The following is a 55,786-nucleotide window of genomic DNA, read 5'->3' on the forward strand; positions in this document are numbered from 1 at the left end:
TCATTAAAAAAAGGACCTTACGTTCACTATAAATTAGAGAAAAAAGTAGCTGACAATGTGGAAGCTAACAAAAAGACTGTTATTAAAACTTGGTCAAGAGCAAGTATGATAACACCTGATTTTGTTGGGCAAACAATAGCAGTTCATAACGGTCGTCAGTTTGTTCCAGTTTACGTTACAGAAAACATGGTTGGACATAAGTTAGGAGAATTTTCACCAACAAGATCTTTTAGAGGTCACGCTGGTGCTAAAAATAAAGGTAAAAAGTAAGCTATGGGAAGTCGTAAAAAACAAATGGCAGACGCTATTAAGGAAGGTAAAAAGCAAATAGCTTTCGCTAAACTTAATAACTGTCCTACGTCACCAAGAAAAATGCGTTTAGTAGCCGATTTAGTAAGAGGTGAACGCGTAGAAAAGGCACTTAATATTTTAAAGTTTAGTCAAAAAGAAGCTTCAAATCGTTTAGAGAAATTATTACTTTCTGCGATAGCTAATTGGCAAGCTAAGAATGAAGATGCAAGTATCGAAGATGCTGAATTATTTGTTCAAGAAATAAGAGTAGATGGTGGATCTATGTTAAAAAGATTACGTCCAGCACCACAAGGACGTGCTCACAGAATAAGAAAACGCTCAAACCACGTAACTATCGTGGTTGGAGCTAATAATAAAACACAAAGCTAAGATAGATATGGGACAAAAGACAAATCCAATCGGAAATCGCTTAGGAATTATCAGAGGATGGGAATCTAACTGGTACGGAGGAAACGATTATGGTGATAAACTTGCCGAAGACGATAAGATTAGAAAATACGTTCACGCGCGTTTATCTAAAGCTAGTGTATCTCGTGTAATTATTGAGAGAACTTTAAAACTTGTAACCGTTACTATCACTACTGCTAGACCTGGTATTATTATCGGAAAAGGTGGACAAGAGGTAGACAAGTTGAAAGAAGAACTTAAGAAAATTACAGGTAAAGAAGTTCAGATTAACATCTTTGAAATTAAGAGACCTGAACTTGATGCGTTTTTAGTAGCAACTAGTATTGCTCGTCAAATTGAAAATAGAATTTCTTATAGACGTGCAATTAAAATGGCTATTGCTGCAACAATGCGTATGAATGCTGAAGGAATTAAAGTACAGATTAGTGGTCGTTTGAATGGAGCTGAAATGGCACGTTCAGAACACTACAAAGAAGGACGTATTCCTTTATCAACTTTTAGAGCCGATATTGATTATGCTTTAGTTGAATCTCATACTACTTACGGTAGATTAGGGGTTAAAGTATGGATCATGAAAGGTGAAGTATATGGTAAAAGAGAGCTTTCTCCTCTTGTTGGCTTAGCTAAGAAGCAAGGAAAAGGTGGACGTCAAGGAGGTTCAAAACCACAACAACGTCGTAGAAAGTAATTTTTTAAAGAACAGAAAAAATGTTACAGCCTAAAAGAACAAAATTTAGAAAAATGCAAAAGGGACGTATGAAAGGGAACTCTGGTAGAGGTCACTTACTTTCAAACGGAACTTTTGGAATAAAATCATTGGATTCTAATTTTTTAACATCACGTCAAATAGAAGCAGCTCGTATTGCAGCTACACGTTACATGAAAAGAGAAGGTCAACTTTGGATTAAAATATTTCCAGATAAGCCGATTACAAAAAAGCCTCTTGAAGTACGTATGGGTAAAGGTAAAGGAGCAGTAGAATATTGGGCAGCAGTTGTTAAACCAGGAAGAATCCTTTTTGAAGTTGGAGGAGTGCCTTTAGAAGTAGCTAAAGAAGCATTAAGACTTGCAGCTCAAAAATTACCAGTAAAAACTAAGTTTGTAATCGCTAGAGATTACGAAGCATAATTTATTTGATATTATGAAACAATCAGAAATTAAAGAATTATCTGTAGCTGAGTTACAAGAGAAACTTAGTGAAACAAAGAAGAGCTATTCAGATTTAAAAATGGCTCATGCAGTTTCTCCTTTAGAGAATCCTATTCAATTACGTCAAGTAAGACGTACGGTTGCAAAAATTGCAACAGAATTAACTAAAAGAGATTTAAAATAATTCTGCTTACAAGATGGAAAAAAGAAACTTAAGAAAAGAGCGTATCGGGATCGTTACTAGTAACAAGATGCAAAAATCAATTGTTGTTGCAGAAGTTAAAAAAGTAAAACACCCTATGTACGGAAAATTCGTGTTGAAAACTAAAAAATATGTTGCACACGATGAGACAAACGATTGTAATATTGGAGATACAGTAAAGATCATGGAAACAAGACCTTTAAGTAAATCTAAATGTTGGAGATTAGTTGAAATAATTGAAAGAGCGAAGTAATTATGGTACAACAAGAATCAAGACTAAGAGTAGCAGATAACACTGGAGCAAAGGAAGTATTAACTATCCGTGTTTTAGGTGGTACTAAAAGAAGATATGCTTCTGTAGGTGACAAAATTGTTGTCACTGTTAAAGATGCAACTCCTAATGGAAACATTAAAAAAGGAGCAGTATCAACAGCAGTAGTTGTGCGTACTAAAAAAGAAGTTAGACGTCCAGACGGATCTTATATCAGATTTGATGATAACGCTTGTGTCCTTTTAAATCCTACGGGAGAAATGAGAGGTACACGTGTTTTTGGACCTGTAGCTAGAGAACTTCGTGATAAACAATTCATGAAAATTGTATCATTGGCACCAGAGGTGCTTTAATTGATAAAAAAATGACAAAGCTAAAAATAAAAACAGGAGATATCGTCAAGGTTATAGCTGGTGATCATAAAGGTTCTGAAGGTAAAGTACAAAAAGTATTTATCGAGAAGAACAAAGCTATAGTTGAAGGAGTAAACATGGTTAAGAAACATACTAAACCAAGTGCACAAAATCCTCAAGGTGGTATTGTAGAAAAAGAGGCATCTATCAACATTTCTAACCTATCTTTATTAACTTCTAAAGGAGAAGAGACTAGAGTAGGATTTAGAATGGAAGGTGATAAGAAAGTCAGATTTTCTAAAAAATCAAATGAAGTAATATAGTTATGGAATATTCACCGAGACTAAAAGAAGAGTATAAAAGCAAAGTAATTGCTGCTCTTACAGAAGAATTTGGATACAGTAATGTAATGCAAGTGCCAAAACTACAAAAGATAGTATTATCTAGAGGTGTTGGGGCTGCAGTTGCTGACAAGAAATTGGTTGACTATGCAGTTGATGAATTTACAACTATCACAGGTCAAAAAGCTGTATCTACTTTATCTAAAAAAGATGTTGCAACTTTCAAATTACGTAAAGGAATGCCAATTGGTGCTAAAGTTACGTTAAGAGGAGAAAGAATGTATGAGTTTTTAGATCGTTTAATAACTTCTGCACTTCCACGTGTTAGAGATTTTAACGGAATAAAAGCTACAGGTTTTGACGGAAGAGGTAACTACAATTTAGGAGTTACTGAACAAATTATCTTTCCAGAAATAAATATTGACAAAGTTAATAAAATTGACGGAATGGATATTACATTTGTAACTTCTGCTGAAACAGATAAAGAAGCAAAATCATTATTAACAGAATTAGGGTTACCTTTTCAAAAAAACTAAGTTATGGCTAAAGAATCAATGAAAGCCCGCGAGGTTAAAAGATCGAAGACAGTAGCTAAATATGCTGAAAAACGTAAAGCTCTTAAAGAAGCTGGAGATTATCAAGCATTACAAAAGTTACCTAAAAACGCATCGCCTATACGTCAACATAATAGATGTAAATTAACAGGTAGACCAAAGGGATATATGCGTACCTTTGGACTTTCTCGTGTTATGTTTAGAGAAATGGCAAATCAAGGTTTAATACCAGGTGTTAAAAAAGCAAGTTGGTAAAATTTTAATTGGTCTTAGGTTCGGGATATTCTGAAAACCAAGTCCGCAAATAAATACATATGTATACAGATCCAATAGCAGATTACTTAACTAGAATTAGAAACGCAGTGCGTGCTAATCACAGAGTTGTAGAAATTCCTGCTTCAAATTTAAAAAAGGACATTACTAAAATATTATTCGATCAAGGATATGTTTTAAGTTATAAGTTCGATGATTCTACTGTTCAAGGTACAATCAAAATTGCCTTAAAATACAATAAGGAAACAAAAGAACCTGTAATTAGAAAATTGCAAAGAATCAGTAAGCCTGGTTTACGTAAATATTCTAGTTCTACAGAATTACCACGTATACTTAATGGTTTAGGTATTGCAATCGTTTCTACTTCTCACGGAGTAATGACTGGAAAGCAAGCGCAAAGAGAAAACGTTGGTGGTGAAGTTTTATGTTACGTTTACTAATTTAAAATCCAGAAGAAAATGTCAAGAATAGGAAATAATCCAGTTGCCATTCCAGAAGGAGTAACTGTAACAGTTGATAACAATACAATAACAGTAAAAGGAAAATTAGGTGAGTTAACTCAATATTTTGATACTGTTGAAGTAAAAGTTGAAGATGGAAATGTATTAGTAACACGTTCTACAGATACTAAAGATCAAAAAGCTAAGCATGGTTTATACCGTTCATTAGTTTTTAATATGATTGAAGGTGTTTCAAAAGGTTGGACTAAACAATTAGAATTAGTTGGTGTAGGTTATAGAGCTTCTAATCAAGGTAATGTCCTTGAACTAGCTTTAGGTTTTTCACACAACATTATTTTAAGTTTAGCACCAGAAGTACAAGTAGAAACTGTGTCTGATAAGGGTAAGAATCCAATAATCAAATTAACTTCTCATGATAAACAATTAGTAGGACAAGTTGCTGCTAAAATCAGAGGATTTAGAAGACCTGAACCGTACAAAGGAAAAGGTATTAAGTTTGTTGGAGAAGTATTAAGAAGAAAAGCAGGTAAATCAGCATAATAATTAGTTATGGCGTTAACAAAAAACGAAAGACGAATAAGAATTAAAAACAGAATCCGTAAGGTTGTTTCTGGTACAGAAGCAAGACCTAGATTAGCTGTTTTTAGAAGTAATAAAGAAATTTATGCTCAATTAGTAGATGACGTTACTGGTAAAACATTAGCTGCTTCATCTTCTAGAGATAAAGATATTGCTGCAAAAGGAAATAAAGTAGAACTAGCTGCATTAGTAGGTAAGTCTATCGCAGAAAAAGCCTTGAAGGCTGGTGTTGAAACGATCGCTTTTGATAGAGGTGGTTATTTATATCATGGTAGAGTAAAATCGTTAGCTGAAGGAGCTAGAGAAGGAGGACTTAAATTCTAAGAAATTATGTATCAAAAATACAAAAGCGCAGAGTTAGTAAAACCAAGTGGATTAGATCTTAAAGATCGTTTAGTTGGTGTGCAAAGAGTTACTAAGGTAACTAAAGGAGGTAGAGCATTTGGTTTTTCTGCAATCGTAGTGGTTGGAGATGAAGCTGGTGTTGTAGGTCAAGGTTTAGGAAAATCAAAAGATGTTGCTAGTGCAATTGCAAAAGCAATAGAAGATGCTAAGAAAAACCTAGTTCGTATCCCTATCATGAAAGGAACATTACCTCATGAACAAAAAGGTAAATTTGGTGGAGCAAGAGTAAATATTATTCCTGCAGCTCCTGGAACAGGAGTTATTGCTGGTGGAGCTGTGAGAACAGTTTTAGAGGCAGTAGGTGTACATGATGTTTTATCTAAATCTCAAGGTTCATCAAATCCACATAATGTTGTTAAGGCTACTTTTGATGCTTTATTACAATTAAGAGACCCTAAAACGATTGCTCGTGAAAGAGGTGTTTCTTTAGAAAAAGTTTTTAACGGATAATCACAACAGCAATGTCGAAGATAAAAGTAACAAAAGTTAAAAGTGCAATCAACAGAACTCAAAGACAAAAAAGAACTTTATTAGCTCTTGGTCTTAAGAAGATTGGACAAACTATAGAACATGAGGCTACACCTAATATTTTAGGTATGGTAGCAAAAGTAAACCACTTAGTTTCTGTAGAAGAAACTAAATAATAATACTGAAAATGGATTTAAGTAATTTAAAACCTGCAGAAGGTTCAGTTAAAAATCAAGGTAAAAGAATAGGTAGAGGACAAGGTTCTGGAAAAGGTGGTACTGCGACACGTGGTCACAAAGGAGCTAAGTCAAGATCTGGTTATTCTAAGAAGGTAGGTTTCGAAGGAGGGCAAATGCCACTTCAACGTAGAGTGCCTAAGTTTGGTTTTACTAACATTAATCGTATAGAGCATCAAGGTGTTAACTTAGATGTTATTCAACAATTAGTTGACGATAAGAAAATTAAAGATACTTTAGATTTTGATACTTTAGTAGGTCTTGGTTTAGCTGGTAAAAACGAGCTAGTTAAGATTTTAGGAAGAGGAGAGTTAAAAGCTAAATTAAGTATCACAGCTCATAAATTTACTGCTACTGCAAAAGCTGCTATTGAAGCTGCAGGAGGAGAAGCTGTAACTTTATAAGAACAATCGAACGCATGAAATTTATAGAGACATTAAAAAATGTTTGGAAAATTGAAGAACTAAGAAATAGAATTCTAGTAACACTAGGTCTACTTTTAGTTTATCGTTTCGGAGCACAAGTAGTATTACCAGGTATTGACGCAACCCAATTAGAAAGCCTACAAACTGGAACATCAGAAGGTATTTTTGGGATATTAAATGCCTTCACAGGAGGTGCATTTGCTAATGCTTCTGTATTTGCACTTGGAATTATGCCATATATTTCTGCTTCTATTGTAGTTCAATTAATGGGAATTGCTATTCCTTATTTGCAAAAACTACAAAAAGAAGGCGCTAGTGGTCAGAAAAAGATTACTCAAATAACACGTTGGTTGACTATAGCAATATGTTTAGTTCAGGCACCAGGTTATTTAGCTAGTTTACAACCTATGTTTGGTATTCCAAACTCGGCCTTTTTATTAGGGCAAGGTGGTATGTTTTATTTCTCATCAATAGTTATACTAGTAACTGGTTGTATTTTTGCAATGTGGTTAGGTGAGAAAATAACAGATAAAGGAATTGGTAATGGTATATCACTATTAATTATGGTGGGTATTATCGCTACGCTTCCTAAATCTTTCTTACAAAATGCTGCTTCTAGATTAGAAACAGGTAATAATGTAATGATGATTTTATTTGAAATCGTTATTTGGTTTGTTATTATTCTTCTTTCAATCTTGTTAGTAATGGCAGTTCGTAAGATTGCAGTACAATATGCTAGGCGTTCAGCAACTGGAGGTTACGAGAAAAATGTATTTGGATCAAGACAATATATTCCTTTAAAGCTTAATGCTTCTGGTGTAATGCCAATCATTTTTGCTCAAGCGATTATGTTTGTTCCTGGTTTAATTGGTGGTTCATCTTTATTAAAAGATACTGCTTCTGGATTATGGTTACAATCTAATTTCTCTGACATCTTCGGATTTTGGTATAATTTAGTATTTGCATTATTGATTATTATATTTACATATTTTTATACTGCGATTACCGTTCCTACAAATAAAATGGCTGATGATCTTAAACGAAGCGGAGGATTTATTCCAGGTATTCGTCCAGGATCAGAAACTTCTGAATATCTAGACAAAATTATGTCTCAAATAACTTTACCAGGTTCTATTTTTCTTGCATTAATAGCTGTGTTCCCAGCATTTATTGTTAAGTTACTTAACGTTCAATCTGGTTGGGCTTTATTTTTCGGAGGTACATCTTTATTAATTATGGTTGGAGTTGCAATTGACACTATGCAACAAGTAAATAGTTACTTGTTAAATAGACACTATGATGGCTTGATGAAAACTGGTAAAAACAGAAAAGCAGTAGCTTAATATTTTAACTATGGCAAAACAAGCAGCAATAGAACAAGACGGAACTATAATTGAAGCATTATCAAATGCTATGTTCCGTGTTGAATTAGAAAATGGTCATATTGTGACCGCACATATTTCGGGTAAGATGCGTATGCATTATATTAAGTTGTTACCAGGAGATAAAGTTAAACTAGAAATGAGTCCTTATGATTTAACTAAGGCTCGTATAACCTATAGATACTAATACGATGAAAGTAAGAGCATCAATTAAAAAGAGAAGTGCAGATTGTAAGATTGTGCGCAGAAAAGGTAGACTTTACGTCATTAACAAAAAGAATCCTAGATTCAAACAAAGACAAGGGTAATTATGGCAAGAATCGCAGGTGTAGACATACCAAAACAAAAAAGAGGAGTGATCTCATTAACTTATATCTACGGAGTAGGTAGAAGTAGAGCTCAAGAAATTTTAGCTGAGGCTAAAGTTGACGAAAACATCAAAGTACAAGACTGGACAGATGATCAAATTGGAGCAATCCGTGAAACTGTAGGTACTTATACTATTGAAGGTGAATTACGTTCTGAAACACAATTAAACATTAAGCGTTTAATGGATATTGGTTGTTACAGAGGAATTCGTCATAGAGTTGGTTTACCTTTAAGAGGTCAACGTACTAAGAATAACTCTAGAACAAGAAAAGGAAGAAGAAAAACAGTTGCTAACAAGAAAAAAGCAACTAAATAATAAGTAGTATGGCAAAGACAAACGCTAAAAGCACAAAAAAACGTAAAGTTATTATTGACGCTGTTGGAGAAGCTCACATTACTGCTTCTTTCAACAATATCATTATTTCACTTACAAATAAAAAGGGAGATGTCATTTCATGGTCATCTGCTGGTAAGATGGGATTTAGAGGTTCTAAGAAAAACACACCTTATGCAGCACAATTAGCAGCAGAAGACGCTTCTGAAGTAGCTAAAGAAGCTGGATTAAAAAAGGTAAAGGTTTATGTTAAAGGACCTGGAAATGGTAGAGAATCTGCTATACGATCTATCCATAATGCAGGAATTGAAGTAACAGAAATAATTGATGTTACTCCATTACCACATAATGGTTGTCGTCCTCCTAAAAGAAGAAGAGTATAAGTTTACTACATAGTACTTTACTTAAGCAATAAAAAAATTAATATCGTCTGTTTATCAGATGGTATTAATTTTTTGTATAAATTTGCAAACTGAAAATTTAAAACAAGTATCAACAAAGAGATTAACGATTATCGAAGGATAAGATTTAGACCTTAATTCATAATCACTCTTAAATCAATTTAAAAATGGCAAGATATACTGGTCCTAAAACTAAAATAGCTCGTAAATTTGGTGAAGCTATATTCGGAGACGATAAGTCTTTTGAGAAAAGAAATTACCCACCAGGTCAACATGGAAACAACAGAAGACGTGGTAAAAAATCTGAGTACGCAATCCAATTAATGGAAAAGCAAAAAGCTAAATATACTTACGGTATTTTAGAGCGTCAATTCAGAAACATGTTTAAAAGAGCAACTGCAGCTCAAGGAATCACAGGTGAAGTATTACTTCAAATTTGTGAATCTAGATTAGATAATGTAGTGTTTAGAATGGGATTATCTCCTTCTAGAAGCGGAGCAAGACAACTTGTATCTCACAGACATATTACTGTTAATGGAGAGTTAGTAAACATACCTTCATACCAACTTAATGCTGGAGATGTTGTTGCTGTAAGAGAGAAGTCTAAATCTTTAGAGTCTATTGATAGATCTTTATCAAACTCTAGTAATGTATATGAGTGGATTACTTGGAATAGCGAGAAAAAGGAAGGTACTTACGTTTCTGTTCCTGCTAGAATCCAAATCCCAGAAAATATTAATGAGCAATTCATCGTAGAATTATACTCTAAATAATAAATTATTAACATTGGTGTTTAGCCAAAGGGTTTATTTGTGCTTCTTCAAACTTATAAACCGCGCAACTAAATAACAATTAAAACGAAGAAAAATTATGGCAGTATTTAATTTCCAAAAGCCTGATAAGGTAATAATGATTGATTCAACTGACTTCGAAGGTAAATTCGAATTCAGACCTTTAGAACCAGGTTATGGACTAACAGTAGGAAATGCTTTAAGAAGAGTTTTATTATCTTCTCTAGAAGGGTTTGCTATCACATCTGTTAGAATAGAAAGTGTAGACCACGAGTTTTCAACAATAGCAGGTGTTGTTGAAGACGTAACAGAAATTATTTTAAATCTTAAACAAGTTCGTTTTAAGCGTCAAATAGAGGATGTGGATAACGAATCTATTTCGATTTCAATTTCTGGTCAAGACAAAATTGTAGCAGGAGATTTCCAGAAATTTATTTCAGGTTTCCAAGTATTAAATACAGATCAAGTGATTTGTAACTTAGATTCTAAGGTAAATATCAACATGGAAATTACTGTTGAAAAAGGTAGAGGATATGTTCCTGCAGAAGAAAACAAAAAAGCTTCAGCACCAATAGGTACTATTTTTACTGATTCAATTTACACACCAATTAAAAATGTTAAGTACAGCATTGAGAATTATCGTGTAGAACAAAAAACGGATTACGAAAAATTAGTTTTCGAAATTCAGACTGATGGTTCTATTACGCCTCAAGATGCATTAACAGAAGCTGCAAAAACTCTGATTCACCACTTTATGTTATTCTCTGATGAGCGTATTACATTAGAAGCTGATGAGATTGCTCAAACTGAAACTTATGATGAAGAATCACTTCACATGAGACAGTTACTTAAAACTAAATTAGTAGATATGGACCTTTCTGTTCGTGCTCTAAATTGTTTAAAAGCAGCAGAGGTAGATACTTTAGGAGACTTAGTATCTTTTAATAAAAATGATTTAATGAAGTTCCGTAATTTTGGAAAGAAATCTTTAACAGAGCTTGAAGAGCTAGTAAATGTTAAAGGATTAAATTTCGGAATGGATCTTTCAAAATACAAACTAGATAAAGACTAATACATCATATTTTGCTCCTCATAAAGAGTTTGAGCAAGATGATGATTAAAAACAAATGTCATGAGACACGGAAAAAAAGTAAACCATTTAGGTAGAAAAACTGCTCACAGAAAATCAATGTTGGCAAATATGGGTTGTTCTTTAATAGAACATAAACGTATTAACACAACTGTTGCTAAAGCTAAAGCTTTAAAAGGATTTATTGAGCCATTAATCACTAAGGCTAAAGATGATACGACGCACAACAGACGTCTAGTATTTTCTAAATTGCGTCAAAAAGAAGCTGTAACTGAACTTTTTAGAGATGTTGCTGCTAAAATTGGTGATCGTCCAGGTGGATATACTAGAATTATCAAGTTAGGAAACCGTTTAGGTGATAACGCTGATATGGCAATGATTGAATTAGTAGATTACAACGAAATCTACAATGCAGATAAAAAAGCTAAGAAAACTACTCGTAGAAGTCGTAGAGGTGGTAGTAGTAATACTGTTACTCCTCCAGTTGCTTCAAATGAAGAAGAATAGTTTCTTAATTTGCTGTTAAATTATTATTAAAAGAGAGATAAGCTTTATAAGTTTATCTCTTTTTTTTTACATTTAAGCAAACATTTTTATATGAAACCTATCTTTTTACTTATTGCTTTTATAGTTATGACTTCGGTGTCAGCACAAGTTATTAAAAACGAAGTTTCTACAGGTCAAGCTAAGCATCCTAATCTTCCTTTAGTAGATCTTAATTCTAGATTACAAGACAAATTTAATGCTGTAAATTATCAAGGTTATTATTTGGCTAATGCAAGTCTACCTGATGTTTCTGGTTCTCCATTTCCCTTTGAAGATGCTATTATTATAATTAACACTACAGATGGTAAATCATATAAAGTGCCAAACGGAAATTATAATGCAAGTACAGATGAAGTTGTATCTAATTTTGCCAAAGACTCTTCTTTTGTATTTCAATCCAAAACCATTAAAAGTGTAAAGTTTGATAAATATACAGCTACACGATATAAAGATAAAAACGATAAAGACCATTTCTATTTTGAATTAACGCCTCATGCTTCTATCAGGTTGTTGAAAAAGTATTCAGCTAAAGTTATTGATGGTCAAATTAATGTTTTAACAAAACAAAAAACGTCTTCTGATATGTTTAGTTTATCAGACAGCTATGGCATAACTATTGATGATAAAACTGTAACAGAATTTAAACTGAACAAAAAGTCTGTTTTAAAACTATTGTCTAATCATAAAAAGTTAATTCAAGACTTTGTTAAAAATGAAAATTTATCATACAAAGAAGAATATGACGTTATTAGAATTCTAAATTATTATAGTGTTATTTCAAAATCAAATTAAATATAATTCACACACACACACACACACACACATTCAAAAAATCACACATGAAAAACTACTTATTTATTTTTACTTTATTAGTATCAACCTTATCCTTTGCACAAGGAAGTAACGGTTTTAGCTCAAACTTATCATCTGCAACTATGGATAATAGTCAGCAAAATATGTTTAATGCGGTTAATTACCAAGGTGCTTACTTAGCAAATGGTAAATCAAGCGCTGTTATAGGATCTCCTTTTGCATTTGAGGATGCTACAATTGAAATCACTTCAAAGGAAGGTAAAGTTTATAAAGTACCAAACGGAAATTATAATGCTAAATCAAACCAAATCGTTTCAAATTTTGCCAAAGACTCTTCTTTCGTTTTTGACGCAAAAGCAATAGAGTCTGTTAAATTTGATAAGTATGTTGCTAAGATCTATAGAGATGAAGATAGCAGAGCTAAATTCTTTTTTGAATTAACGCCACATGCTACGGTTAAGCTTTTAAAAAGATACGAAGCGATAATTAAAGATGGTCAGATTAATGTAATGACTAAGCAAAAAACATCTCCAGATAAATATGTTGTTAATGATAGTTATGCAGTTTCAAAAGATGGAGTAACTACGGAAGAATTTAAATTGAAAAAGAAATCAATTTTAAAATTACTTGGTGACAAGAAAAAGTTAGTCGAAAAATTTGTTGACGATAATGATTTATCTTACAAAGAGGAAGCAGATGTTGTCAAGATATTTAATTATTATAGCATTAATTAAGATGCAAGACATTAAAAAAGGGTAATCTATTTTAGATTATCCTTTTTTTTATGCAATTTTGTGAAACTTTTAGAATTATGAAATATCAAAGATTAAAAAAAGCTCTGATCTTATTAGAGGATGGCACCATTTTTCATGGAAAAGCTGTTGGTAAAGAAGGAACAGCATTTGGAGAAATTTGCTTCAACACAGGAATGACTGGATATCAAGAAATTTTTACAGATCCTTCATATTTTGGTCAACTTATGGTAACAACCAATGCTCATATTGGTAATTATGGTGTTAATGATAACGAAAACGAATCGGACTCGATTAAAATTTCGGGATTAATCTGTAAAAATTTTAGTTATGATTTTTCAAGAGTTGACTCAAACGGATCTTTAGAGGACTTTCTTAACAAGCATAATCTACTTGCAATTTCAGATGTGGATACCAGAGCCTTAGTTAGTTATATTAGAGACAATGGTGTCATGAATGCTATTATATCCACAGATGTAGATAATATAGATGGTTTAAAGCAACAGTTAGCAGATGTACCATCTATGAGTGGACTAGAGTTAGCATCAAAAGTATCTACCAAAGAGCCATATTTTATTGGTGATGAAAATGCTCCAATCAAAATAGCTGCATTAGACATAGGTATAAAAAAGAATATTTTACGTAACCTAGTTAAAAGAGAGGCTTATGTTAAAGTATTTCCTTACAATGCAACATTTGAAGATTTAAATTCATGGAATCCTGATGGATATTTCTTGTCTAATGGACCAGGTGACCCAGAACCATTGGTAGAAGCTCAAGCATTAGCTAAAGAAGTTATAAAAAGAGATTTGCCATTATTTGGTATTTGTTTAGGACATCAAGTAATCGCTTTAGCTAACGGAATTTCGACTTACAAAATGCATAATGGACATCGAGGAATAAATCATCCCGTTAAAAACTTAATTACAGGTAAGGGTGAAATTACATCTCAAAACCATGGATTTGCAGTAAATAGGGAAGAGGCTGAAGCGCATCCAGACATTGAAATCACGCATGTGCATCTAAACGATAATACAGTTGCAGGTTTAAAGATGAAATCTAAAAACGTGTTCTCTGTACAATATCATCCAGAAGCAAGTCCAGGACCACATGACTCATCCTATTTATTTGACCAATTTATAAGTAATATAAAAAATAAATAATATTAAAAAGACAACGATTTTAAAGTTTCGTTGTCTTTTTTATTTTACTAAAACGTTATAGATAAAATTTTATGTATTTCTATTATAAATCCTATATATAGCTGAAAATTAAACGTTAAATTTGAAATTAATAAACTAAAATCACACACATATGAGTATTATAATTAATGTTCACGCAAGACAAATTTTTGATTCCAGAGGAAATCCAACGGTAGAAGTAGATGTTGAAACAGAAAACGGTTATGTTGGTAGAGCAGCAGTACCTTCTGGAGCTTCAACAGGAGAACATGAAGCTGTAGAGTTACGTGATGGAGGACCTAAATACATGGGTAAAGGAGTTAGTAAAGCTGTAGATAATGTAAATAATATTCTAGCTGAAGAGCTTTTAGGAGTTAATGTTTTTGAACAAAATTATGTAGATACATTAATGTGTAAAATAGACGGTACACCTAATAAATCTAAGTTAGGTGCCAATGCTATTTTGGGAGTATCTTTAGCTGTTGCTAAAGCTGCTGCTGCAGAATTAGGGATGCCATTATATAGATACATTGGAGGCGTTAGTGCAAATACATTACCAGTGCCAATGATGAATATCATTAACGGAGGATCACATAGTGATGCACCTATCGCATTTCAAGAGTTTATGGTTATGCCAGTCAAAGCCAAAAACTTTTCTCATGCATTACAAATGGGAACAGAAATTTTTCATAACCTGAAAAAAGTATTACATGACAGAGGTTTAAGTACAGCTGTAGGTGATGAAGGTGGTTTTGCACCAACTTTAGATGGTACTGAGGATGCTTTGGATACTATCGCAATAGCTGTTAAAAATGCAGGATATACACTTGGAGACGATGTAATGATTGCTTTAGATTGTGCTGCTGCAGAATTTTATGTTAATGGAAACTACGATTATTCTAAATTTGAAGGCGAAACTGGTAAAGTACGTTCAAGTAAAGAACAAGCAGATTACTTAGCAGAATTGTCTAGAAACTACCCTATTATTTCTATTGAAGATGGTATGGATGAAAACGACTGGGAAGGTTGGAAATATTTAACTGAACAAGTTGGTGATAAAGTACAATTAGTAGGTGATGATTTATTTGTTACCAATGTAGAAAGATTATCAAGAGGAATAAAAGAAGATATTGCTAATTCTATCTTAATAAAAGTAAATCAAATTGGTACTTTAACCGAAACTATTGCTGCTGTAAATATGGCTCATAACGCAGGATATACTTCAGTAATGTCTCATAGATCAGGAGAGACTGAGGATAATACAATTGCAGATTTAGCAGTAGCACTTAATTGTGGACAGATAAAAACAGGATCTGCATCTCGTAGTGATCGTATGGCTAAATACAACCAATTACTTCGTATTGAAGAAGAATTAGGTGAAGTAGCTTACTATCCAAAAGATAAAGCATTCAAGATTAAAAGATAAGTAATTTACTATTCTAAATACAAAGCCTTTCAGCGTAAGTTGAAAGGCTTTTTTAGTTTTATTCATATTGATAAATTAAACCTATACTAAAATTGTTAAAACCATTATAAATACCCTTTCTAAATCGTTATAGTTTTTGTAAATTTACAATTCTAAATAAACATACATTAAATCAATATACATGTCAAATAAAGCAACGCTTGAAATTAATGGAGAAAAACACGAATTTCCCTTAATTGTAGGTACTGAAAATGAAATAGGAATAGATATCAAAAATCTTAGAGCTGTTACAGGTGGTGTGACAACTATTGATCCAGGTTATAAAAATACAGGATCATGTGAGAGTGCTATTACTTTTTTAGATGGAGAAAAAGGAATTTTAAGATACAGAGGTTATTCTATTGAAGAATTAGCTGAAAAAGCAGATTTCCTTGAGGTAGCGTTTTTATTAATTTTTGGTGAATTACCAACTAAAGAGCAACTTAGTAAATTTGAAAAAGATATTAAGGAGCAGTCAGTTGTTGATGACGATGTAAAGAAAATTTTAGATGCATTTCCTAAGTCAGCACATCCAATGGGTGTCCTTTCTTCTTTAACAAGTGCTTTAACAGCATTTAACCCATCATCGGTAAACGTAGACTCAGAAGAGGATATGTACAATACTGTATGTAAGATTATGGGTAAATTTCCGGTGTTAGTAGCATGGACAATGCGTAAGCAAAAAGGTTTACCATTAGATTATGGAGATGATAACTTAGGCTATGTAGAAAACATCCTTAAAATGATGTTTAAAAAACCTAATCAGGACTATACACAAAATCCAATCCTAGTTAATGCTTTAGATAAGTTATTAATTTTACATGCAGATCATGAGCAAAACTGTTCTACATCTACAGTTAGAATAGTAGGATCATCTCACGCAGGTTTATTTGCATCTTTATCTTCAGGTATTTCAGCACTTTGGGGACCATTACATGGTGGAGCAAATCAAGCAGTTTTAGAGATGCTTGAAGCAATTAAGGAAGATGGTGGAGACACTAAAAAATATATGGCTAAAGCTAAGGATAAAGAAGATCCTTTCCGTTTAATGGGCTTTGGACACAGAGTATATAAAAACTTTGATCCAAGAGCAAAAATCATTAAAAAAGCTGCTGATGAAGTATTAGGAGATTTAGGAATCGATGATCCTGTATTAGATATTGCTAAAGGATTAGCAGAAGAAGCTTTAAGCGATTCATATTTTGTAGATCGTAAATTATATCCAAACGTAGATTTCTATTCTGGTATTATTTATAGAGGTATGGGAATCCCAACAGAAATGTTTACCGTTATGTTCGCTTTAGGACGTTTGCCAGGTTGGATTGCACAATGGAAAGAAATGCGTAACCGTAAGGAACCAATTGGACGTCCAAGACAAATATATATTGGAGAAAACTTAAGGTCTTTCAAATCAATTTCTGAAAGATAGATTTCAATTATTAATATTAAAAAAAGCTTCATAAATCATTATGAAGCTTTTTTATATCTTTACTTTATGTTAAAACTAAACGTAAAAAACGAAACCTCTAGATTAAGAGCAGTCGTTTTAGGAACAGCAGTTAGTAATGGTCCAACACCAAAACTAGAAGAAGCATACGACCCAAAATCGTATTTGCATATCAAAGCAGGTACTTACCCAATTGAAGCAGATATGGTCAATGAAATGGAGGCTGTAGCTAAGATATTTGAAAAATACGATGTAAAAGTTTATAGACCAGAATTAATAAAGAATTGCAATCAGATTTTTGCAAGAGATATTGCTTTTGTAATTGATGATGTGTTTGTAAAAGCAAACATACTACCCGAAAGAGAAAATGAATTAGATGCTATTCAATACTTAATTGATACAATAGACCCTAAAAAAGTGATCCGTCCACCTGAGGAAGTACACATCGAAGGAGGAGACGTAATGCTTTGCAATGACTATATCTTTATTGGAACTTATAGAGGTGACGATTATTCAGACTATATCGTAGCTAGAACAAATCAAGCAGGAGTAGATTATATAACACAACAGTTTCCGCATAAAAAAGTTAAAAGTTTTGATTTAAATAAATCGCAAACTAATGCTTATGATAATGCACTGCATTTAGATTGTTGTTTTCAACCAATAGGTACTGATAAAGCAATTTTACATAAAGAAGGTTTTAGAGACCAAACTGAGTATGAATGGTTGTTAAATTACTTTGGAAAGGACAATTGTTTTATTATATCTAAAGAAGAAATGTTTAACATGAATAGTAATATTTTTAGTATTTCTGAAGACGTTATTATTTCAGAAAAAAACTTTACTAGACTTAATACTTGGTTGCGCGACAAAGGGTTTACAGTAGAAGAAGTGCCTTATGCCGAAATAGCAAAACAAGAAGGTTTGTTGCGATGCAGCACAATGCCTTTAATTAGGGATTAAAAGACAATACTTATAAATAAAAAGCCTCTTTAAATAAAGAGGCTTTTTTTTGTCAATTTTTTAAGGATTTGTAGACCATAATGCAGCGCTTTTAAGCATTGCTCTTCTAGGTAGTTTTAGTCCAGCTACAATTAACTCTGCAAAATCATCTGGTTGTAAAACACTGTCTTCAGAGTTTTTATCTGCGATACCTAAATTAATAGACATATCAGATGCAATTGTACTTGGAGTTAAAGTACAAACTCTAATATTATTTTTTCTTACCTCTTTCATTAAAGACTCTGACATACCAATCACAGCAAATTTTGATGCAGAATAAGCAGATGTATTAGCATTACCATTTAATCCAGCAGTTGATGATATATTAATAATATCTCCTTCGTTTTGGTTTATTAAATATGGTAAAACCTCTTTAGTTACGTAATACATTCCCATAACGTTGGTTTGAATAATTTTACTCCATTGGTCAACTTCCATATCATTTAAAGACCCAAAAGCAGCTATTCCTGCATTATTTACTAAAATGTCTACTTTTCCTAATTGGTCTATAATAGTTTTTATTCCGTCTTTAACAGCCTCGTAATTACCTACATCAAAAACAGCATAAATTGCATTGACACCTAATGCTTTTAATTGGGTTACGGTTTCCTGTAAGTCTGCTTCATTTCTTCCAGTAATTGCAACATCAATCCCTTCTTTAGCAAAAGCAATAGCAGTAGCTTTACCTAAACCTTTACTTCCTCCTGTAATTATTGCTTTTCTATTTTTTAAATGTTCCATAATTGTTTTAGTATCTATATGTTTTTATATTGTTTATCTAGCCTCATAAAATTATAGAGACTATTATAAGAGTTAACGAAATTATAGGATTTTTTTCAGAAAGTCAAACTAAAACGAAACTCTAAAACTAACATTTGGTGTTATCCCTAATGATGTGTTTTCAATAGTAGTGACTTTATTATTATCAATAGTATAATAGGTGTTTAGTATATTTTCTCTGTTAAGAATATTCCATACAGACGCTCCAACAACAGCTTTATTTTCGCCTAGTTTAAATTGATATGTAGCAGATAGATCTGCTCTAATATAGGAGCTTAACCTACTACTGTTTGGTGCATTATAATTAATAGTGTTATTAATTATAGGCGTATTGTCATTGACTTGCGTGTAAGGTTTACCAGAATGCCAATTGATACCAAAAGCTAATTTTAGTTGTTGCCAACTATACGTGCTACCATAATTAATTTGATGTTTTATATCAAAATTACTAGGGAAAGCGTTACTGTTATTTAAGTCTTTAAACGTATAATTATTATTGCTATAACTATAGCCTATCCATGTACTAAAACGGTTAATTTGTTTGTTGGCTAATACATCAATACCCTTAACATCATAACCTCCATTAACATTAATAAATTGATATTGGTTTTGCAATCCTTGACTTCGGGTAGTCACGCCATTAACCGTTTTATAATAGCCTTCAATACTTAATAATAATTTGTTTTTATTATAAGTTAGCCCTAAACCTAACTGCTTACTTTTTTGAATTGGAATGGTATTATTGTTAGCCAAAACCCATCGACGCTTTTCTACACCTAAAAAGTCGTTTTGTAAATCTATTAACTGTGAAGTGGTTTGACTTTTATATTCACCTGAAAGTTCGGCTCTAAAATGTTTTAAAAAGCGTTGACTAATATGTAACCTTGGTTCTAAAACACCTATTTTAAAATTTTTGAAGTAATTATGACGAAACCCTAGTTTAATTAAAGATTTTTTGTTTTTGGATTGTAATATCGTTTCGGCATAGACGCTATGTGCTGTTAAGCTTCGCTTTAGGTTTACATCTAAAAAAGGGTCATTTGTTTCTTCTAAATTACTTACCGAAACTTCGTTAAATTGATAACCTCCATTAATTGAAAAAGAGGTATTAAAATCATAGTAAGCATCAATATTAAAACCAGTATCAACTACTTTATTTTCTTGTATTAAACGTTGGTTGTTTGCCATATCATAGTCCGAAGATCTTAAATCGTAATTTGAGTAATACCCTTTAATTGTGGTGTTGAATTTGTTATTCCAAATATGTTGATATTGTATAGCAGATGCTCTGTTTTGTTGTTTTAGTTGATTACTGTTATTTACTGAGGCATCACTATTTGAGGACTCCTCAAAATCTAATTGATTAAATACACTTAATAATGTAAAACGTAATTTATCTTTTTCTGTAATATTGTGTAAGAGTTTTAATGAGATATCACTAAACCTAAAGGTTTGATTGTCTTTAAACGAATGTTCTGTGTTAGACACTTCAGAGTCCTGAAACACACGTTTAAAATATTGATTATACGTTGGTGTATTTAGTAGGTCAGTAATAGCACGTCTAGTTGCTAATTGTAGTTGTGTTTTTGGTGTTAATGGTATAATAGCAAAACCATCTGCAGTAATCATATTTATGCCTATTCCAGCGCTAAAATCGGCATCTATATTATCCGATAATTTCATGTCAATCATACTACTAATTCCGTCACCAAATCGTGCGCTTGTTCCATTTTTTATAACAGAGACGTGTTTTGTTAAATACGGATTAAAAGCCGATATTAATCCAAAAAAGTGTCCTGATTGATACATTTTTATTCCGTCATATAAAATAAGGTTTTGATCATGTGTTCCTCCTCTAACATTAATATTAGATACGGTTTCATCTACACTTAAAACACCAGGTATGGCTTGTATGGTTTGTAGTATATCAGGTTCAATTAAACCAGGTAAAATTTCAAAGGATTTTGGTGATATGGTTATATGACCAGATTTGTTTTTGTCTATACCAGTGGTTAAGTAATTAGAGATAGTAATTTCGTCTAATTTTTGAAAAGAAAAACCATTTATATTGCCTGTAACGGTAATAAAATGGTCGTCTAATTTGTTGAATTTTATGTCAGTTTCGAGTTCTATTTTTGATAACATATCATCTAAAGAATCCTTGCTATCAAACGTCACAAAAACACCCTTAATAACTTTGTCTGCATAAGAAAAACTAACTTTATACTGATACTCTATGGTAGATAGGACATCTAATAAAGGGAGTTTTTTATTTTGGGCATAAAAAGAAAAGCTAAAGGCTAATGCAATAATTAATAATAGGGTCTTTTTTAACGATTTATTCACGCGTTAAAATAATGGTTTTGTTAACTTTTTTATAGCGTAATTGTAGTGGTTGTGTTATGGACTGTAATGCTATATTAATGTCATTGTGTGTAAACTTACCCGAAAACAATTCGTCTTGTTTAATCGTTTTAGCATCAATTTTTACATTATACTGTCTTTCAAACTCGTCTAAAACTTCGCTTAAAGGTACGCTAATAAAACTACTTAGACTGTTTAACCAATCTGGTTTTTTTGCATTTAAAGTTAACCGCTCAATAGGTTTGTTATTAATTATTAAAAAGGAATCTCCTGCTTTTAATTTGGTTTCAGTACTGTTAAAAGTCACATTAACTAAGCCTTCATAGCAGGTAACTTCAAAATAATTTTGACGTTGCTTAACATTAAATTCTGTTCCCAAAACGGTTACTATTCCTGATGTTGTAACAACATTAAAGGTGCTTCCTTTTTTAACTTTAAAAAAGGCTTCACCTTCCAATTTAAGGCTGCGTGTATTGTCTGTCCATTGTTTTGGATTATAAGTGATTTTGGATAAGGCATTTAAATTAACTTCAGAGTTGTCCGGTAGTTGTATTAATGACTTTTCTGCATAATATGTATTAATAGTGGTGTCTAACGTTGTGGTATAATAATAGGCGCCAAAACATATTGCTAAAATAGCTGCAATTTTAAGTAAAGGAGATAGCCAATTAGTTTGTCTTTTTGGCGGTTGTTCAATACTGGTAAGTATTGTTTGTAAAGTCTGGTCAGTGTTAAACTCTGGCGCTTTAAAACCTTGACTGTAATTAGATAATTTTACTATAGCCTCATAGTCCTCAAGCGCTTTAAACGTTTCAAGTTCTTGAGGAGTTAGGTCGTTGTCCAACCATTTTAATATTAGTGCTTCTTTATTCATAACTTTAATCTAACTATATAACAAGACCATCCGGAAAATTCCTACCCTTAGGGTAAAAAAATAAAATTTATAACCCATCTATTTCTTGTCTTAATTTTTTTAAGGCACCATAAATGCGTTTTTCTACAGCTTTGGTACTAATGTCCAAAAGTGCAGCAATTTCTTTAAAACGTTTACCTTCCACACGATTCATTAAAAAGGCAACCCGTTGTGCTTCAGTTAAATTAGCTATAGCTTTTTCTAACTTTTGACGGTATTCATCTTCTTCCATTAAAAATTCCGGAGATAAATTGGTTTGATGTGTTGTTTTTGTCTGTTGGTGTTTTAGGACTACTTTTTGGTGTGCAACCTCATTTAGCATTAAGTTGTTTGCAATTGTAAAAACATAACTTTTAGCTTTATCGGGACTTACTTTTTTACAATTTTCCCACAGCTTTATAAAAGCTTCTTGGGTTTTGTCTTCTGGATTTAAACGGTCTCCAAACTTGTAATATAAAAAGCTATGTAAGCTTTTTGCGTGCTTTTTAAAAAATGCCTCGAATCGGGATTTATCACAAATATTTTTATATAACTGTTTTGACATAATTTTATTAAAGTACTACAAAATAGAACTATTTTTTTTGATAATCAGGTAGGTATTTTAAATAAACAACTGTTTTATACTTGAAACAATGTAAAACATATACTGACTACTAGTGTATTAAATATGTGATTTTAATGAAATTTAAACAACCTCTTTTTAAACTATTATTAGTGTTTGGCTTATTTTTTAATTGTCAAAATGAAACTATTAATAGTGTTGATCAACAAAGTGAAACACTAGAATATAATTCTACGTTATTCAATTTAATTAGCACAATTGCATTGGATGAAGATATTAATTGTTTGGATTTTGAATTTCCATTGACTGTTTCCATTTATGATGCAGATTTCCAGTTAGCAGATATCGTAACTATAGATAATGATGAAGCATTGTATTTATTTTTGCAAACGTTAGAAACCTCTATTGTAGCTAGTTTAAACTTTCCTATCACCATGGTTTTACCTGATGAGCAACAAATTGTAGTAAATTCTAATCAAGCCTTACAATCTAGTATAACCTTAGAAGGTAATAGCTGTGACAGTGTAAGTTCTTGTACCCAAACAGCTATAGCTAATTATTTAATGGATTGTGATCAGTTACCAACAATAAATGGGTTTTCACCTTACTTGACCCATTTTAATTTTCAGGAAGATAATAACATAACTGTTTTATACGAAGGCGATATGTTATTTAATGGTACTTGGGATATTACGACTATAGATGGGAATGTGTATGTGTTTATTACAATTAGCGGATTAGACAATTATAATGGACAATGGGAAGTTGTACAATGTGAATCAGAACAATTAGTTTTAGAACAGGAAGATTCAGAACTCATATTGACCCAAAATTGCAGTCCAAACCCATTTAGCTGTTTTGAAGATATAAATCTCACTATTTGTGATGCGGATGGAGATTTAATAGAGACTTTTAATTTAGATGAATTTTATCAAGATTGCGATCAAAGTAATGTTGGTATTAGTTATCATATATCTTATGATGATGCTGTTAATAACACCAATTCATTGACATCGACCTTTACAAATGTTACAAATCCGCAGACCATTTACGTTAGGGTAGCGCAATATAGTAATCCTGATATATATCAAATATTTACAATAGTTATAACAGTTGAAGACTGCACATAATTAAATAATCACATAATTATAATATAGTCATTAGATAGTCTAACTATTAAAAATTTAGTTTTAGTTAAGTTAATTATTATCATGTTTAAAAGGTTGCTAATTTTAGTAGCCTTTTTTTATGGAATTATTTATATATGAAACTTCGTAAATACGCTTCAAATTGCTATTTTTGTGCTTCTTAAAAACAGAAAAAATTATGTTTAATAATTTAAGCGAAAAGTTAGATAAAGCGTTACACGTACTAAAAGGACATGGTAGCATTACAGAAGTAAACGTTGCCGAAACCCTAAAAGAAGTACGTAGAGCACTTTTAGATGCCGATGTTAACTTTAAAATTGCTAAAGAATTTACTAATAGAGTAAAAGAAAAAGCACTAGGTCAAAACGTATTAACAACGTTACAACCAGGACAATTAATGGTTAAAATCGTTAAAGACGAATTAACTGAATTAATGGGAGGAGATGTAGAAGGCATAAACATGTCTGGTACACCAACTATTATATTAATGTCTGGTTTACAAGGGTCTGGTAAAACTACTTTTTCTGGTAAATTAGCCAACTTTTTAAAAACCAAAAAAACTAAAAAACCTTTATTAGTTGCGTGTGACGTCTATCGTCCAGCAGCTGTTGATCAGTTACACGTTGTAGGAGATCAAATAAAAGTTGATGTTTATAGTGATAAAGGAAACACAGATCCAGTAGCTATTGCTCAAGCAGGTATTGCGCATGCAAAGCAAAATGGACATAACGTCGTTATTATTGATACAGCAGGTCGTTTAGCTGTGGATGAGGCGATGATGAAAGAAATTTCTAATATTCACAAAGCAATACAACCACAAGAAACATTATTTGTAGTAGACGCTATGACAGGTCAAGATGCTGTAAATACAGCAAAAGCCTTTAATGATGTTTTAAACTTTGATGGTGTTATCTTAACAAAATTAGATGGAGATACACGTGGTGGAGCAGCAATATCTATTAAATCTGTAGTAAATAAACCAATTAAGTTTATTGGTACAGGAGAGAAGATGGAAGCGATTGATGTATTCTATCCTTCACGTATGGCAGATCGTATTCTTGGAATGGGAGATGTTGTCTCTTTAGTAGAACGTGCTCAGGAACAATTTGATGAGGTAGAAGCTAGAAAATTACAAAAGAAAATCGCTAAAAATCAATTTGGTTTTGACGACTTCTTAAAGCAAATTCAGCAAATCAAGAAAATGGGTAATATGAAAGACCTTATTGGAATGATTCCTGGTGCTGGAAAAATGATGAAAGATATAGATATAGACGATGATGCTTTTAAAGGTATCGAAGCTATTATTCACTCGATGACAGTTAAAGAGCGTACTAATCCATCTATTATTGATGCTAGTCGTAAAAAACGAATTGGTAAAGGATCTGGTACTTCGGTTCAAGAAGTTAACCAATTACTGAAGCAATTTGATCAAATGAGTAAGATGATGAAAATGATGCAAGGTGGAAAAGGAAAAGCAATGATGAATGCAATGAAAAACATGAGGTAACTCATGTTTTTTTATTTTATATAATTAACTAACACACACAACTATAAAATATGACAATTCTAGACGGTAAAAAAGTCAGCAACGATATTAAAAACGAAATCAAAGCGGAAGTCGACAAGATGAAAGCTAATGGCGAAAAAGTTCCTCATTTAGCAGCAGTTATTGTAGGTAACGATGGTGCAAGTTTGACTTACGTAGGAAGTAAAGTTAGAGCTTGTGAGCGTGTTGGTTTTGAATCTACTATGGTTAGATTGTCTAATACAACCAGTGAAGTTGAATTGTTAGATAAAATTGACGAGCTTAATAATAATCCTGATATTGATGGCTTTATTATTCAGTTACCATTACCAGAACAAATAGATACACAAAAAGTTTTAATGGCTGTGCATCCAGATAAGGATGTGGATGGGTTTCATCCAATGAATTTTGGTAAAATGGCATTAGACATGTCTACCTTTATTCCAGCAACACCATTTGGTATTTTAGAATTGTTAGACAGATATAACGTAGACACTAAAGGTAAGCACACAGTGGTTATTGGTCGTTCTCATATTGTTGGTCGTCCTATGAGTATTTTAATGGGTCGTAAAGGGTTTCCTGGTAACAGTACAGTAACCTTAACACATAGTCACACTAAAAATATTACACAAATTACAAGTCAAGCAGACATTATAATTTCTGCGTTAGGTGTACCAAACTTTTTAAAAGCAGAAATGGTAAAAGATGATGCTGTTATTATAGATGTGGGTATTACTAGAGTACCTGACGACACTAAAGAAAGAGGTTACCGTATAACTGGTGATGTTGATTTTGAAAATGTTAGTAAAAAAGCTAGTCACATCACACCTGTTCCTGGTGGAGTAGGACCAATGACTATAGCCATGTTATTAAAAAACACTTTATTAGCTAGAGAACGTCACAGAAAATCTAATAAAAATTAATTACTTATTTTTAAACCTGAAATTAATCATTTCAGGTTTTTTTATGCAAATACTATCTCGTGTTCAGTTTGGAAGTTTAGAGCATCTTCTGCCAATAGTTGTGGCTGTAATTTTGTGTTGGTTTTTATTTTATCTAATCAAAACACAATCAGATCATCTAAAGTTTAAAGTATTTAAAGGCTTAGGTATTTTTGTGTCTGGTTTTATGGCTATTTTTCATTTGTATAAAATTGGACAAGGTGGTTACAGTTTACAAACAGATTTACCCTTGTTTTTATGTAGCTTTATGGCTTTGTTTATATTTATATTCACTTTAACAAGACGATTTTTACTCTTCGAAATCTTATTATTTTGGACCATAGTAGGTACATCGCAAGGCGTTATTACTCCAGATATTGAGGTAGGATTTCCTAGTTATGATTATATAAGGTATTGGATTGTTCATCTTGGGCTTTTAACAATTATAGCCTATGCTATAGTGGTCTTAAAAATGCGACCAAAATTTAAAAGTGTATTTAAATCTTTTGTAGTACTGCAGGTTTATGTTTTGATAATTATGGTAATTAACTACCTGTTGGATGCCAACTATTCTTATTTAAATAATAAACCACTTTCTGGATCAGTACTAGATTTGTTGGGTGATTGGCCAAATTATGTAATTATAGTTCAATTAGCTTTATTACCATTGTTTTTGCTTATTTACGTGCCTTTTTTTTGGTCTAACAAATATTATAACACTAAATAAGAACAATAACAGCATATATGAATATCACTTATAATAAAAAAGAATAGTAATTTTAGGTTTATTTATCTTAACTTTTTATAGCTGTAAGGCACAAGTTACTCCATTACAACAAACTGGTTTAGCAGATTAAGTTTTACCCACTGAAAAGATTTTGTTAACTAAACAATAATAGATTATTACTTCAAAAATTATTAAAAACTGACAATTTTTATAGTCAGTTTTGGAAAGCATGAGTGTAAAAAAAGACCTCACAGGTTTTTAAAATCTGTGAGGTGTAAATTTTATAATACTAGTTGGGTTTGCCTAAACTAAACCCAGTGAAAGTTACTTTGCAAACAACTGTGACTGATCTCTAAATGTTTTAAACTCTAAGGCATTACCAGAAGGGTCTTTAAAAAACATTGTTTTTTGCTCGCCAACTAAACCTTCAAATCTAACATAAGGTTCAATAATAAACTGAATATTTTTATTTTTTAAATGCGCTTCAAATTCCGCGAAAGCGTCCCAATCTAAAACTACACCAAAATGTGGTACTGGTACATGCTTACCATCCACTTGATTTGCAGTTTCAACGTCGTTAGTTTTAGGTTTATAATGAATTACTAATTGGTGACCAAAAAAGTTAAAGTCTACCCAATGGTCGCTACTTCTTCCTTCTTCGCAGTTTAAAACATCTCTGTAAAACAGACGACACTCCTCTAGGTTGTAAACAGGAATGGCTAAATGAAAAGGTGATACTGTACTCATTATTTAATGGTCTTTGCGTCTGTTTCTAATTGGTCGTTCACGATTAGGTCGCTCTCCTTTAGAAGATTCTCTACTAGGTTGATCTTTTGGTTTGGCTCTGTCTTTAGTTGGTGTGTCTTTAACAGGTCTATTAGATCTAGAGGGACTGTCTTTTGCTATTTTAGCTTCGTGTATCTTGGTCGAATCCTCTAAAAGCAAATGCAGTGTTTTTAGCTCTTTTTCTGTAAATTCTCTGTATTCTCCAACAGGAACATCCAACTTAATATTCATGATTCTAACACGTCTTAAAGAGGTCACTTCATAGGTTAAATATTCGCACATACGCCTAATTTGTCTATTTAAACCTTGTGTTAAAATAATCCTGAAGGTATGCGAGTCTATTTTTTTAACCGAACATTTTTTAGTCGTACGATCTAAATCTTCTAGATAAATACCACTTGCCATTCTGTTAATAAAGGTTTGTGATATAGGCTTGTCTACAGTCACAACATACTCTTTGTCGTGATTGTTACTAGCACGTAAAATTTTGTTTACAATATCACCATCGTCGGTCATAAAAATTAATCCATCACTTAACTTATCTAAACGTCCAATAGGAAAAATACGTTTTGGATAGTTTATATAATCTATAATATTGTCTTTTTCAACAGAGGTATCTGTGGTACATACAATACCTACAGGTTTATTAAAAGCAAGGTAAATTGGCTTGTCAGTATTGTTTTTAATAATTTCACCATCGACAGCAACAACATCACTTGGACTTACTTTTGTGCCCATTTCTGGTACAACGCCATTAATTGTAACACGTCCAGCATCAATTAATTTATCACCTTCACGACGCGAGCAAAAACCAGCTTCGCTAAGGTATTTATTAAGTCTTGTTAATTTTTCTTCCAAAATATATTATGCTTTAATAAAATTAATAACAGCTTTGTTTACGCTATCATCACGTAATCCATGACCAAAACCATCTGTAGTTAGTAATGTTGAATTTTTAAAGTTAGATGAAATTAGCTCAGCCTCGTCATATTGTATAATCTTATCACCTTTATCGTGGATTATAAGTCCTTCTAAATTAATTTCTTTTGAAAATTTAGCTGCCGAGAAATGTGAAGGCATATAATTAAAACGTTCTAAAACTAGCTGATTTAGTCCATTTTCAATGCGCTTATTAAACCCTAACATGTTAACATAGTTTTTAAAAACATTTGTAAACTCTGAAGGTGCGCCAAGCAAAATCATTTTTTGTAAAGCGTCATTTTGGTATTTATGTTGAAAAAACACAGATGCCATTCCACCAACTGAATGGCCAACAATTACGTTAGCCTTGTAATGTTTTGCAACAACATTTAAAAACTCGGAATACAAAATAGCATTAAACTGTGTACCACTAGATTTACCATGAGCAGGACCATCTAAGGATACCACATTGTAATCTAAATCCTTTAAAGCTTCCACTAATTTTTTCCATCTAAAAGTATTGCTTTCCCAACCATGTGCAAGTAAGATGGTTTTTTTTGTACCTATCCAATGGTAAGTTTGTATGGTGTGGTCTTGATAGTTTAAAGTGTATTGGTTAGCTGTATTTAAAAACGGTTGATGTTTGTCTTTAAAACGTCCTTGTCTAGGTGTTGCAAAAATGTCTAATGCTTTTGCGCTAGCAAATTTAGGTGCAACATAACTAACCGCATTTAAACCGTTACCAATTATTTTAGGAAGTACTTTTGCGATTTTCTTTTTCATTTTTTTTAGTCTTCTCTGTTTACTAAATCCATTGAAAATGCTGGAGTACAAATAGCAATATACTCGCAAGCAATTGTAAAAGGATTGGAGTATTGTACACGTGTATTTTTTTCAATTTTAATGGATTGTCCAGCTTCAAGTATTATTTCTTCTCCATCAATAATAAACTGTTTTTTACCTTTAATAATATAAGTGTACTCATCAAAAGCTGGTGTTTGAAAAGGTTCACTCCAACCTGCTGGAGCAATCATATGTGCTATACTAATATCTTTATTACCATCTGTGGCTAACCCAAAGTGCTCTTCAATAACTTTACCATCAGTTGTTGGTACAACAAATGGGCTGTTTTGGATTTTATATTTTTTTTCTTTCATTTTATTAAAAATTAGCAGCGTAATGTATAATCACGCCAAGTATTGTTATACCACATGAAAATAGTAGTCCTAATGTTAAAAGTAAAAGTCTAATTTTATTGACACCTAATTTGTTATTAAAATAATAAAAATCAGCAATTTCTAAAAGCATTCCTGAGGAATACAAGACGTTTGCTGTTACAATATAGATAACTAGTCCTATAGCTTCTTCTATTTGAAAATAGTCAGCAAAACTTATTAAACCTATAATACCAAATAAAGCATTTAGTAAGTTAAATAGCCATCGTTTACTTTCCCACCATTTTATAATGTCATTAGGTAAATTCTTGGTATTCATTTTAGCTTTAATATTATATCTACCAACCTAAAATAAAGTGTTTAATCTTAGCGGTTTCTGGTATGTTTGCTTCCTCTATTTTTTTGTTCATATCAAATCTAAACTCTGATGGTAATTCATTTTTATCAATTAAGAAAAACGCATCGCTTTCTTTAACAAAAACGGAAGCACTTTTAAATGAATTTTGAATGCTTGTAATAGTATATTTTGCTTTAATATCTCCAAAAGTACTATTGCTAGTTATCCCTTTGTCTGTTTTAAATCTCGAGTCTTTTATCTTGATACTAGAGATTGTAGCAGTAGAGTCTAATGCTTGTTTTGGTGTTATGCTTAATAGGTGTTTACCTCCTTTTTCGTAAATTTCAATAGTATTTAAAGCACCTGTAAACTCGTCTCCAGCAATTGGACTTATTACTGAGTCGTTGATAAAGATAGTTTTTAAATCCTTGACTTGGGTTGAGTCTGTTAATAATCCAATATTTTGGTTTTGCACTAAATATGGATCTGCAGCTTTGTTACATGACGTTACTAGCACAGCTAAAAGACCTAAGGTTACTATTGTTTTTTTCATTGAGGTTATATTGGTTTTGTTTCCGCTTAAGCGAAATGATTTTGTTTTTAAATTCTTTTTTATAAAAGTGATTATTTCATCACGCGTTTTAAAATTCCAAAAACGCTTCTAATAAATGTAGCACTTGTTAATACTTTGATAATTGGGTTTTGTGCAGTGCTACGTCTTCTAGTGGTTGTTGATCTAGATTGTTTTTCAGCTTTTTCTTTTTCAGCTTTTTTATCTTCTTCAAGTTGTAAGGCTTCAGCAGCTTCTATTTTTTTGTTTAAAAGCTCATACGCGCTTTCACGATCTATGGTTTCGTTATATTTTAAAACCAACTTGGAGTCGTCCAATAAGTTTTGCAACTCTACGTCTGTTAACACATCCATTCTACTCATTGGTGCACGCATCATTGTGGCAGCTAATGGTGTTGGTCTTCCTTTTTCATTTAAAGCAGACACTAACGCTTCTCCAGTACCTAATGACGTTAATACATCTGCTGTATCATAGTATTCAGTATCTGGATAGTTTTGTGCAGTTAGCTTTATGGCTTTTCTGTCTTTTGCTGTAAAGGCACGCAAAGCATGTTGGATTTTTAACCCTAATTGACTTAAAACACCTTCTGGTACATCTGTTGGGTTTTGTGTTACAAAGTATAAACCAACACCTTTACTACGTATTAGTTTAACAATGCTTTCTATTTGATTTAATAAGGCTTTTGAAGCTTCATTAAATATCAAATGCGCTTCATCAATAAACATGATTAATTCTGGTTTCCCAGAGTCACCTTGTTCTGGTAGAGTCTCATATATTTCGGCCAATAAACTTAACATAAATGTCGAGAATAATTTTGGTCTGTCTTGTATGTCTGTAAGTCTAATAATGTTTATGTAACCACGACCATCTCTAGTGGTGCGTAATAAATCTTCGACTTCAAAACTTTTTTCGCCAAAAAATAAATCACCTCCTTGTTGCTCAATTTCGATAACTTTTCTTAAAATCGCTCCTGTTGATGCAGAAGAGATACGACCATACTCGTCCTGAAATTCTGCTTTACCTTCATTAGTGCAATATTGTAATATTTTTTTAAAATCTTTTAAATCTAATAAGGGTAGTTTGTTGTCGTCACAATATTTAAAAATAACTGCTACAACGCCAGATTGCGTGTCTGTAAGATCCAAAATTCTAGATAGTAATACAGGACCAAACTCGCTAACAGTTGCACGTAATCTTACACCATTTTGTTCGGATAAACTCATGATTTCAACAGGAAATCCTTTAGCTTGAAAGGGTAAACCTATTTTTGCATGACGTTCGTCAATTTTAGCATGTCCAGGACTAGGTTGTGCGATACCACTTAAATCTCCTTTAATATCCATAAGTAAGACCGGAATCCCTTTATCACTAAGGTTTTCTGCCAACACTTGTAATGTTTTAGTTTTACCAGTTCCAGTTGCACCAGCTATCAAACCATGTCTATTCATAGTTTTTAATGGTACGTTTACAAAAGCATCTTTTATAGTTTGACCATCTAACATTGCCGAACCTAACGTTATGTAGTCGCCTTTACAGGTGTTTCCTTCTGTGATATGATTAAAAAATTCGTCTTGTCTACTCATTCTAAAAATATTTGATGTAAAAATACTAATCTTAGCGTAAATCATTGAAAACTTTCAACTTTAAATGCTTAAATTTTCCATTAGATAAGATTATATTTGCAAGCTATGAAGCAAGAGACACAAGATTTAGTTAACAAAGGATTAATGTTGCCTTTAATGGAAGAGTTTTACACTATCCAAGGTGAAGGTTTCCATAAAGGAACTGCTGCTTATTTTATAAGAATTGGTGGTTGCGATGTTGGTTGTCATTGGTGTGATGTTAAAGAAAGTTGGAATGCAGATTTACATCCTCCAACTAGTACAGATGTAATAGTTGCCAATGCTAAAAAGTATAGCGATACTGTAGTAGTAACAGGAGGAGAACCATTAACTTGGGATATGACAGCATTAACCGATAAGCTTAAGGCTGAAGGTTGTAAAATCCATATAGAAACTTCTGGTGCTTATGAGTTAACTGGTCAATGGGATTGGATTTGCTTGTCTCCAAAAAAAATGAAACTGCCTACTCAAGGTGTTTATGATAAGGCACATGAGTTAAAATGTATTATCTATAATAAAGATGACTTTAAGTTTGCGGAAGCGCAAGCAGCTAAAGTTAATGGAGATTGTATTTTATATTTACAACCAGAATGGAGTAAACGTGATACAATGATACCAATGATTGTAGATTATGTTATGGCTAATCCTAAATGGAAAGTGTCACTACAAACACACAAGTATCTTAATATTCCGTAAAATAGTTGTATTTTGCAACTATAGCTATTAATCATAGCGTAAGTAATCCTTATAAACTTAACATTATGATTAGAAATTTTTACAATGAAAAATGGAAGCCTGTCCAATTTGATGACAATGTTTCTGAAAATATGTCTTTTAAAATATCAAACCATGGACGACTTAGTAAAGTTGAAGATGGAGTAGATGTTTTGATAGAAAACAAATACCCTATTAATGGGTATAGTACAGTTCCTGTTATAAAAAAAGATGGCAAGCGTACAGCAAGATATATTCACAAATTAGTTGCACAACATCATTTAGATAAACCAGAAGACGCAAAATTTGTAATCCACTTAGATTACGATAAAAGTAATAATGCAGTCGAAAATTTAAAATGGGCAACTAAACGTGAAAAGGAAATCCATCAATTTAAAAATCCGCATTATCTTACTAGAAAAAAAGTGATAACGTCCTCTAAATTAACCGAAACAGAGGTGATTAGACTTAAAAAGCGTCTTTTTGATCCAAATAGACGTACTAGATTAAAGATTTTAGCGCGACAATTTGGGGTTTCTGAAATGCAATTACATCGTATTAAAACTGGTGAAAATTGGGGACATGTAAAAGTGTAACTATTGTTTTATAAACTTAACTGTTTGACGTCCACTATTATTATGAAAATCCAAGAAATAGATTCCAGTTGCTAAGTCTGTAACCAGAAATTTATACTGTTTTTGGGTACCATTAGTTTTAATTATTTCTCTAGAAAGTTGTTTGACAAATCTACCGTTAGCGTCATAAAGCTCGATTAATAAATTATCATCACTTTTAAAATCTATTGAAAATTCAAGATTGCTTTCAACTGGATTTTTTAGTAATGTAACCTGTAATGGCGATTTTGCTGGTATAGAGAAATCTTCAGTATTTAAAGTTTGGTCTGTGTATTTGTAAATAGTAGTACCTGATGCGTAAGCTTGACCTGATGAGGTAACAAATATTCGGTTTAAATTATTACCAATGTTTAAGTTGGTCCAAGTTAGTCCTCCATCTGTGGTTTCGTAAAAACCTGTGCTGTGTCCTCCAATCCATCCATGGGTTTCGGATGTAAATCCAACTGCCTGTAAATGGGTTTCTGGTGCGTTAGTACTAAACCATGTTAAACCTCCATCAATAGACTTTATAAATTGTCCTAATGTGGTTGCTGTAGACTCTACAGCTCCAAAAATAATATTAGGGTTGTTTTCTAATACTTGTATTTTCCAAACGTAATCTCCAATAATATTGGAGTTATATATTTCAGTCCAGGAAGTTCCGCCATCTATTGTTTTTAAAATGATGCCTCCTGTTGCACTTTTTCCAGAAGCATAACCAATAGTTTCAGTTTCAAAATAAATTTCTACTAAAGCATCAGCGTACGCAGACATGTCTATAAATGTCCAATTATTACCACTATCTGAAGATTTAATTATAAAAGCTGGACTAAAGTAAGCACCACAACCATAAATTGTTGAGGTTCCAACAGCATCTAATCCGCAAATAGCAACTGGATTTGGTGTTATATTAGTTATAGTTGTCCATGTTATACCACCATCTGTAGTTTTGTAAAAAAGACCATTTAAAGTGCCTAAAAAGCCTACGTCTTCATTTAAAAATTCAATATTTCTAAAATAATGACTACTACCTAAATCCGTTTGATTTAGTTGTTCTGACCATGTTATACCACCATCTGTAGTTTTGTATACAGACGCATAAAAGCCATTTGCAGCCCAACCTAAATTATCATTTAAAAAAAACACGTCATCAAAACGTTGATTGTTAGGGTTAGAAGTAATATTAGGTAATGGTTGCCAAGTAGCTTGAGCAGTTATGTTTAAGCTAAATAAAATAAATAAAAGAACAAATAATCTCATTGTGGTTTGGGGTTAACTATCAGATTGTAAAGTTAAGAATACTTTTAACTAACTAAAAAGTGATATATTGTAACATAATACTATTTAATGATGTAAAAATGTAAGCATTAATACGTTTAGTGTTTTAATTATGAAACATAAAGCTAATATTTGCTTCATCAATTAGAATTAAAGAATTTAAAATATAAAATTATGTGTGGAATTGTATGTGCTTTCGACCTAAAACAAAAAAGTGAAGATTTAAGACCTCAAGTGTTAGAAATGTCTAAAACTATTCGTCATCGTGGACCAGATTGGTCAGGTATTTATAGTGATGATAAAGCTATTTTAGCGCATGAACGTTTAGCAATTGTTGATCCTGCTTCAGGAAAACAACCATTGTTTAGTCCTGATAACAAATTGGTTTTAGCTGCAAATGGCGAAATATACAATCACAGAGATTTGCGTAAGCAATTTGAAGGCAAATATGATTTCCAAACGCAAAGTGACTGTGAAGTAATCCTAGCATTGTACCAAGAAAAAGGTGTTGATTTTGTAGATGAAATGAACGGAATTTTTGGATTTGCAATTTATGATGTAGAAAAAGATGAATATTTTATAGCACGTGACCACATGGGAATTATCCCATTATACATTGGTTGGGATCAAAACGGAACATTTTATGTAGCCTCAGAGCTTAAGGCTTTAGAAGGTGTATGTACCAAAATTGAATTATTTCCTCCAGGACATTATATGTCAAGTAAAGATGGTGAATTTGTAAAATGGTATAATAGAGATTGGAGTGATTATGAGGCTGTAAAAGATAACGAAACTAGTATTGCTGAAGTTAAAGAAGCTTTAGAAGCAGCAGTTCACAGACAGTTAATGAGTGATGTACCTTATGGTGTTTTGCTTTCAGGAGGATTAGATAGTTCGGTAACTTCTGCAATTGCAAAAAAATATGCGCAAAAACGTATAGAGTCAGATGATCAGTCAGATGCTTGGTATCCACAATTGCACAGCTTCTCTGTTGGGTTAGAAGGCTCGCCAGATTTAGCTGCAGCACAAAAAGTAGCAGACCATATTGGTACTGTACACCATGAAATTAAATTTACAATCCAAGAAGGTTTAGATGCTATTAAAGATGTAATTTATAACATAGAAACCTATGATATAACAACTATAAGATCGTCAACACCTATGTATCTAATGGCTAGAGTTATTAAATCTATGGGAATTAAAATGGTATTATCTGGAGAAGGTGCAGATGAAATTTTTGGAGGTTATTTATATTTTCATAAAGCACCAAATGCAAAAGAATTTCATGAAGAAACAGTGCGTAAGCTAGATAAATTACACATGTACGATTGTTTAAGAGCAAACAAAAGTTTAGCAGCTTGGGGAATTGAAGGACGTGTACCATTTTTGGATAAAGAGTTTATGGATGTAGCGATGCGCATCAACCCTCAAGATAAAATGATTAATGGAGAACGTATGGAAAAATGGGTAGTACGAAAGGCTTTTGAGGATATGTTACCAGAAAGTGTCGCTTGGAGACAAAAAGAACAATTTAGCGATGGTGTTGGTTACAATTGGATTGACACACTTAAAGAAGTGGTTAATGAAGCAGTCACAGATGATCAAATGGCTAATGCTAAATTCCGTTTTCCAATACAAACACCACAAAACAAAGAAGAGTTTTACTATCGTTCTATTTTTGAAGAGCACTTCCCAAGTGATGCAGCAGCAAAAAGTGTACCTCAAGAAGCAAGTGTAGCGTGTAGTACAGCAACTGCATTAGAGTGGGATGAGGCTTTTAAAAACATGAATGAGCCAAGTGGTCGTGCAATAGCAAACGTCCATGATAAGTCTTATGCTACATCTTAATTAAACAAAAATTAGCATAAAGTATATATATTAATAGCTTCAAAACCTCGCAAATGCGAGGTTTTGTGTTTTTTGGTCTTTAAAAAAACAATTAAGATTGTCAAAATCTATTTTAAAGTGGTTTTTAAGCCTTTTAAGACACTTTTTTAATAATTAACAAATGTTAATAATTTTTAAGGGCAACGCTTAAATACACTTGAAAAACGTTTTTAATTGTGTATATTTGTTTGTATTCAAAAGGATGCCTAATCGCATCTTTTTTTATGCCTTAATAACAGAAATAGATCATAAATAATATAAATATGAGCGAAAAAAAGGAAGAGTTTAACAAACACAATTATTCTGCTGATAGTATCCAAGCGCTAGAAGGAATGGAGCATGTACGTATGCGTCCTTCCATGTATATTGGAGATGTTGGTGTACGTGGTTTACACCATTTAGTATATGAGGTTGTAGATAACTCGATTGACGAAGCTTTAGCTGGTCATTGTGATAATATCACAGTAACAATTAACGAGGATAACTCAATCACTACAGAAGATGATGGTCGTGGTATTCCTGTAGATCTTCACAAAAAAGAAGGTATTTCTGCATTAGAGGTTGTAATGACTAAAATTGGTGCAGGTGGTAAGTTTGATAAAGATTCTTATAAGGTTTCTGGAGGACTTCACGGTGTTGGTGTAAGTTGTGTTAACGCATTATCAGAGCACCTAACAGCAACCGTTTATAGAGACGGTAAAATATGGGAACAAGAATATGAAAGAGGTAAATCTTTATATCCTGTAAAGGCAATTGGTGATACAGATAAAAGAGGTACAACTGTAACTTTTAAACCAGATTCGACAATTTTTACACAAACGCTAGAGTATAATTACGATACATTAGCAAGTAGAATGCGTGAATTGGCATACTTAAACAAAGGAATTACAATCCATTTAGTAGACAAAAGATTTACTAAAGAAGATGGTTCTTTTGAAGGAGAAACATTTCATAGTGAAGAAGGTCTTAAAGAGTTTATCAAGTTTTTAGACGGAAACAGAGAGCCTTTAATGAAAGATGTGATTTCTTTTGAAGGAGAAAAAAATGGAGTACCTGTTGAGGTTGCAATGGTATATAATACTAGTTATGCAGAAAACTTACACTCTTATGTAAATAATATTAATACACATGAAGGTGGTACGCACCTTTCAGGTTTTAGACGTGGATTAACGCATACACTTAAAAAGTATGCTGACGAGTCTGGAATGTTAGACAAGTTAAAGTTTGATATCGCAGGAGATGACTTCCGTGAAGGTCTTACAGCAATTGTATCTGTAAAAGTACAAGAGCCACAATTTGAAGGACAAACTAAAACTAAATTAGGTAACCGTGAAGTGTCTGCATCTGTAAGTCAGGCAGTATCAGAAATGTTATCTGATTATTTAGAAGAACATCCAGATGATGCTAAAATCATTGTTCAAAAAGTAATTCTTGCAGCCCAAGCTAGACATGCAGCTCAAAAAGCGCGTGAAATGGTACAGCGTAAAACAGTAATGAGTATAGGTGGTTTACCTGGAAAATTATCGGATTGCTCAGAGCAAGACCCATCAAAGTGTGAGGTTTACTTAGTCGAGGGAGATTCGGCAGGTGGAACTGCAAAACAAGGTCGTGATCGTGCATTTCAAGCCATTTTACCATTACGTGGTAAGATTTTGAATGTTGAAAAAGCAATGACACATAAGGTGTTTGAAAACGAAGAGATTAAAAATATCTTTACAGCTTTAGGCGTAACTATAGGTACCGAAGAAGATAGTAAGGCATTAAACCTTTCTAAATTAAGATACCACAAAATAGTAATCATGTGTGATGCCGATATTGATGGTTCGCACATTGAAACACTTATTTTAACGTTTTTCTTTAGATTTATGAAAGAGTTAATTGAAAATGGACACATTTACATTGCAACTCCTCCTTTATATTTAGTTAAAAAAGGAGCTAAAAAACAATATGCTTGGTCAGATGAAGAGCGTGTTGCTATTATGAAAGATTTTGGAGAGTCAGCAAAAATCCAACGTTATAAAGGTCTTGGAGAGATGAATGCAGAACAACTTTGGGATACAACAATGAATCCTGAATTTAGAACGCTACGTCAAATCCAAATCGATAATGGTGTTGAGGCTGATCGTGTATTTTCTATGTTAATGGGAGACGAGGTGCCACCACGTCGTGATTTTATTGAGAGAAATGCTATTTACGCAAACATCGATGCTTAAATAATAAATATAATTTTATATTGCAAAGGAAACATTTTTTTAAATGTTTCCTTTTTTTTATGCCCAAATCTAAACTAAAAGTAACTTAAACATGTTAAAGCAAAAGCTTTTATTTATTGTTGCAATTGTATTTTGTAACTCGGCTTATTCTCAATTTGAAGATGTCAAAGCTGTAGCCGAAGATTTAATTTTTTTAACAGATCAATACATCACTCCAGCAGCCAATGCATCAGTATTTCAGGCTTCTGGAGGATGGTATACTAGTGTTAAACCAAAAAATAAATTTGATGTAGAGTTATCTATTCAATATAACATGTTACTAATTCCGGATAATCAAAAAACGTTTTTAGTAAACCAAGCACAACTTCAAAATATAGGAATTCAGGGTAGTGCTACTTCGTCACTAATACCATCCGCTTTAGGAGGAGATAATACTGTGGTTTTAGAAGGCTCAATAAATGATGAGGTTTTTGAATTTGACGCACCAGAAGGTATAAATGCCAATACAGTACAGCATGGTCAAGTTCAAGCAAGTATTGGTTTATGGAAAAAAACAAATGTAATTGTCAGGTTAGCTCCAAGTATTAAAATTAATAGCTCTGTATATAAATCGTTAGGTTTTGGAGTAATGCATAATCTAAATCAGTGGTTTAACGGAATTAAAAACAGCACTTATAATTTTGCTTTTTTAGGAACGTATTCTAATTATTCTGTTGACGAGGATTTTAACGAAGCAGACTTAATAATAGGTAAGATTAATGCAATAAAAGTGGATGGTCAATCGTATGGGTTTAATCTTATTTCATCTAAAACCTTTAGCAATTTTGACGTCTCACTAGGCTTGGGTTTGACAACATCAAATTTTGATTATAAAGTTGGAGGAGAAGGTGATTTGCTGCTAGATATACTTAATACAGGTTTAAAAACGTTAAGTAAAAGTAAAACAAATTTTAAATCAGATTTGTCTGTTAACTACAACTTAAATAATTTTTCAATAAATACAATGTTGACCTTTGGCGCTTACTCTAACATTGTTATTGGTTTAAATTATAATTTTATTTAAAACCATTTCATCAAAATTATCGTAAAATATAGTATAATTAAAAATTTTTAAAATGAAAAAACTACTTACAGTAATAAGTTTAATACTTTTTTCTCAAAGCAATGTCGCTCAGCAAAATTTAAACGATTTGTTAGCAGCAGGTGTTGATGATGCAAAAACCTTCTCTGAAAGCTATTTATTACCAGCCACAAATGGATTGGCTTATGGTATAAGTTCGGGTTGGTTTAACAATGCAAAAACCCCTAAAAAGTATAGTTTTGAATTGTCTATTGTTGGTAATACTTCTTTTATTAAAGATGAAAATAAAAGTTTTAATTTAAATGTTTCTGATTTCGAAAACATTAGATTTCCAGACAATAGTCCTTCAAAAAATGTAGCTACAGCATTAGGCCATAATGATCCAGAGGTTACTGTTTTGGTAACCTATCAAGATCCAATATTTGGAAATCAAGAAGTAGAATTGACTTTACCAACAGGAATTGGATCATCAAATGTAGATTTAATTCCAACAGCTTTTTTGCAAGGTAGTTTTGCATTGTTTGAAGGGACACAAATCAAAGGTCGACTTTTTCCAAAAGTAGAAACAGAAGACGTTAAGATAGGATTGTATGGTGTTGGTATACAGCAAGAATTTACCACCTGGTTACCAGAAGACAGTAATTTTCCGTTAGCCATATCAGGTTTAGTATCGTACACTCATTTAGACGCAAATTATGATTTTACAAATACTGAAGTAGTGGATGGCGAAAATCAACAAGTACAAACCAATGTTAACAGTTTATTGTTTCAGTTAATAGCAGGAACAAATTTTAAGGTTTTAAACTTTTATGGTGCAGTAGGTTACTTAAGTGCAACATCAGAAACTGATTTATTGGGTACATACAGAGTGTCTGATGGTATTTTATTTTCAGAAGAAATTGTTGATCCTTTTTCAGTAGACTCTAAAACAAACGGAGTGACAGCAACACTTGGTGCAAATGTGAAGGCAGGATTTTTTGGCATAAATGCATCTTATACCTTAGCAGATTTTGACACAGCATCTCTTGGAATTAATTTCATGTTCTAGAATTATTATTTTCTTAATAAAAAGTAATTTTAAAATGTTAATTTTGTAAAACTTAAAACAAACACAATTAATTTTTTAAATACAAAATACATATGAAAGTAACAGTAGTTGGAGCAGGAGCAGTTGGAGCAAGTTGTGCAGAATATATTGCCATTAAAAACTTTGCATCAGAAGTTGTCTTATTAGACATTAAAGAAGGTTTTGCGGAAGGTAAGGCAATGGATTTAATGCAAACAGCCTCTTTAAACGGTTTTGATACAAAAATAACAGGTGTAACTAATGACTATAGTCAAACTGCAGGTAGTGATATTTGCGTTATTACTTCTGGTATTCCTAGAAAACCAGGGATGACTCGTGAAGAGTTAATTGGGATTAATGCAGGAATAGTTAAAACAGTATCAGCTAGTTTAATTAAAAACTCACCAGATACAATAATCATAGTTGTTAGTAATCCAATGGATACAATGACTTATTTAGTACACAAAACTACAGGTTTACCAAAAAATAGAATTATCGGAATGGGTGGAGCTTTAGATTCTGCACGTTTTAAATACAGATTAGCAGAAGCTTTAGGTGCGCCAATTAGCGATGTTGACGGTATGGTAATTGGTGGACACTCTGATAAAGGGATGGTTCCATTAACAGCACACGCAACTAGAAACAGTGTAAAAGTATCTGAGTTTTTATCTGAAGACAGATTAGACCAAGTAAAAGAGGATACTAAAGTAGGAGGAGCAACTTTAACTAAATTATTAGGGACTTCGGCTTGGTATGCACCAGGAGCAGCGGTTAGCGGATTAGTTCAGGCTATTGCTTGTGACCAGAAAAAAATGTTCCCATGTTCTGTATTATTAGATGGAGAATACGGATTAAAAGACTTATGTATTGGTGTTCCTGTAATTTTAGGTCGTAATGGAATCGAAAAAATTGTAGAGATAAACCTTAGTGATGCAGAAAAAGCACACATGCAAGAAAGTGCAAAAGGTGTATCTGCAACAAACGGATTATTAGAACTTTAATTTTTAGTACCAGTTGTAAAATTTGTTATGGCAAGGTAATTGCCTATAATAAGTAAAAACAACATAAATTTTAATTAACCTTAACAAATTTTACAAAAATGAAAAAATTAGTATTCTTATTAGTGGCAACTTTTAGTTTGTCTATGGTTGCTCAAGAGCAGATTACAGAAGGTGTAGTGTCTTCTAAAATGACAATGTCAAGTAGTAATGAACAAATGAATGAGCAGTTTGCTATGATTGGCGATATTGCTATTGTTACTTATTTTAAAGCAGACAAAACAAGATCAGAAACTAACAATCCAATGTCTGGAGAAACCGTTTCTATTATTGATACACAATCTAAAAAGATGTTAACTTTACTTAATAACCCAATGATGGGTAAAATGTATTCGTTAACAGATATAGCAGAATCTCCTGATAAGTCTGATGTTAAAATCACTAAAGGTGACGAAACTAAGACTATCTTAGGTTACGAGTGTCAAGAGTATAACGTTGTAATGAATCAAGATGGTGTTGACATGAAAATGGATGTTTATACTACTGAAGCTATTGTTGCTGCAAACCAACAGACTGTAGAGTTTGGAGAGGATTTTAAAGGATTTCCATTATTAATGAATATTAATGTAAATCAAGCTGGTATGGATATGTCAATGACTTATGAAGTAACAGAAGTTAAAAAAGAAACTGTTGCAGATGATAAGTTTTCTATGACGCCTCCAGAAGGATATGAGTTAATGGAAGGAATGTAATAATTACATTTTTTAAATATTTAAAAGAGTGACCTTAAAAAGTCACTCTTTTTTTTGCTTTAAAAGTTTATTTAATGACTTAAAGACTATACTAATAAAGTCTTATTTTTTATATTTGGCACATGAAGTCTAAATGGTACTTTGGCATTGTAATCACTGCGCTTACATTTTTTGTTGTTAGTCAACAACAAATCACTGTACCTAACCAACAAATTGTATTTCAATTTTCCGATAATCAAGCAACTGTTTCTCAGACAGAAAAAGCAATACATGCTATAAAAGCGCAACTTGAAAATATTGGTGTAAAAAACACACAAGTTTTTGAGCAAAATGGAATTTTAAAAATCACCTATTATAGCGATATAGCAATAACTGAGGTGAAATCTTTTTTATTAAAAGAAAAACTAATCTACAATAGCGGTAAAGAAAATCTCCCAAATAGTCCTTTAGATAATGGTTATAACGTAGATGTTTTTGAAATTAAAACCAACACACAATCAGGAGTTGGTTTTGACGGAAAGTTTATAGTAGAAGCAAAACAAGAGTATACTAGAGCATCACAGGTAGTGCTATCATTTTCTGGGATAACAGAAAATATATTACAATTAACCAGTCCTGTAAAAGTAACTCCAAAAGTAAATACTAATAACTCTATTAGTATAGATAAAGGAAACTTCAATATTCCAGAAGGTAGAGCAGGACCACAAGCTTAATCTTTTCTAGTAAAACATTTTTCGCTATATAGTACTTGCTATTTAGGCGTTAAACAATTCATTTTAAACCATTAAAAATAATTGTCAAATCTTCGTGTAAACTATATATTTGCGCGATTAAAAATTTGATTAAATAAACAAAACCATGCAAAATAAAGGATTAGTAAAACTATTTGCAGTATTGTTTGGATTGGTAAGTATTTACCAATTGTCTTTCACATTTAAAAATAATGCGATTGAAAACAATGCAGCACAAGTAGCTGAAAGCAAAATTGACGCTTCAGCAGATGACCGTAAAAACCAAGTAAGCGAGTATGCTACTAAGTATTTAGACTCGTTAGCAACATCAAAAGAAAGTGTATTTTTAGGAAACACTTATGGAGACGTTAAGCAAAACTCAATGAAGTTAGGTCTTGACCTTAGAGGAGGTTTAGAGGCAATACTTCAAATCTCTGTAAGAGACTTATTAATGGGATTATCTAACGAGAGTAAGGATCCTACATTTAGAAAAGCATTAGATGATGCTGACGAAATGCAAAAAGATAGTCAAAATACATATTTAGATGACTTCTTTACTGCATTTGATGCAATCAAAGGAGACAAAAAACTAGCATCTCCAGATATTTTTGCTAACAGATCTTTAGTTGGAGAGATTGATTTAAACATGTCAGATAGTGATGCTAAAGCTGTATTAGCAACTAAAGTAGACGAGTCTATTGTTTCTGCTTTTGAAGTATTACGTAAGCGTATTGATGAGTTTGGTGTAACATCTCCAAACATCCAACGTTTAGGTAACTCAGGACGTGTATTATTAGAATTACCAGGTGTTAAAGATGTAGCACGTGCTACAGAGTTAATTACTACTACTGCACAATTAGAGTTTTGGGAAGGATTAAAAGCAGAGCAGTTTAATCAATTTTTAGTTCAAGCTAACGATGTATTAAAAGCAAAGCTTGAAACTAAAACTACAGAAGGAGAAACTCCTGCTGCAGATACAGAAATGACTGATGAAGAGAAAGCTATCGCTGCGCTTACAGGTGAAGAAAACGAAACAGTAAATGAAGTTAACCCATTATTAGATCTAATTGCAGGTCCTGGTTTTGGAGCAACTTTAGCACAGTTTAATATTGAAGATAAAGACAAGGTATTAAGCTATTTAGCTATGCCAGAAGTTGTGGCATTATTACCATCAGAATTAAAATACACTAAATTTTTATTTGGTAAGCCAGCTGAAGACAGTGAGTTAGTTGACCTATTTGTATTAAATGGAAACAGAGATAATGAACCACCATTAAATGGAGCAGTAGTTACAGATGCACGTCAATCTTACAACCAAGCAAACAAGGTTGTAGTTAGCATGCAAATGAATAGTAAAGGAGCAAAAATCTGGGAAAAAATGACAGGTGATGCTTTTAAAACTCAAAGTCAAATTGCTGTTGTTTTAGATAACACAGTATATTCTGCACCTACATCATCTTCTGGACCAATTGCAGGAGGTAGCACAGAGATTTCTGGAAGCTTTAAATTAAGTGAGGCTACGGATTTAGCAAACGTGTTACGTGCAGGTAAATTACCAGCTCGTGCAGAGATTATTCAAAGTAGTATAGTTGGACCTTCTTTAGGTCAAGAAGCTATTGAAAGTGGTACAATGTCATTTGGTATTGCATTAGCATTAGTTTTAATTTGGATGGCATTTTACTATGGTAAAGCAGGATTATTTGCAGACATCGCAATGTTATTTAACATCTTATTAATTTTTGGAGTATTATCAGGTATTGGAGCAGTGTTAACACTTCCAGGTATTGCAGGTATCGTTTTAACAATCGGTATGTCTGTGGATGCAAACGTACTTATCTTTGAGCGTATCAGAGAAGAACTATCAAAAGGAAAAGACCAGAAGTCAGCAATTCAAGATGGATTTAGTAATGCATTATCATCTATTTTGGATGCCAACATTACAACAGGTTTAACTGCATTAATCTTATTTGTTTTTGGTACAGGACCAATTAAAGGATTTGCAACTACTTTATTAATAGGTATTGGAACATCTTTATTTACAGCAATCTTTATCACTAGATTATTAGTAGATTGGTATGCTAACAGAGGTGGTAAATTAGACTTCTCAACTGGATTAACTAAAAACTTATTCAGAAACATTAATATCGCGTTCCTTACAAAACGTAAAGTAGCTTACATTATTTCTGCAGTAGCATTAGTAGTAAGTTTAGGATCTTTATTTACAAACGGATTAGATCAAGGTATTGACTTTGTTGGAGGACGTACAACACAAGTTAGATTTGCTGAGCCAGTAAGTGCAGTAGAGATTGAAGGTCTTTTAGCCTCTCAAGAGGTATTTGGAAGTGCTACAGTAAAAACTGTTGGAGACGATAATAACTTAAAAATTTCGACTAAGTATAAGATTAACGAAACAGCAAACGAAATTGACGAAGAAGTTAGAGTTAAAATGTACGATGCATTACAACCTTACTTAAAAGGAGTATCGTTTGAAGATTTTAAAGACCTATCTAAAGCTAACAAGCAAGTAGGTATTATGGATCAATACAAAGTAAGTCCATCAATTGCAGATGATATTAAGCAAGCCTCTTTCTGGGCAGTTTTAGGATCATTAGTAGTTGTGTTCTTATATATCTTATTCCGTTTCAAGAGATGGCAATTCTCACTTGGTGCAGTAGCAGCAGTATTCCATGATGTTATCATCGTATTAGGAGTATTCTCTTTAACATACAAGTTTATGCCATTCTCAATGGAAATTGACCAAGCATTTATTGCAGCAATCCTTACAGTAATTGGATACTCATTAAATGATACGGTTGTAGTATTTGATAGAATTCGTGAGTTTTTTAACGAGCATACTGACTGGCCATTTAATAAAGTAATTGATACGTCATTAAGCAGTACATTAAGTCGTACATTAAATACGTCTTTAACTACTTTAGTAGTATTATTAGCAATCTTTATTTTTGGTGGAGACTCAATCAGAGGATTCATGTTTGCATTAATAATTGGTGTAGTAGTAGGTACTTACTCATCTTTATTTATAGCAACGCCAATCATGTTTGACTTTGTTAAAAAAGGAAATGCAGCAGATGCATTAAAAAAGAAAGAAGTAGTAGTTGACGAAACAGTAGTAAAGTAGTCACAAACTAAACATTATAAAAAAAGCCTTTCTATTAATTTAGAAAGGCTTTTTTGTTTTGTGTCGTTACGCGTATTGCGAAGGAATCTTTATAAATCAATTAATATAATTTTTTTGGGCGTTACCCACATTTGCTTTTAGTAGCAAAAGTGCGTCAGGCTTTCCGTTACAATCTTTTTGCTCGTGCCTCACAAAAAGGATTTCCACATCAATCCTTAACGCAAACGCAGACCTACATTAAACCAATACTAAAGTTTAAACTAATGACTAAACCATAATAGTGTATTATCAATTAAAGCTTTAAACCACTTACAGTCTTAAGCACTATCATGCGTAATTAGTTTGTATAGTGTTGTATTAGTCATGTTTTAAATAGATATGGTTAGTAATGTAATATCTTATAACCTAAAATATAAGCACAAAAAAAGCCTAATTGTAAAAGTTGCAATTAGGCTTTTTATATCTAAAAATAATGATTTTATTTTTCTAGCATATACTCAAAGTAATCCATTTTATCTCCTACGTCAAGTAAAAGTTTTTGTGCAGTTCCTGCATTAACCTCTAGCACAAATTGTGCAGGAGTGTTAGATGGTAAGCTGCTTTGATCCATAGGTTTTGCGTTTTCCTGAAAACTAACAATAGTTTTATTATGATCAAAAAAGATAAGGTCCAATGGTATACGCGTGTTTTTCATGTAAAATGATCGCATTTGCACGTCATTAAAAGCAAACAACATACCTTGATCATCTTTCATGCTATCACGATACATCAACCCAGTTTGGATTTCGTAATCTGTTTTAGCAATCTCTATATTAAAAACCTTAATAATAGTATCTGTAGTCCCTTTAAACAAAGTTAACTCTCCTTCCTTTTTAAAGTTTACTTCAACAGGAGCAATAGCTTCCTGTTCTTTTTTACAAGACGTAGTGCTTACAAGTAAAACTAAGCTAAAAAGTAAAGTCGTATAGTTTTTTAAATTTCTCATTATTTGATACTTGTTTTTGGTTTAAATAAAAACATAAAATATAATCCAATTAATATAAATGGGATACTTAACCATTGTCCTGTGTTAAGTCCAAACCAATTAATAAACTCTTCTCCTTGTGGCTCTTTAACAAACTCGACAAAAAATCTAACACTCCATAGTAATATTAAAAATAATCCGAATAAAAATCCTGTTTGATCTTTTTTAGTTGTTTTAGTATATACAAACCATAAAATTAAAAATACAAATATGTAGCAAAACGACTCGTATAACTGTGCAGCATGTCTATAAGGTATAGCGTTTAATAACTCTGACATGTTAGGATTGTCTGTTATAGATGCGTATGCCTTTTTTACGTCTTTAATTCCTGTTTTTTGTACAATCTCATACTTATTATAATACTCTTGCACAAATCTAACACCTAAATCAGAGTCTGTTACTTTTCCAATAATTTCGGAATTTATAAAGTTACCTATTCTAATAAAAACTGCTCCAGACGCTACAGGTATTACAATGCGATCTAAAATCCACATTAAGGATTTGTAGTTGTATTTGCGACGATATAATATCATTCCTATGATTATACCAATTGCAGCACCATGACTAGCTAATCCTTGAAAACCGGTAAACTCGAATCCACCGTTAAATTTAAAGGGTAATAAAACACTTAATGGGTCTTGGGTAATTAGTTCTGGTTGGTAAAAAATGACATGTCCTAAACGCGCACCTAACATGGTTGCTAAAACAGTGTAAATAAATAATGGGTCTAAAAATTCTATATTTATTTTTTCACGTTTAAAAATACGTTTCATTATGGCATGTCCAATAACAAACGCAGCAATCCACATGACACTGTAAAAATGAATTTTAAAATTTCCGATAATATCGATTCCAGTTAAAGGATTCCAATCGAATTTAAGTAAGTACATAGTTTAATTTTTGTAAGTGTAAATATAGTATTTATGCTTTATTTATTAGAATTACTTGACAAAGGTTTAGCAATAAATTAATGTTTGTGCTAATTCTTGGCGCAAGTGCGTTAAGGATGGAAGTGGCATCCTTTTTTATTTTTCTTAAAAAAGATATAACGGACAGCCTGTTAAAACGCCCAAATTTAAAAAAATGTATTTATGGTACAGGGTCGTAACCGCTTCCTCCCCAAGGATGACAGCTTAAAATACGTTTTATGCTTAGTTTTAGTCCTTTTAATAAACCGTGTTTTAATAGGGCTTCTTTGGTGTAATGTGAGCAGGTTGGTTGGTACCTGCAAGTGGCTGGTGTAAATGGAGAAATTAGGGTTTGATAAACCTTGATTAAAAATAGAAATGGAGTTAATATTATTTTTTTCATAATAAAAAAGTCCTCTCTTACCGAAAGGACTTAATTAGTTTTAATTGGTAGAAAAGGTTGTGCCTTCCTTACCGTCGTTAAGTTGTATGCCAGCTTCTGCTAGTTCGTCTCTGATTTGATCTGACAGTGCAAAATCTTTATTAATTCTGGCTTCTTGACGTAGTTTTATTAATAATTGTACTGCTCCAGATAGTTTATCTGTTCCGTTTGCAGCATTAGTTTTGTCATTTTTTAATCCTAATATGTCGTATACAAAAGCGTTGATTGTGTTTTTAAAATCTTCTAAATCTTTTGTAGTAATAGTCTCTGTGCCTTCTTTTATTTGGTTGATGTATTTTACACCTTCAAATAAATTAGCAATTAGGATAGGTGTATTAAAATCGTCATTCATGGCATCGTAACATTTTTGCGTCCATGCTGCAATGTTTAACGTTGTATTGTCTGATGTTTTTAAATCTTCTAATTGGCTAATAGCCTCCATTAATCTGTTGTAGCCTTTCTCGCTAGCTAATAACCCATCATTTGTAAAGTCTAAAATACTTCTGTAATGTGCTTGCAGCATAAAAAATCTAGCGACACTTGGTGTAAATGCTTTGGTGATGTTTTTGTTTTCACCTGTAAAAATCTCGGTTGGTAATATAAAGTTACCTGTAGATTTTGCCATTTTTTTACCGTTCATGATTAGCATGTTGGCATGCATCCAATAGTTAACAGGTGTTTTTCCTTTGGCAGCTTGGTTTTGTGCAATCTCACATTCGTGATGTGGAAATTTTAAATCCATTCCGCCACCATGTATGTCAAAATGCTCTCCCAAGTATTTGGTGCTCATTGCTGTACATTCTAAATGCCATCCAGGAAATCCATCACTCCAAGGAGAAGGCCAACGCATGATATGTGTTGGTTCGGCTTTTTTCCAAAGTGCAAAATCTTGAGGATTTTTCTTGTCTGATTGTCCTTCTAGTTCTCTAGTATTATGGATTAAGTCTTCTAACTTACGCTTACTTAAAATTCCGTAATTATTGGTTTGGTTATATTTATGGACATCAAAATATACAGAGCCATTTACTTCATATCCAAAACCATTATCTATGATGGTTTTTATTAGTTCTATTTGCTCAATAATATGTCCAGTAGCTGTAGGCTCTATACTTGGAGGAAGAAAATTGAAGGTGTTTAATATATTATGAAAATCTACCGTGTAACGTTGCACGACTTCCATTGGCTCAATCTCTTCTAGTCTTGCTTTTTTAGCAATTCTGTCCTCTCCAACATCTGCATCATTTTCTAAATGTCCAGCGTCTGTTATGTTTCTAACGTAACGTACTTTATATCCTAGGTGTTTTAGGTATCTAAAAATAACATCAAAAGACATAAATGTTCTGACATTACCTAAATGTACATTACTATATACAGTAGGACCACAAACGTACATACCAACATAACCATCGTTAATAGCTTTAAAATTCTCTTTTTCGCCAGAAAGCGAATTATATATTTTTATGTGTTGTTGTTTGTAAAGTTCCATTACTGTTTTTCTAAAATTTTGTTTCTAAGTTGATGTAATCTAAAAATTCGCGTCTTGTTGCTTTCTTTTTAAATTGTCCTCCAAATTCTGAGGTTACTGTACTGCTTTCAATATCTCTAATTCCTCTAGAATTTACACATAAGTGCTTAGCATCGATAACGCAAGCAACATCTTCAGTGCCTAAAGCTTTTTGTAACTCTTTTACTATCTGGATTGTTAAACGCTCTTGTACTTGAGGTCGTTTAGCATAATAATCTACAATACGATTCATTTTAGATAAACCAACAACGGTTCCGTTAGATATGTATGCTACGTGTGCACGACCTACTATTGGTAGTAAGTGATGCTCACAGGTAGAATAAACAGTAATGTTTTTTTCTACAAGCATTTCTCCATATTGGTATTTATTATCAAAAGTTGAAGCTTTTGGCTTTTTGTCAGGATGAAGCCCACCAAAAATTTCGTTAACAAACATCTTAGCTACACGATTAGGTGTTCCTTTTAAACTATCGTCAGTAAGATCTAAACCTAATGTTTGTAAAATATTTGTTACATCTTTTTTTATGCTATCAATTTTATCAGCGTCTGATAATTCAAAAGCATCATCTCTTAAAGGCGTATCGTGATTAGTGCTAATGTGGTTTTCTCCGATAGCATCTGTATTATCTATATTGTTGTCAATCTTCATTTAAATAAAGTCTGTAAAAGGTGTTTAAAATAGTTTGCAAAGATAAACAATAAATAAATTTGAATAAGGGTAGGTATTTATTAATTATAGCTGTTATACTATTATAAATCATAAAAAACAGAATTAGATACCCATATTAACATTTACTTTATTAAAATTTTCTTAATTTTCCCACTTAATTTTATCTTATAAACAATGACTCTTAGAATCTTCTTACCCCTTTTATTTGGATTTGTGATGTTTACACAAAACGGAATAGCTCAAACTCAGAAAAAACAAAATACACAATTAGTTAAATTTGGTAAAAATGTAGATGCACCATTAACAGCTCAAGAGTTGTCAATGATAAAGGAAGTGTATCAAGATAAATTAGATGCATACGTATTAAGTAAGCCTCAAAAAGTAAAAAATTTAAAACACCTTTTACGTAATAGAATTGTAATTAAAGAAATTACAAATTTAAAGGATGATGATAAGTATACACTTTTATCAGAAGTTGAGTTATTTGATATTTATAATCCAAGCCTTAAAAGAGATGTTGCTTTTAATAAAAGTACTTTTAATCCTTTAAAGTATAATTTAGAGTTTTACAGAATGGGATCTATTATATATAAGATAGACGGAACCAATTTTTTTATAATTATTAAACCACAAACCTATAAAAAATAATATTTACGTTTTTTTTTAACGTTGTATTTTAAACACATACCAATGAAAAAATTTTTACTAGCACTATTATTTTTAAATTCGTTTATATCCTTCTCTCAGGATATTTTAATGCAAACAACAACTGTCAGTCAATGTGGTGGCGTTTTTTATGATTCAGGAGGACCTTCTGCAAATTATGCAGATGGAGAAAGTTTTATTTTAACGATTTGTCCAGATTCTCCTGGACAACAAGTGCAATTAGATTTTACTGCTTTTAGTACACAATTAAATGCAGATGAGTTAACAATATATGATGGAGATGATATTACTGCAAATCCTTTTGGAACATTTTCTGGAGGAGGAGCAGCAGCAAACCCTGGAATGTTCTCTGCAACTCCAACTAACCCTACAGGATGTTTAACAATAGAGTTTACCTCTGATGGAAGTGCAAATACTTCCGGTTGGGCAGCGACAGTTGCTTGTTACGAGCCTTGTCAAACCATAGTGTCTCAAATTGATAGTGCAACGCCAGCTCCAAATGGAGATGGTTATATTTGGGTATGTCCAGGTGAAGATATTACATTAAACGGAAGTGCAACTTTTTCAAATGATGGAACAGGTGCTACTTATGAATGGGATTTAGGAGACGGTAATTTTATCAGTGGAGAAAATGCAACCTTTTCATATGCAACACCTGGAGTTTACATTGTCAATTTAAATGTAACTGATACAAACACAGATCCAGACCCTGCAGGTTGTTCTAACACGAATTTGATCAATCAAGTTGTTCAGGTTGGTACAGAGCCAGATTTTACAGGTACACAAGCTGTAGATAGTGTGATTTGTTTTGGAGAATCAACAACATTAAATGGTGTTGTAACACCGACCGAGTTTATTAATGATTGTACACCACCTATAAGTGGTACAACTTTTTTACCTGATGGTGGAGGAGCTGTTTATCAAACTTGTATCACAGTAGACTGCTATGACTCAGGTCAGACCTTAACAGATATAAATCAAATTGTTTCTATATGTGTAAATATGGAACACTCTTTTGCAGGAGATTTAGATATTAATATAATTAGTCCAACAGGACAAGTAGCTGTTTTAAAAGAATATCCAGGAGGAGGTGGTACTTATCTTGGAGGTGCTAATGATGATGGCTCAACAACACCAGGTGTTGGAGCAGATTATTGTTTTTCTGCAAGTGGTACGGTTATTTTAGAAAATGCACCAACAATTACAGCGGGATCTAATCCTCCAGGAGCATCATACACACCTGGTACTTATCTTCCTGAAGGCTCTTTAAATACTTTATTAGGTAGTCCGTTAAATGGAGATTGGTGTATTCAAATTATTGATAATTTAAGTGTTGATAATGGTTACATATTTTCTTGGGGAATTGAATTTGATCCAGCTTTACAACCTCCAGAATTATCGTTTACTCCAGTCACAGTCTCTGAAGCTTGGGATGCAGATCCATCAATAACAAGTACGACAGGAAATGATATTACTGTTCAACCAACAACAGCTGGAACACATTGTTATACTTATAGAACAACAGATGACTTTGGTTGTGAATATACAGAAGTAGTGTGTATTGATGTTTTACCAGAAATTGATAATGGTTTACCAAACGATTTATTTTTATGTAATCCTGGAGCACCACCATATATTTTTGATCTAACTGAAAATGATTCAGCTATAACAGGTCCATCTGCTATTCCTGGTGACTTAGTAATTACTTATTATGAAACGCTTGCAGATGCAGAGGCTGGCACAGCAGCAATTGCAACGCCAAATAACTATACTTCGTCTGCAGTTTTAGGAGTACCTCAAACTGTTTATGTAAGAGTTGAATATTTGAGTTCAGGATGTTATGAAGTAGAATCTTTTACACTAAATATTACAACACAACCAAATATAAATCCAGCTCCAGATATGGAGGTTTGTGATGATGCTTCAAATGATGGTTTTGAGCCTTTTGATTTAGAAAGTCAAAATGCTGCTATATTAGGCACTCAATCACCTGCTAGCTTTGTGGTAACTTATTATTTGTCATTTGCAGATGCAGATGCTGGAATAGCAAGTACAGCTTTAGTTAGTGACTATACAAATACAGTTAACCCACAGCCTATATACGTAAGAGTTCAAGTAATTGGAGACGATGCGTGTTATATAGCTTCTCCTTTACCAGTTTTTAATTTGATTGTTAATGCTGTTGATGATTCTTCTTTTACTATAGATCCAACCTGTGATGGAGGAACAGTTACTGCTGTTGCAACAACAGGAGGGACATTTTCATTCAATCCGGATTTAGCAGATGGAGCAACAATAGATCCAGCAACAGGAGAAGTAACTAACGGTGTTGTAGGTACAAATTATACTATTCAATATACTACTACAGGAATTTGTCCTTCATCTACAGATCAGTCATTAACAATGCTAGCGACGGATGATCCATCGTTTACAATGTTGCCTACTTGTGATGGAGCAGTGGTAGACACAATAGCGACAACAGGAGGTACTTTTGCTTTTAACCCAGTACCAACTGGAACCGAAACCATAGATCCAACGACAGGAACTATTACTAATGGTGTTCCAGGAACAACTTATACCGTGGAATACACTACAGGAGGAGTTTGTTCTGCTAGTTCTACTCAAGATGTTACTGTTTACCCAACAGAAGATGCAACATTCTCTGTCTTTGAAAATTGTGATGGTGGTACAGCTACCATTATTGGAGATGTAGGAGGGACATTTACATTTAATCCTGCTGTTACAGACGGAGCGTCTATCGATCCTGTAACAGGAGAGGTAACTAATGGAGTTTCAGGTGTAACTTATACTGTAGAATATACTACATCAGGACCGTGTCCAGATAATAGTTTCCAAAATATTACAGTTTTAAATCAAGACGATCCTGCATTTACATTAATTGCTGATTGTAATGGTGGAACTGTTGACTTTGTAGCTACTCCAGGCGGAACATTTTCTTTTGATACTCCTGTAACAGATACAGCAGTTATTGATGCAGCTACAGGAACAGTTACTTTTGCAACTCCAGGCGCAAGCTATACTATATTATATACAACAGCTGGAGCTTGTATCGACTCAAGTACACAAGTATTAAATGTTTTGGCTGCAGATGATTCGTCATTTAGTTATGTGCCAACATGTGATGGTGCTATAGCTACAGTAGATGGTTTATCAGGAGGTACGTTTGCATTTAATATACCACCAGCAGCAGGTGATAGCGCTATGTTAGATGCGGCTACAGGTTTAATTTCTGGAGGTAATCCAAATACAACTTATAGCGTTGATTACACTACAAATGGACCTTGTCCGACTACAACTAATCAATCTATTACATCTTTTCCTGAACCTACAGCAGTAACACCAACACCATTAGAAGTTTGTGATGATGGTACACCAGACGGATTTACAAGTATAGATTTAAGTATTAAAAACAATGAGATTAGTGGAGGTAACCCAGACTACGCGGTAAGTTATTACCTAACGCAATTAGATGCAGAAACAGAAACTAGTCCATTAGCCATACCATATACAAACATTTCTAACCCACAAATAGTTTATGTAAGAGTAGAAGATGTGACTACAGGCTGTTTTACAACAACGACTTTACAATTAGATGTTGTACAAGCACCAGTAGCATTTACACCAACCGCTTTAGAGTATTGTGATCCAGATAGTGATGGCTTTGGAGTCTTCACA

Annotated in this window: 63 protein-coding genes; 46 read left to right on the forward strand and 17 right to left on the reverse strand. The window is 32.6% G+C overall.

The annotated features are described in order from the left end of the window. The 30 genes from rpsS to B2989_RS06715 all read left to right on the forward strand — a co-directional run. The coding region (rpsS, locus tag B2989_RS06570; RefSeq protein WP_292946119.1) for a 30S ribosomal protein S19 at positions 1-270 on the forward strand (270 nt) is incomplete at its 5' end. Between the two features lie 3 nt (positions 271-273). Continuing rightward, positions 274-681 carry a 50S ribosomal protein L22 gene (gene rplV / locus B2989_RS06575; protein ID WP_145000908.1) on the forward strand — a complete coding sequence of 136 codons (408 nt, stop codon included), beginning with the start codon at positions 274-276 and terminating at the stop codon, positions 679-681. Positions 682-688: 7 nt separating this feature from the next. After that, positions 689-1,408: a 30S ribosomal protein S3 gene (rpsC, locus tag B2989_RS06580; RefSeq protein WP_292946122.1), complete on the forward strand. Its 720-nt coding sequence runs from the start codon at positions 689-691 to the stop codon at positions 1,406-1,408. A 20-nt stretch (positions 1,409-1,428) separates the two neighbouring features. Beyond that, positions 1,429-1,848, forward strand: a complete 420-nt coding sequence (gene rplP, locus B2989_RS06585; RefSeq protein ID WP_028283876.1) for a 50S ribosomal protein L16 — start codon at positions 1,429-1,431, stop codon at positions 1,846-1,848. Between the two features lie 13 nt (positions 1,849-1,861). Then, positions 1,862-2,053 carry a 50S ribosomal protein L29 gene (rpmC, locus tag B2989_RS06590; protein WP_028283877.1) on the forward strand — a complete coding sequence of 64 codons (192 nt, stop codon included), beginning with the start codon at positions 1,862-1,864 and terminating at the stop codon, positions 2,051-2,053. A 13-nt stretch (positions 2,054-2,066) separates the two neighbouring features. Then, positions 2,067-2,324: a 30S ribosomal protein S17 gene (rpsQ, locus tag B2989_RS06595; protein ID WP_028283878.1), complete on the forward strand. Its 258-nt coding sequence runs from the start codon at positions 2,067-2,069 to the stop codon at positions 2,322-2,324. 2 nt (positions 2,325-2,326) lie between these two features. Further along, positions 2,327-2,695, forward strand: a complete 369-nt coding sequence (rplN, locus tag B2989_RS06600) for a 50S ribosomal protein L14 (RefSeq protein WP_028283879.1) — start codon at positions 2,327-2,329, stop codon at positions 2,693-2,695. An 11-nt stretch (positions 2,696-2,706) separates the two neighbouring features. Further along, positions 2,707-3,018, forward strand: a complete 312-nt coding sequence (gene rplX, locus B2989_RS06605; RefSeq protein WP_292946130.1) for a 50S ribosomal protein L24 — start codon at positions 2,707-2,709, stop codon at positions 3,016-3,018. A gap of 2 nt (positions 3,019-3,020) precedes the next feature. Then, positions 3,021-3,572: a 50S ribosomal protein L5 gene (gene rplE, locus B2989_RS06610; protein ID WP_292946133.1), complete on the forward strand. Its 552-nt coding sequence runs from the start codon at positions 3,021-3,023 to the stop codon at positions 3,570-3,572. Positions 3,573-3,575: 3 nt separating this feature from the next. Next, positions 3,576-3,845 (forward strand): 30S ribosomal protein S14, encoded by a 270-nt coding sequence (gene rpsN, locus B2989_RS06615; protein WP_028283882.1) that lies wholly within the window; start codon positions 3,576-3,578, stop codon positions 3,843-3,845. 59 nt (positions 3,846-3,904) lie between these two features. Next, positions 3,905-4,303, forward strand: coding sequence for a 30S ribosomal protein S8 (gene rpsH / locus B2989_RS06620; RefSeq protein WP_145000899.1), 399 nt, complete (start codon positions 3,905-3,907; stop codon positions 4,301-4,303). An 18-nt stretch (positions 4,304-4,321) separates the two neighbouring features. Further along, on the forward strand, positions 4,322-4,864 hold the full coding sequence (rplF, locus tag B2989_RS06625; protein WP_292946139.1) for a 50S ribosomal protein L6: 543 nt from the start codon (positions 4,322-4,324) through the stop codon (positions 4,862-4,864). A 9-nt stretch (positions 4,865-4,873) separates the two neighbouring features. Then, positions 4,874-5,227 carry a 50S ribosomal protein L18 gene (rplR, locus tag B2989_RS06630; RefSeq protein WP_145000895.1) on the forward strand — a complete coding sequence of 118 codons (354 nt, stop codon included), beginning with the start codon at positions 4,874-4,876 and terminating at the stop codon, positions 5,225-5,227. Positions 5,228-5,233: 6 nt separating this feature from the next. Beyond that, on the forward strand, positions 5,234-5,758 hold the full coding sequence (gene rpsE, locus B2989_RS06635) for a 30S ribosomal protein S5 (RefSeq protein ID WP_099570084.1): 525 nt from the start codon (positions 5,234-5,236) through the stop codon (positions 5,756-5,758). An 11-nt stretch (positions 5,759-5,769) separates the two neighbouring features. After that, positions 5,770-5,952, forward strand: coding sequence for a 50S ribosomal protein L30 (gene rpmD / locus B2989_RS06640; RefSeq protein ID WP_028283887.1), 183 nt, complete (start codon positions 5,770-5,772; stop codon positions 5,950-5,952). Positions 5,953-5,963: 11 nt separating this feature from the next. After that, positions 5,964-6,416, forward strand: coding sequence for a 50S ribosomal protein L15 (gene rplO / locus B2989_RS06645; protein ID WP_090841251.1), 453 nt, complete (start codon positions 5,964-5,966; stop codon positions 6,414-6,416). Between the two features lie 14 nt (positions 6,417-6,430). Next, positions 6,431-7,780 carry a preprotein translocase subunit SecY gene (gene secY, locus B2989_RS06650; RefSeq protein ID WP_145000893.1) on the forward strand — a complete coding sequence of 450 codons (1,350 nt, stop codon included), beginning with the start codon at positions 6,431-6,433 and terminating at the stop codon, positions 7,778-7,780. Between the two features lie 10 nt (positions 7,781-7,790). Next, a complete protein-coding gene (infA, locus tag B2989_RS06655) occupies positions 7,791-8,006 on the forward strand; it encodes a translation initiation factor IF-1 (protein WP_007094967.1) in 216 nt (71 codons plus the stop codon). A gap of 4 nt (positions 8,007-8,010) precedes the next feature. Further along, the gene (gene ykgO / locus B2989_RS06660) at positions 8,011-8,127 is read left to right on the forward strand and encodes a type B 50S ribosomal protein L36 (protein ID WP_010519235.1); all 117 of its coding nucleotides are present in this window, start codon (positions 8,011-8,013) and stop codon (positions 8,125-8,127) included. Positions 8,128-8,129: 2 nt separating this feature from the next. After that, the gene (rpsM, locus tag B2989_RS06665; RefSeq protein ID WP_028283890.1) at positions 8,130-8,504 is read left to right on the forward strand and encodes a 30S ribosomal protein S13; all 375 of its coding nucleotides are present in this window, start codon (positions 8,130-8,132) and stop codon (positions 8,502-8,504) included. 8 nt (positions 8,505-8,512) lie between these two features. Next, positions 8,513-8,905, forward strand: a complete 393-nt coding sequence (gene rpsK / locus B2989_RS06670; protein WP_028283891.1) for a 30S ribosomal protein S11 — start codon at positions 8,513-8,515, stop codon at positions 8,903-8,905. A 185-nt stretch (positions 8,906-9,090) separates the two neighbouring features. Next, positions 9,091-9,696 carry a 30S ribosomal protein S4 gene (gene rpsD, locus B2989_RS06675; RefSeq protein ID WP_145000891.1) on the forward strand — a complete coding sequence of 202 codons (606 nt, stop codon included), beginning with the start codon at positions 9,091-9,093 and terminating at the stop codon, positions 9,694-9,696. 97 nt (positions 9,697-9,793) lie between these two features. Continuing rightward, positions 9,794-10,786, forward strand: a complete 993-nt coding sequence (locus B2989_RS06680) for a DNA-directed RNA polymerase subunit alpha (protein WP_028283893.1) — start codon at positions 9,794-9,796, stop codon at positions 10,784-10,786. Between the two features lie 60 nt (positions 10,787-10,846). Continuing rightward, complete coding sequence (gene rplQ / locus B2989_RS06685; RefSeq protein WP_145000889.1) at positions 10,847-11,311, forward strand: 50S ribosomal protein L17; 465 nt, start codon at positions 10,847-10,849, stop codon at positions 11,309-11,311. A 90-nt stretch (positions 11,312-11,401) separates the two neighbouring features. After that, on the forward strand, positions 11,402-12,142 hold the full coding sequence (locus B2989_RS06690) for a hypothetical protein (RefSeq protein WP_292946290.1): 741 nt from the start codon (positions 11,402-11,404) through the stop codon (positions 12,140-12,142). A gap of 47 nt (positions 12,143-12,189) precedes the next feature. Continuing rightward, entirely contained in the window at positions 12,190-12,897 is a 708-nt protein-coding gene (locus tag B2989_RS06695) for a hypothetical protein (protein ID WP_292946292.1), read from the forward strand. Positions 12,898-12,974: 77 nt separating this feature from the next. Continuing rightward, the gene (gene carA / locus B2989_RS06700; protein WP_292946295.1) at positions 12,975-14,078 is read left to right on the forward strand and encodes a glutamine-hydrolyzing carbamoyl-phosphate synthase small subunit; all 1,104 of its coding nucleotides are present in this window, start codon (positions 12,975-12,977) and stop codon (positions 14,076-14,078) included. Between the two features lie 151 nt (positions 14,079-14,229). After that, on the forward strand, positions 14,230-15,522 hold the full coding sequence (eno, locus tag B2989_RS06705; RefSeq protein WP_099570092.1) for a phosphopyruvate hydratase: 1,293 nt from the start codon (positions 14,230-14,232) through the stop codon (positions 15,520-15,522). Between the two features lie 181 nt (positions 15,523-15,703). Then, positions 15,704-16,990, forward strand: a complete 1,287-nt coding sequence (locus B2989_RS06710; RefSeq protein WP_145000881.1) for a citrate synthase — start codon at positions 15,704-15,706, stop codon at positions 16,988-16,990. Positions 16,991-17,056: 66 nt separating this feature from the next. Continuing rightward, on the forward strand, positions 17,057-17,971 hold the full coding sequence (locus B2989_RS06715) for a dimethylarginine dimethylaminohydrolase family protein (protein ID WP_292946301.1): 915 nt from the start codon (positions 17,057-17,059) through the stop codon (positions 17,969-17,971). Positions 17,972-18,031: 60 nt separating this feature from the next. Here B2989_RS06715 and B2989_RS06720 read toward each other — a convergent pair whose 3' ends face one another. The 4 genes from B2989_RS06720 to B2989_RS06735 all read right to left on the reverse strand — a co-directional run bounded on the left by B2989_RS06720 (position 18,032) and on the right by B2989_RS06735 (position 22,611). Continuing rightward, positions 18,032-18,751 (reverse strand): 3-ketoacyl-ACP reductase, encoded by a 720-nt coding sequence (locus B2989_RS06720; protein ID WP_292946303.1) that lies wholly within the window; start codon positions 18,749-18,751, stop codon positions 18,032-18,034. A 108-nt stretch (positions 18,752-18,859) separates the two neighbouring features. Continuing rightward, positions 18,860-21,136 (reverse strand): TonB-dependent receptor plug domain-containing protein, encoded by a 2,277-nt coding sequence (locus B2989_RS06725; protein WP_292946306.1) that lies wholly within the window; start codon positions 21,134-21,136, stop codon positions 18,860-18,862. After that, positions 21,129-22,028 (reverse strand): FecR family protein, encoded by a 900-nt coding sequence (locus tag B2989_RS06730; RefSeq protein ID WP_292946309.1) that lies wholly within the window; start codon positions 22,026-22,028, stop codon positions 21,129-21,131. The genes B2989_RS06725 and B2989_RS06730 overlap by 8 nt, the downstream gene beginning before the upstream one ends. 67 nt (positions 22,029-22,095) lie before the next feature. Next, positions 22,096-22,611 carry an RNA polymerase sigma factor gene (locus tag B2989_RS06735; RefSeq protein ID WP_292946312.1) on the reverse strand — a complete coding sequence of 172 codons (516 nt, stop codon included), beginning with the start codon at positions 22,609-22,611 and terminating at the stop codon, positions 22,096-22,098. A gap of 134 nt (positions 22,612-22,745) precedes the next feature. Here B2989_RS06735 and B2989_RS06740 point away from each other — a divergent pair, with 134 nt between their 5' ends. From B2989_RS06740 to B2989_RS06755, 4 genes are all read left to right on the forward strand, one after another. After that, positions 22,746-23,759, forward strand: coding sequence for a hypothetical protein (locus B2989_RS06740; RefSeq protein WP_292946315.1), 1,014 nt, complete (start codon positions 22,746-22,748; stop codon positions 23,757-23,759). Positions 23,760-23,955: 196 nt separating this feature from the next. Beyond that, positions 23,956-25,284: a signal recognition particle protein gene (gene ffh / locus B2989_RS06745; protein ID WP_292946318.1), complete on the forward strand. Its 1,329-nt coding sequence runs from the start codon at positions 23,956-23,958 to the stop codon at positions 25,282-25,284. A gap of 50 nt (positions 25,285-25,334) precedes the next feature. Continuing rightward, positions 25,335-26,225: a bifunctional 5,10-methylenetetrahydrofolate dehydrogenase/5,10-methenyltetrahydrofolate cyclohydrolase gene (locus tag B2989_RS06750; RefSeq protein ID WP_292946321.1), complete on the forward strand. Its 891-nt coding sequence runs from the start codon at positions 25,335-25,337 to the stop codon at positions 26,223-26,225. A gap of 43 nt (positions 26,226-26,268) precedes the next feature. Beyond that, the gene (locus B2989_RS06755; protein ID WP_292946324.1) at positions 26,269-26,970 is read left to right on the forward strand and encodes a TIGR02206 family membrane protein; all 702 of its coding nucleotides are present in this window, start codon (positions 26,269-26,271) and stop codon (positions 26,968-26,970) included. A 324-nt stretch (positions 26,971-27,294) separates the two neighbouring features. Here B2989_RS06755 and B2989_RS06760 read toward each other — a convergent pair whose 3' ends face one another. From B2989_RS06760 to B2989_RS06790, 7 genes are all read right to left on the reverse strand, one after another. Beyond that, positions 27,295-27,717 (reverse strand): VOC family protein, encoded by a 423-nt coding sequence (locus B2989_RS06760; RefSeq protein ID WP_292946327.1) that lies wholly within the window; start codon positions 27,715-27,717, stop codon positions 27,295-27,297. 3 nt (positions 27,718-27,720) lie between these two features. Next, positions 27,721-28,614 carry a 23S rRNA pseudouridine(2604) synthase RluF gene (gene rluF, locus B2989_RS06765; RefSeq protein ID WP_292946330.1) on the reverse strand — a complete coding sequence of 298 codons (894 nt, stop codon included), beginning with the start codon at positions 28,612-28,614 and terminating at the stop codon, positions 27,721-27,723. A gap of 6 nt (positions 28,615-28,620) precedes the next feature. Then, positions 28,621-29,460, reverse strand: a complete 840-nt coding sequence (locus B2989_RS06770) for an alpha/beta hydrolase (protein ID WP_292946333.1) — start codon at positions 29,458-29,460, stop codon at positions 28,621-28,623. A gap of 5 nt (positions 29,461-29,465) precedes the next feature. Then, positions 29,466-29,834: a cupin domain-containing protein gene (locus tag B2989_RS06775; RefSeq protein WP_292946336.1), complete on the reverse strand. Its 369-nt coding sequence runs from the start codon at positions 29,832-29,834 to the stop codon at positions 29,466-29,468. 4 nt (positions 29,835-29,838) lie between these two features. Further along, the gene (locus B2989_RS06780) at positions 29,839-30,171 is read right to left on the reverse strand and encodes a hypothetical protein (RefSeq protein ID WP_292946339.1); all 333 of its coding nucleotides are present in this window, start codon (positions 30,169-30,171) and stop codon (positions 29,839-29,841) included. A 19-nt stretch (positions 30,172-30,190) separates the two neighbouring features. Continuing rightward, positions 30,191-30,742, reverse strand: a complete 552-nt coding sequence (locus tag B2989_RS06785) for a hypothetical protein (RefSeq protein ID WP_145000857.1) — start codon at positions 30,740-30,742, stop codon at positions 30,191-30,193. 71 nt (positions 30,743-30,813) lie between these two features. Next, positions 30,814-32,343, reverse strand: a complete 1,530-nt coding sequence (locus B2989_RS06790) for a helicase HerA-like domain-containing protein (protein WP_292946344.1) — start codon at positions 32,341-32,343, stop codon at positions 30,814-30,816. A gap of 105 nt (positions 32,344-32,448) precedes the next feature. Here B2989_RS06790 and B2989_RS06795 point away from each other — a divergent pair, with 105 nt between their 5' ends. Both B2989_RS06795 and B2989_RS06800 read left to right on the forward strand, forming a co-directional pair. Then, the gene (locus B2989_RS06795; RefSeq protein WP_145000853.1) at positions 32,449-33,078 is read left to right on the forward strand and encodes a 7-carboxy-7-deazaguanine synthase QueE; all 630 of its coding nucleotides are present in this window, start codon (positions 32,449-32,451) and stop codon (positions 33,076-33,078) included. 65 nt (positions 33,079-33,143) lie between these two features. Then, positions 33,144-33,692, forward strand: coding sequence for an HNH endonuclease (locus tag B2989_RS06800; protein WP_292946348.1), 549 nt, complete (start codon positions 33,144-33,146; stop codon positions 33,690-33,692). On the opposite strand, the gene B2989_RS06805 is transcribed toward B2989_RS06800, so the two are convergent. Continuing rightward, the gene (locus B2989_RS06805) at positions 33,693-34,970 is read right to left on the reverse strand and encodes a YCF48-related protein (RefSeq protein WP_292946351.1); all 1,278 of its coding nucleotides are present in this window, start codon (positions 34,968-34,970) and stop codon (positions 33,693-33,695) included. It abuts the gene before it with no gap. 192 nt (positions 34,971-35,162) lie between these two features. Here B2989_RS06805 and asnB point away from each other — a divergent pair, with 192 nt between their 5' ends. From asnB to secDF, 8 genes are all read left to right on the forward strand, one after another. Then, entirely contained in the window at positions 35,163-36,836 is a 1,674-nt protein-coding gene (gene asnB, locus B2989_RS06810) for an asparagine synthase B (protein ID WP_292946353.1), read from the forward strand. Between the two features lie 302 nt (positions 36,837-37,138). Continuing rightward, the gene (gyrB, locus tag B2989_RS06815) at positions 37,139-39,088 is read left to right on the forward strand and encodes a DNA topoisomerase (ATP-hydrolyzing) subunit B (protein WP_145000845.1); all 1,950 of its coding nucleotides are present in this window, start codon (positions 37,139-37,141) and stop codon (positions 39,086-39,088) included. A 91-nt stretch (positions 39,089-39,179) separates the two neighbouring features. After that, on the forward strand, positions 39,180-40,151 hold the full coding sequence (locus tag B2989_RS06820; protein WP_292946356.1) for a DUF6588 family protein: 972 nt from the start codon (positions 39,180-39,182) through the stop codon (positions 40,149-40,151). Positions 40,152-40,203: 52 nt separating this feature from the next. Beyond that, positions 40,204-41,217: a DUF6588 family protein gene (locus B2989_RS06825; RefSeq protein ID WP_292946358.1), complete on the forward strand. Its 1,014-nt coding sequence runs from the start codon at positions 40,204-40,206 to the stop codon at positions 41,215-41,217. Between the two features lie 92 nt (positions 41,218-41,309). Beyond that, the gene (gene mdh / locus B2989_RS06830) at positions 41,310-42,236 is read left to right on the forward strand and encodes a malate dehydrogenase (protein WP_145000839.1); all 927 of its coding nucleotides are present in this window, start codon (positions 41,310-41,312) and stop codon (positions 42,234-42,236) included. Between the two features lie 98 nt (positions 42,237-42,334). Beyond that, positions 42,335-42,985 carry a DUF4412 domain-containing protein gene (locus B2989_RS06835; protein WP_145000837.1) on the forward strand — a complete coding sequence of 217 codons (651 nt, stop codon included), beginning with the start codon at positions 42,335-42,337 and terminating at the stop codon, positions 42,983-42,985. A gap of 122 nt (positions 42,986-43,107) precedes the next feature. Continuing rightward, entirely contained in the window at positions 43,108-43,698 is a 591-nt protein-coding gene (locus B2989_RS06840) for a hypothetical protein (protein ID WP_292946362.1), read from the forward strand. Between the two features lie 145 nt (positions 43,699-43,843). After that, positions 43,844-46,855: a protein translocase subunit SecDF gene (gene secDF, locus B2989_RS06845; protein WP_292946364.1), complete on the forward strand. Its 3,012-nt coding sequence runs from the start codon at positions 43,844-43,846 to the stop codon at positions 46,853-46,855. 478 nt (positions 46,856-47,333) lie between these two features. On the opposite strand, the gene B2989_RS06850 is transcribed toward secDF, so the two are convergent. The 5 genes from B2989_RS06850 to folE all read right to left on the reverse strand — a co-directional run bounded on the left by B2989_RS06850 (position 47,334) and on the right by folE (position 51,403). Continuing rightward, positions 47,334-47,840: a DUF192 domain-containing protein gene (locus B2989_RS06850; protein ID WP_292946366.1), complete on the reverse strand. Its 507-nt coding sequence runs from the start codon at positions 47,838-47,840 to the stop codon at positions 47,334-47,336. Beyond that, complete coding sequence (gene lgt / locus B2989_RS06855) at positions 47,840-48,769, reverse strand: prolipoprotein diacylglyceryl transferase (RefSeq protein ID WP_292946368.1); 930 nt, start codon at positions 48,767-48,769, stop codon at positions 47,840-47,842. The genes B2989_RS06850 and lgt overlap by 1 nt, the downstream gene beginning before the upstream one ends. A gap of 199 nt (positions 48,770-48,968) precedes the next feature. Continuing rightward, entirely contained in the window at positions 48,969-49,190 is a 222-nt protein-coding gene (gene yidD / locus B2989_RS06860; protein WP_292946370.1) for a membrane protein insertion efficiency factor YidD, read from the reverse strand. 40 nt (positions 49,191-49,230) lie between these two features. Continuing rightward, on the reverse strand, positions 49,231-50,715 hold the full coding sequence (cysS, locus tag B2989_RS06865) for a cysteine--tRNA ligase (protein WP_292946372.1): 1,485 nt from the start codon (positions 50,713-50,715) through the stop codon (positions 49,231-49,233). Positions 50,716-50,725: 10 nt separating this feature from the next. Further along, positions 50,726-51,403 carry a GTP cyclohydrolase I FolE gene (gene folE / locus B2989_RS06870; protein WP_292946374.1) on the reverse strand — a complete coding sequence of 226 codons (678 nt, stop codon included), beginning with the start codon at positions 51,401-51,403 and terminating at the stop codon, positions 50,726-50,728. A gap of 195 nt (positions 51,404-51,598) precedes the next feature. Between folE and B2989_RS06875 the strand changes: the two genes are divergently transcribed. After that, positions 51,599-52,072: a hypothetical protein gene (locus B2989_RS06875; protein ID WP_292946376.1), complete on the forward strand. Its 474-nt coding sequence runs from the start codon at positions 51,599-51,601 to the stop codon at positions 52,070-52,072. A gap of 42 nt (positions 52,073-52,114) precedes the next feature. Next, positions 52,115-55,786: PKD domain-containing protein (locus B2989_RS06880; RefSeq protein WP_292946378.1), on the forward strand; the 3,672-nt coding region annotated here is incomplete at its 3' end.

The organism is Olleya sp. UBA1516, assembly GCF_002323495.1.
Lineage (GTDB): Bacteria > Bacteroidota > Bacteroidia > Flavobacteriales > Flavobacteriaceae > Olleya.

Coding starts and splice junctions, on each gene's coding strand:
- rplV (WP_145000908.1), top strand. CDS start 274: ATGGGAAGTCGTAAAAAACAAATGGCAGACGCTATTAAGGAAGGTAAA.
- rpsC (WP_292946122.1), top strand. CDS start 689: ATGGGACAAAAGACAAATCCAATCGGAAATCGCTTAGGAATTATCAGA.
- rplP (WP_028283876.1), top strand. CDS start 1,429: ATGTTACAGCCTAAAAGAACAAAATTTAGAAAAATGCAAAAGGGACGT.
- rpmC (WP_028283877.1), top strand. CDS start 1,862: ATGAAACAATCAGAAATTAAAGAATTATCTGTAGCTGAGTTACAAGAG.
- rpsQ (WP_028283878.1), top strand. CDS start 2,067: ATGGAAAAAAGAAACTTAAGAAAAGAGCGTATCGGGATCGTTACTAGT.
- rplN (WP_028283879.1), top strand. CDS start 2,327: ATGGTACAACAAGAATCAAGACTAAGAGTAGCAGATAACACTGGAGCA.
- rplX (WP_292946130.1), top strand. CDS start 2,707: ATGACAAAGCTAAAAATAAAAACAGGAGATATCGTCAAGGTTATAGCT.
- rplE (WP_292946133.1), top strand. CDS start 3,021: ATGGAATATTCACCGAGACTAAAAGAAGAGTATAAAAGCAAAGTAATT.
- rpsN (WP_028283882.1), top strand. CDS start 3,576: ATGGCTAAAGAATCAATGAAAGCCCGCGAGGTTAAAAGATCGAAGACA.
- rpsH (WP_145000899.1), top strand. CDS start 3,905: ATGTATACAGATCCAATAGCAGATTACTTAACTAGAATTAGAAACGCA.
- rplF (WP_292946139.1), top strand. CDS start 4,322: ATGTCAAGAATAGGAAATAATCCAGTTGCCATTCCAGAAGGAGTAACT.
- rplR (WP_145000895.1), top strand. CDS start 4,874: ATGGCGTTAACAAAAAACGAAAGACGAATAAGAATTAAAAACAGAATC.
- rpsE (WP_099570084.1), top strand. CDS start 5,234: ATGTATCAAAAATACAAAAGCGCAGAGTTAGTAAAACCAAGTGGATTA.
- rpmD (WP_028283887.1), top strand. CDS start 5,770: ATGTCGAAGATAAAAGTAACAAAAGTTAAAAGTGCAATCAACAGAACT.
- rplO (WP_090841251.1), top strand. CDS start 5,964: ATGGATTTAAGTAATTTAAAACCTGCAGAAGGTTCAGTTAAAAATCAA.
- secY (WP_145000893.1), top strand. CDS start 6,431: ATGAAATTTATAGAGACATTAAAAAATGTTTGGAAAATTGAAGAACTA.
- infA (WP_007094967.1), top strand. CDS start 7,791: ATGGCAAAACAAGCAGCAATAGAACAAGACGGAACTATAATTGAAGCA.
- ykgO (WP_010519235.1), top strand. CDS start 8,011: ATGAAAGTAAGAGCATCAATTAAAAAGAGAAGTGCAGATTGTAAGATT.
- rpsM (WP_028283890.1), top strand. CDS start 8,130: ATGGCAAGAATCGCAGGTGTAGACATACCAAAACAAAAAAGAGGAGTG.
- rpsK (WP_028283891.1), top strand. CDS start 8,513: ATGGCAAAGACAAACGCTAAAAGCACAAAAAAACGTAAAGTTATTATT.
- rpsD (WP_145000891.1), top strand. CDS start 9,091: ATGGCAAGATATACTGGTCCTAAAACTAAAATAGCTCGTAAATTTGGT.
- B2989_RS06680 (WP_028283893.1), top strand. CDS start 9,794: ATGGCAGTATTTAATTTCCAAAAGCCTGATAAGGTAATAATGATTGAT.
- rplQ (WP_145000889.1), top strand. CDS start 10,847: ATGAGACACGGAAAAAAAGTAAACCATTTAGGTAGAAAAACTGCTCAC.
- B2989_RS06690 (WP_292946290.1), top strand. CDS start 11,402: ATGAAACCTATCTTTTTACTTATTGCTTTTATAGTTATGACTTCGGTG.
- B2989_RS06695 (WP_292946292.1), top strand. CDS start 12,190: ATGAAAAACTACTTATTTATTTTTACTTTATTAGTATCAACCTTATCC.
- carA (WP_292946295.1), top strand. CDS start 12,975: ATGAAATATCAAAGATTAAAAAAAGCTCTGATCTTATTAGAGGATGGC.
- eno (WP_099570092.1), top strand. CDS start 14,230: ATGAGTATTATAATTAATGTTCACGCAAGACAAATTTTTGATTCCAGA.
- B2989_RS06710 (WP_145000881.1), top strand. CDS start 15,704: ATGTCAAATAAAGCAACGCTTGAAATTAATGGAGAAAAACACGAATTT.
- B2989_RS06715 (WP_292946301.1), top strand. CDS start 17,057: ATGTTAAAACTAAACGTAAAAAACGAAACCTCTAGATTAAGAGCAGTC.
- B2989_RS06720 (WP_292946303.1), bottom strand. CDS start 18,751: ATGGAACATTTAAAAAATAGAAAAGCAATAATTACAGGAGGAAGTAAA.
- B2989_RS06730 (WP_292946309.1), bottom strand. CDS start 22,028: ATGAATAAAGAAGCACTAATATTAAAATGGTTGGACAACGACCTAACT.
- B2989_RS06735 (WP_292946312.1), bottom strand. CDS start 22,611: ATGTCAAAACAGTTATATAAAAATATTTGTGATAAATCCCGATTCGAG.
- B2989_RS06740 (WP_292946315.1), top strand. CDS start 22,746: ATGAAATTTAAACAACCTCTTTTTAAACTATTATTAGTGTTTGGCTTA.
- ffh (WP_292946318.1), top strand. CDS start 23,956: ATGTTTAATAATTTAAGCGAAAAGTTAGATAAAGCGTTACACGTACTA.
- B2989_RS06750 (WP_292946321.1), top strand. CDS start 25,335: ATGACAATTCTAGACGGTAAAAAAGTCAGCAACGATATTAAAAACGAA.
- B2989_RS06755 (WP_292946324.1), top strand. CDS start 26,269: ATGCAAATACTATCTCGTGTTCAGTTTGGAAGTTTAGAGCATCTTCTG.
- B2989_RS06760 (WP_292946327.1), bottom strand. CDS start 27,717: ATGAGTACAGTATCACCTTTTCATTTAGCCATTCCTGTTTACAACCTA.
- B2989_RS06770 (WP_292946333.1), bottom strand. CDS start 29,460: ATGAAAAAGAAAATCGCAAAAGTACTTCCTAAAATAATTGGTAACGGT.
- B2989_RS06775 (WP_292946336.1), bottom strand. CDS start 29,834: ATGAAAGAAAAAAAATATAAAATCCAAAACAGCCCATTTGTTGTACCA.
- B2989_RS06780 (WP_292946339.1), bottom strand. CDS start 30,171: ATGAATACCAAGAATTTACCTAATGACATTATAAAATGGTGGGAAAGT.
- B2989_RS06785 (WP_145000857.1), bottom strand. CDS start 30,742: ATGAAAAAAACAATAGTAACCTTAGGTCTTTTAGCTGTGCTAGTAACG.
- B2989_RS06790 (WP_292946344.1), bottom strand. CDS start 32,343: ATGAGTAGACAAGACGAATTTTTTAATCATATCACAGAAGGAAACACC.
- B2989_RS06795 (WP_145000853.1), top strand. CDS start 32,449: ATGAAGCAAGAGACACAAGATTTAGTTAACAAAGGATTAATGTTGCCT.
- B2989_RS06800 (WP_292946348.1), top strand. CDS start 33,144: ATGATTAGAAATTTTTACAATGAAAAATGGAAGCCTGTCCAATTTGAT.
- B2989_RS06805 (WP_292946351.1), bottom strand. CDS start 34,970: ATGAGATTATTTGTTCTTTTATTTATTTTATTTAGCTTAAACATAACT.
- asnB (WP_292946353.1), top strand. CDS start 35,163: ATGTGTGGAATTGTATGTGCTTTCGACCTAAAACAAAAAAGTGAAGAT.
- gyrB (WP_145000845.1), top strand. CDS start 37,139: ATGAGCGAAAAAAAGGAAGAGTTTAACAAACACAATTATTCTGCTGAT.
- B2989_RS06820 (WP_292946356.1), top strand. CDS start 39,180: ATGTTAAAGCAAAAGCTTTTATTTATTGTTGCAATTGTATTTTGTAAC.
- B2989_RS06825 (WP_292946358.1), top strand. CDS start 40,204: ATGAAAAAACTACTTACAGTAATAAGTTTAATACTTTTTTCTCAAAGC.
- mdh (WP_145000839.1), top strand. CDS start 41,310: ATGAAAGTAACAGTAGTTGGAGCAGGAGCAGTTGGAGCAAGTTGTGCA.
- B2989_RS06835 (WP_145000837.1), top strand. CDS start 42,335: ATGAAAAAATTAGTATTCTTATTAGTGGCAACTTTTAGTTTGTCTATG.
- B2989_RS06840 (WP_292946362.1), top strand. CDS start 43,108: ATGAAGTCTAAATGGTACTTTGGCATTGTAATCACTGCGCTTACATTT.
- secDF (WP_292946364.1), top strand. CDS start 43,844: ATGCAAAATAAAGGATTAGTAAAACTATTTGCAGTATTGTTTGGATTG.
- B2989_RS06850 (WP_292946366.1), bottom strand. CDS start 47,840: ATGAGAAATTTAAAAAACTATACGACTTTACTTTTTAGCTTAGTTTTA.
- lgt (WP_292946368.1), bottom strand. CDS start 48,769: ATGTACTTACTTAAATTCGATTGGAATCCTTTAACTGGAATCGATATT.
- yidD (WP_292946370.1), bottom strand. CDS start 49,190: ATGAAAAAAATAATATTAACTCCATTTCTATTTTTAATCAAGGTTTAT.
- cysS (WP_292946372.1), bottom strand. CDS start 50,715: ATGGAACTTTACAAACAACAACACATAAAAATATATAATTCGCTTTCT.
- folE (WP_292946374.1), bottom strand. CDS start 51,403: ATGAAGATTGACAACAATATAGATAATACAGATGCTATCGGAGAAAAC.
- B2989_RS06875 (WP_292946376.1), top strand. CDS start 51,599: ATGACTCTTAGAATCTTCTTACCCCTTTTATTTGGATTTGTGATGTTT.